Source organism: Amycolatopsis sp. NPDC043885, assembly GCF_056435685.1.
On sequence record NZ_JBWKEA010000014.1, the window covers coordinates 1 to 56,536 of the forward strand.

The window sequence follows — 56,536 nt, forward strand, 5'->3', positions numbered from 1 at the left end:
TCGGTGCGCGGGGCCGCACCGATGAAGATGAACAGGTGCCCGGTGGGCACGGTCTCGGTCGCGCCGCCGTTCTCGCACAGGGTCAGCCGTTCGAGGTGATCGTCGCCGTGCGCCTCGACCACCGTGGTCCGGGTGCGGACGTGGACGCTTCGAGCGACTGGCCGCGGACGAGGATGGTGACGTCGGCGGCGTGCTTGGAGAAGAACACCGCCGCCTGATAACGACATCAGTCGCCGTTTCTCGGCGACGATCACCTCACACCACCCCGGAAGCCAAGAACTGCGGCACGGCGACATCACCGGCCTGATCCGCCAGCCAAATCTCCCCTTCCGCCAAGGAAACCGCCCCGCCCCGCCCCGGACAGCAACGTCCACCAGCCCGCGCAGGAACGACTCCCCACCGAGGAACCCGATCACTCCCTCGACCGGCAGCTCACGAAACCCGCTCGCGTCGAGCAGCCGCCGGATATGAAGAATCGATCACCAGCGCCTCCCCAGTCGGGACCGGACAACACGATCCGTCCACCAGGGACCAGAACCCGCCGACCCTCCGCGAGGGCGGCCTCGGGCTCCGCGAGTTCATGGAACACCTTGTCCGCCCGATAACCCGCGAATCCACCGTCGACCGGCAAGGCGTACGCGTCCCCGATCAGGAAATCGCGATCGGGTGGCGAAAGGTCGACACCGACAGCGCGGAAACCCGGCGACGACAACTCGGATACGGCCGGCCCGGCACCACAGCCGACGTCGATCACGGCGGAACCAGGTTCGAGCCGGAGCAGTTCGTAGGTCCGGGCCCGAAGTTCGGCGGCTCCCGGCAGGACTTCGGCGGCGTCGAGCCGCTGCAACATGGACATACCGCAGATCGTCCGGCTTAGTGTCGACATGAGGTCAAGCACCTTGAGCGTCGGCGAGGTCGCGGAGCGCTTCGGCCTGGCCACGCATGTCTTGCGCCATTGGGAGTCCGTCGGCCTCCTCGAGCCGGCGCGGGCGGGCGACCGGCGGCGGTACGACGACAACGACCTCTACCGGATCGCGATCATCCTGCGCTCGAAGGAGGCGGACCTGAGCCTCGATGGCATCCGTGAGATGTTCCGCAGACCCAGCGAACGCGAAGCGATCCTCAAGCGCCACAAGAAAGAACTCGAGCAACGCATCGCGGCCGCGCAGGCCTCGCTCGCGATCGTCGACTGCGCGCTCGGGTGCGAGCATGACGACTTCACTCAGTGCGCGCACTTCCGGGCGGCGGTGGCGCGAGCCGGATGACCCCGGCCCGCGCCACCGCACCCGGCTCAGCCGAGCAGCGCGCGCATCTCGGTGATCTCGGCCTGCTGACCATCGATCACCTTCTGCGCCAACGCCTTCACCTCGGCGTTGCTGCCCTGCTGCAAGGCGGTCTTAGCCATCTCGAGCGCACCTTCGTGATGTTTGACCATCATTTCGAGCCACTGCTTGTCGAACGCGGCGTCCTTGGCTTTGCCGAGTTTCGCGAGATCGTCCTCGGTCATCATGCCGGACGCCGAGCCGTGTCCGGAGTGCTCGCCCGACGGCGCGACTCCCCAGCCTTTCAGCAACCCGGTCAGCTGCTGGATCTCCGGATCCTGCGCCTTCTGGATCCGCGCGGCGAGGTCGACGACCTTCGCGTTCTTGGTGCGGCCGTCGACGAGTTTCGCCATCGCGAGCGCCTGTTCGTGGTGCGGGATCATCCCTTGCGCGAACGTGACGTCGGCCTGGTTGTGGCCGGCCTGCTGGGGATCCGGCGCCTTCACCGTGGACATGCCGTGTCCGGTGGAAGCGGTGTCGGAGCCGGCACAGCCGGTGAGCACGGCGAAGGAGGCCAGGGCGGCGAGCGCGGCCCCGACCAGTTTCCTGCTGGTCATGATTCTTCCTCTGATCGGTTTCGGGCAGGGCGGGACGAACCCGCCTGTCACACCCGCAACACGCAAAGAAGCGACAATCTTTCGGGTACCGGTCTCCAGCGCGGCGGATCACGGCCCGACGCCGAGCCGCCGCGCGGGCGCGACTTCCAGGTCGCCACCGTCCGTCCATTCCGGATGAGCAGCCAGGAGACGATCAGGAGCACGGCCGCGGCGAGTATCGCGAGACACAGGTGCAGTCCACTGTGTCCACCGTCGTCGTGCGAAGACGTGTCCGCGCAGCACGGATCCGCCATCGCGACGGCGGAGTGCCCCGCGTCGTGGCCGGACTCGGCGACGACGTGGTGCATACCCACCAGACCCAGTGCCACCACGCACAACAACAGCCACCGCAGGGCGGCCGGGTACGAGGTCTGGGTCACGGCTCCACCGTAGCCCGATTCAGCGCGCCGCCGGACGGTGGGGTTTCCCCGCCGGAAGCAGTGCCGGGAGCCATTCCTGCATATCTGCGTGCCTGCGCAGGTCAGGAGGCGACACCGAGCCGGCGCAGGCCCGTGGGATCGTCAGCGGGTGACGCTATCCGACGACGACCTCCGTGCCGTCCGCGCCCACGCGCAATTGCTGACCGCGCCGGCCACGGACGTGCTCGCCGTGGTCGGCTCCGTCGCCGCGGTCCAGGCACAGTCGACGCCCGCCGCCCGCCTCGCGATCCGGGCCCGGAGCCGGGGTCTGACCGCTCCGGACACCGAGGCGTCCCACGCGGTCACGCGCACCTGGCTGATGCGCAAGACGCTCCATCTCGTGCCGACGGCGGATCTCCGGTGGCTGAACCGGCTGTTCGGCCCGCGCAACGCCCAGGCGGGGCAGGGACGGCGCAGGCAACTGGACCTCACCGACGAACTCTGCGAACGCGCGCTCGGGAAGCTCCAGGATCTCTTGCCGGGCAAGGCACTCACTCGGCGGGAGATCCTGGACGGCCTGGCCGCCGAGGGTATCGCGCTCGACGCGAAATCTCAGGCACCGGCCCATCTCCTGGCGTACGCGGCCAACCGCGGACTGCTGTGCCGAGGCCACGACGCCGGGACGAAGCCGACGTACGTGCTCCTCGACGAACGGGTCACCGAGAGCCGCACGCCGGACGAACCGCATACAGAACTCGCCCACCGCTACCTGACCGCCTATGGCGTCGCGACCGCCGAGGACTTCAGCGCTTGGTCCGGGCTCCCGATCGGCCTCTGCCGCAAGGCTTTCACCGCGCTGGACCTCGTTCCCGCCGGCAAATGCTTCGCCCTCTCGGAGACCGAGCTGTCCGCTCCCCCGTGCCCCCCGCGCCTGCTCGGCGCTTTCGACACGTACCTGCTGGGCTACCGCGACCGCGATCTGCTCCTCGACCCGGCCGAGGCGAAACGCGTCAACTCCGGCGGCGGGATGATCGCGCCGACCGTGCTGATCGACGGCCGGACAGCCGGAACGTGGCACACCAAGCGGACCGCGAAGCTGACGAAGGTCGTCGTGGAGCCCTTCGCCACACTCCCGCGGTCCGCCATCGCCGGCCTGGAGTCCGAAGTGGACGATTACGGCCGCTTCCTCGGGGAGACGGCCGTCCTCGTCAGTTGAGGGACCGGAAGAACTCCCGCACGTCCGCGACCAGGATCTCGGGCTCTTCCAACGCCGCGAAGTGCCCGCCGCGATCGACGTCGGTCCACCGCACGATCGTGTGGGCGTCCTCGGCGTACCGCCGGATCCCGACGTCGTGCGCGAAGATCAGCGCCGCCGTCGGCACGCCGGAGTTCTTCTCGACGGCTCCCCAGGTTTCCGCCTGCGCGTAGCCGACGTACGCGGACGAAGCCGCCGTGCCGGTGAGCCAGGTGAACATCACGTTGGTCAGCAACCGGTCCTTGCCGATGATCTCTTCCGGCAACGTCGGGCGCGGATGCGTCCACTCACGGAACTTGTCCATGATCCAGGCCAGCTGCGCGACCGGGGAGTCCACGAGTCCGTAGCCGAGCGTCTGCGGCCGCGTCGACTGGATCGCGATGTAGCCGAACTCCTCCTGCATGAAGGCCCCGATCCGCTTGACGCGATCGCGTTCGACGTCGGTGAGCGAGGCGAGTTCCTCCTCCGGCATGGACATCGGCGGCATCGGGGTCAACCCGCCGTTGACGTGCACGCCGATCACCTTGTCCGGCGCGGACCTGGCCACCTCCGGCGACACGGAAGCGCCGAGGTCGCCGCCCTGCACGCCGTAGCGTTCGTACCCGAGCCGTCGCATCAGTTCCGCCCATGCCCGGCCGATCCGCGGCATGGTCCAGCCGGAATCCGAGACAGGGCCCGAAAAACCGAAACCGGGCAGCGACGGGATCACGACGTGGAACGCGTCCGCCGGGTCGTCGCCGTACGCCTTCGGATCCGTGAGCGGGCCGATGACGTCGAGGAACTCCACCACCGAACCCGGCCAGCCGTGCGTGAGGATCAGCGGTGTCGCGCCGGCTTCGGTCGAGCGGACGTGCAGGAAGTGGATCCGCTGGCCGTCGATGACCGTGGTGAACTGCGGATGGCGGTTGATCTCCCGTTCGGCGGCACGCCAGTCGTAGCCGTCGCGCCAGTATTCGGCGAGTCCGCGCAGCCACGCCACCGGCACTCCGGTGTCCCAGCCGTCGCCGGGAAGCGGAGCGGGCCAGCGCGCGCTGTCGAGCTTCGCGTGCAGCTCATCCAGCTGCTCCTTCGGGATGTCGAGGCGGAAGGGGCGGATCTCGGTGTTTTCCATGAAGCCCACGTTACGAGGCATTGCGGACAGTTTCGGTCCTCAATCAAGGGCGCATCTCAGGTACGGGAAGATGCGCTCGTGACGGACAAGTACTTGGCCTACGGCAGGCTCATCCGCGACGGGAAGATCCTGTTCATCCGGCGGCGGCCGGGGTCCTTCCTGGGCGGCCGCTGGGAATTGCCGGGCGGGACCGTCGAGCCGGGCGAGCGGCCCGACGAGACCGTGGTCCGCGAGTTCGCCGAGGAGACCGGGCTGGCCGTCCACGTGACCGGCGAACGCGGCACCCACAGCTGGGACGACGTCGCGGGCAGGCCGATGCGGATCCACGCCACGGTGTACGCGCTCTCCGAAGAGACCGCGGGCGAGGTCGTGCTCGATCCCGGGGAACACGACGCTTTCACCTGGTACACCCGCGAAGAGGCCGCGGGACTCGAACTCGCCGATCACTTCCGGCGAGCGCTCGAAGGCTGATGCCGGGACCCGTCCCGGCCGGGCTTCCCTACGCTCCTGGCATGCTCCGACGCCTTTTGCCGGCTCTGGCAGCGCTCGCTTTCGTGGCGGGCTGCGGTTCGGACTCACCCGAGCCGCCGAAGCCCGCGGACGGCGGCGACCTCGCTGCCTGCTCCGACGGCGTCTGCGAGGTCGGCGCACCGCCGGGCGGCAGGATGACCTTTCCCGAGGAGACGAGGGTCGAGTCCCTGACCGTCCGATCCGTCGAGGAGAGCACAGTCGTCCTGGTCGCCCGCGGCATCGGCTCCCGGAGCGGCGGCACCTGCACCGGCAAGAGGTGCGAGGCGTCGGCCAACGGTCTCGACTTCACGGCCACGCTCGGGCCGGACAGCACCGTCACCTACAACGACCTCTCCATCGACCTGCTCGGCGTGAGCGACGGCGCCGCCGTCCTCCGGTACGGCGCGATGTTCAGTCCACATGCGACGGTCACTGTGGACCGGGTCGTGGCCGCCCGGCTGTCATGAAAGGGTCGTTCAGGACACTTTTCGTCTTGAACGACCCTTTCATGACATCCGGGCGCCGCGGGACGCCGGAAACTGTCGTACCCCGGTGGTCTCCTCTTCACAGGCGACAGCGGGCCCGGCCGGGTCCGCGCGCGGACCCGAGGAGGAAAGCCCCATGGCCGGAGAAACGGTGCTCACGGTGATCGGCAACCTGACGACCGACCCGGAGCTGAAGTTCACCCCGTCCGGAGCGGCGGTCGCGAACTTCACGGTCGCGTCGACACCACGCGTCCTGGACCGCGCGAGCGGGGAATGGCGCGACGGAGACCCGCTGTTCCTGCGCTGCGCACTGTGGAAGCAGGCCGCGGAGAACCTGGCCGAATCCCTCACCAGAGGGACGAGGGTCATCGTGCAGGGCAGGCTGAAACAGCGATCGTTCGAAACCAAGGAAGGCGAGAAGCGCACGGTGGTGGAGCTCGACGTCGACGAGATCGGCCCGTCGCTGCGGTATGCCACGGCGAAGGTGAACAAGGCGGGCCGGAGTTCGGGCGGCACACCGTCGGACGGGGCCTGGGAGCGAACGCCGGTGCCCGCAGGAAACCCGGAGCCGCCCTTCTGACCCAGCGGTTTCCCTCTCGGGAGGGAGCGATCTCCCTCCCGGGCGCCATGCGGCCGCGAACCTCCGGCTCGGATGCTGGAGGTCGTGAACACGACCACGATCGTCACGGAACTCGGCCTGGACCCGGCCGTCGAGCGGCACGTGGAGTTCGCCGCCGAACTCCGCACCGGGCTCGCCCGGGTCGAAGAGAGACTTCAGGAGGTGTTGCGCAGCCCCGGTCATCCGGAACTCACCGAAGCCGCCACCCACCTCGTCCGCGCGGGTGGGAAGAGGTTGCGTCCGTTGATGGCGTTGGCCGCGGCGGCGTTCGGCGACGGGCGAGGCGACGCGATCTCGGCGGCCGCCCTCGTCGAACTCGTGCACGTCGCGACGCTCTATCACGACGACGTCATGGACGAGGCGCCGATGCGGCACGGGGTCACCAGTGCGAACTCCTTGTGGGGCAACAAGAAAGCCGTCCTGATCGGAGACTACGTGCTCGCCTGCGCGGCACGGGTCGGCGCCGGCCTCGGCGACTACGCGTTGCGGTCGCAGGCGAAGACGTTCGGCAGGCTCGTGCGCGGCCAGTTCCTCGAGACGACCGGGCCGTTCGAGGACTGTGGCCGTCACGCGCCATACGAACACCACATCCAGGTGATGGCCGACAAGTCCGCGTCATTGATCGCGATGGCGGGCAGGCTCGGCGCACAGGTGTCGGGCGCGGATGAGCGGACCATCGAAACGTTGGGCCAATACGGCGAACTGATCGGGGTGGCGTTCCAGATCTCCGACGACGTCCTCGACATCTCCGCGTCCACCACCGACCTCGGCAAGTCCGCGGGCACGGACCTCCGTGAAGGCGTCGTCACCTTGCCGATGCTCCACGCGGTCGACGACGAGGGGCCCGGGGCCGCTCGCTTGCGCGAGATCATCGGTCACGGACCGGTTTCCGATCCGGTGGTCCGCCAAGAGGCGCTCGGGCTCCTGCGCGAATCCGCCGGTGTCGTGCGCGCACTCGCCGAAGCGCACGGATACGCCGCCAAGGCGAGGGACCTCGCGCTCAGCCTCCCCGACCGGCCCGCCAGGGCGCTGCTCGTCGGCCTTTCGGCATTCGTCGTCGACCGCGGCGAGTAGGCCACGGCACCCGTGACCAGGGCTACAGTGGCGGAATGACCATCGAAACCCTGGGAAATGTCGAAGGCCGCGACATCGGCTCCGGAGTCTCGATCATCCGCGAGCGGACCGACGTCGACGGTTCCGGACCGAGGCTGCACCAGCACCCGTACCGCGAGACGTTCGTCGTCATCCGCGGCCGGGCCAGGTTCACCATCGGGGACACCGAACGCGAAGGAGGGGCGGGTGACGTCCTGGTCGTGCCCGCGGAGACCCCGCACAAGTTCGCCGTGATCGGGCCGGAAATCTACGAAGCCGTCCACATCCACGAGAGCGACCACTTCATCACCGAGTGGCTCGAGTAATTCTGTCGAGCGCAAGAAAACCCTTTCCCGGGCTAGAATCCGACGACGTGCTCGCGGACGGCGGGCACCCGAGGCGACGGGAACCGGGAACTGTGACCGACGTGGCGGGCCGCAGCGGGGACGAGACCCGCACGGTGGACAGGTTCGGCCAACGGCGTGCGCAGCTGGCGAGGTCGGCGCTGGTCACGTTGTCCGAGCTGGGCTACGCGCGTACGAGCCTTCGGGAGATCGCGCAGAACTCCGAGTTCTCCCACGGGGTCCTGCACTACTACTTCCGTGACAAGGCCGAGCTGATCACCTACTGCGTCAAGCAGTACAAGGCCGAATGCGTCACCCGGTACGACCGGATAGTCGAAACCGCGGAAACGGCCGAAGAACTGAGAACGGCCTTCGGTGCCGCGACGGCGGCCACGCTGCGGGAAAACGCGCGGCTGCACCGGCTCTGGTACGACCTGCGCAACCAGAGCCTGTTCGAGAAGCTTTTCCAGGCCGACGTTCTCGCCATCGACGAGACCCTCGAACTGATGATCTGGCGGGTCGTCTCCCGATACGCGGAACTACTGGGCAAGCCGACGGATTTCTCCCCGTCGACGACGTATGCGCTCTTCGACGGCCTGTTCCAGCAAGGCCTGCTGAAACACCTCGCCGGCCGGGAGGACGCGGCGAGGTGCCTTCAGGATTCGGTGGAGCAGGTACTGGCCCGGCTCTTCACCACTTGATCGTCGGGTACCAGATGACGCCCGTCCGGCCCAGCACGCGCAGATCCCAGTACAGCAGCGTGAACGTGCCGGCGACCAGCAACGCGGCACCGGTCACCACGGCGATCCTGGTGGGCTTCGCGAGCATCCATCGCTGCAGCCGCCCGCCCGTGCCGTGCGTGAGCAGAAGGAACAACAGCGCCATCACCAGGATGTTGCCGACCGACTGCAGGGCGAAGGCAGCGGCGCCGTAGAACACGTTGTGGCTTTCGGCCGCGCTGCGGAACATCATCCGGAACAGCGGGAACGGCCTGCCGATCAGGAAACCGCCGATGAGCGCGCCCATCAGCACGAGCGGCGTGTGCGGGAACCGGCGGGTGAGCCCGGCGATCGGGTTGCGGACGATACCGACGGAAGCCAGGCCCAGCACGATGAACACGATCCCGATCACGCCGTAGACGATCATCGACTGGATGTTCCGCGGGGTGAGCCCACCGGATGACGAAGCCGTCGAGAACTGCGGCATCCGTGTGCCGACCAGCGCGACGATGACGCCGTACACCACGGAAACCGTCAGCATTCCCGCGGCGATCCAGCCCAGTGGCTTCAGTGTGTCCGTGAACTTCGGCCGCCCGGTGGTTCGTCCGCCGACGAGCGGGGCGACGGCGCCGAAAGCGGCGATGTTGCACGCGGTGAACGTTCCGGCCAGCCCCGAGACGAACGCGAAGAACGTTCCGGCCAGCACTCCGCCGATCGGGGTCGCCTTGGCGTCGTGTCCCAGCAGGGTGTCGGCGACGCTGTCACCGATCACACTGTCCACAAAGGGCGCCGACCAGACCACGGTCAGCGCGAATCCCGCCAGGACGGACCAGAGGACCACCCGCCATCGGTGTTCCGGATACGGTCCGGAACCGAGGAAACCCGCCTGCGGTGAGACGGGAACGTGTTCGGTGACGGACATTCGGTGCCTCCAGCGGCCGATGGCTTCCCCTGATCCCATCGTTGTTCCGCCATCGGGAGGAAGCCACCTCCAAAGTGCCGATCTTGCCTTGGTCCGACCGGCTCCGGGCAATCCGGATTCACCGGTCCGGCGGGTGCCGCCGAAACGCCCGATCCGCTAGGCGGCCGAATAGCTCCGAAAAGGTGAAAGCTCCGGAATCTCGTGGGATCATCATCGGAGGTGTACGGCAGCATGGCCACCCGATCCGGCCTTGACCGGCCACTGACCCTGCGGAGGGCGATGGACTTCGACGAGGTCGCGGACGAGCTCTACGCCGGCGATCCGGCCGAGTTCGTGTCGGTGCGCAACCAACGGGCGAAAGAGGCCAAGGCAGCGGGGGACCCCGCCTTGGCCGAGCGCATCCGCGCCCTGCGGAAGCCCACGCTCGCGGCCTCGATCCTCAACCGCCGGGCCGGCTCCCCTGAGCTGGCGGAACTGGCCAGGCTCGGTGACGATCTGCGCAAGGCGCATTCGGCGCTGGCAGGCGAGGACCTGCGCAAACTCGCCCGGCGGCGGCAGGAGCTGGTGAACCGGATCCTGCGGGACGAACGTTCGATGAGCGAGCCGGTCGCCCGTGAGGTCGAAGCCACCCTCGAAGCCGTCGTGGCCGATCCCGAGGTCGCGGCGCTCGCACTCGCCGGGCGGCTGAGCAGCGGGGCGGACAGCACGGGCGACCAGTGGCTGACCAGCGGGTTCACCCCGCAACCGAAGCGGAAGCCCGCGCCGGAGCGGGAGAAACCCGCCACCGTGTCGCATTTGGACGATCGGCGGAAGGCGAAGCGGCAAGCCGCCGAGAAGGCCGAGCAGGAGCGGATCGACAAGGCCCGCGAGGAGGCCGAACGCGAACAGAAGCGGGTGGCGGAGTTCAACCGGCTTCGGCGCGAGGCCGCCGAGCTCGCGAAGGCCTGCAAACAGGCCGAGATCGACGTGGCCCGCGCCGAACGCCGGGCGGAAAAGGCCACGGAGAGGGCGAACGACCTCCGGCGGCGGCTCGCCGACGCCGAACTCGAGGAAGAGACGGCGAACGGGGAGACCGCAGCCGCGCAGACCGTCTTGGACGATCTGCGCGCCGAAGCCGAGCGGATCGACGAAGCCCTCGAGGAGTTCTAAGCGGGCTGCCGGTCACGAACCCGCGTGGCGGTCACCCGGCGTCCGTACGGGGTCTTGCCGCCCGGCTTGTACACCGACAGCACGGTCATGGTCACGTACATCGTCGTGGACACGATGATCGGGTAGAACCCGTCCACGCGCCGTCCCGCCTCCACGAACACACCGTCCAAAGTGGACTCTGCGGCGGCCGCCAGTTCCCGGATGCCCGGCAGCAGCGAGAACAGCGTCAGCCCGGTGGCGATCAGGGTCAGGACCAGTTTGATCGCGACCCACTTGTACCGGATCAGGCCCCATTTCGTGCCGAGGCTGAGCACGACCCCGCTGACCAGGGCGGCCATGCTGACCGGCAGCAGGAGATAGCCGCCGATCTGCTCCATCATCAGGATGGCCGCGTGCTGGCGGCGGGGGTCGTCGGTGAACACGGAGGTGATGGTCAGGACCGCGTTCACCATGGTGATCCCGAGCCAGCCGAGTGACGAAACGACATGGACGACGAGGACGAGTTTCCGCCACCGCGGGGTGAGCGTCATCGGCGGTCGCCGCACTGTGGAAGTACTCATGCGACCAGTGTTTCCGCGGGCGGCGTTCCCGTCGTCCGTCGCGGAGCGGCACCTCGCCTACGTATCGCGGAGTACGAGCCCTCGGACGTACGCCGCCTGCCCGGCGTGCTGGAGGTCCTCGGAAAGCACGCTGACCAGGCGAACCCCGAGAGTGACGGGCGGATCCCAGGCCTCGTCGACGATACGGTCGAGGTCGGCTTCGCCGAGTCCGGCGGCCCATGCCGTCGTCGCTTCGTGCACCGCGTCGTAGTAGCCGGTCAGCAGGTCGGCGGAGCCGGCACGAACGGCCTCCACGTCCTCGGGGCGATGCCCGTAACCGATGTCCGACGCCGGGAAAGGCAGCGAGAAGCGGCCCATCCAGTCCTGCGCGGTCCAGATCTGCTCGGTACCCATCAGGTCGGCGACGTGATCGTCCTGCACCCGGGTCAGATGCCAGACCAGCCAGGCGATCGTGTTCGCGCCCGGCGCCGGGCTCGCGGTCAGCTGGTCGGCGCTCAACCCCTCGACGGCGTCGTGCACGACTTCTTGGACGCGGCCGAACCCGTCGGCCACCACTTCGGCCAGTTTCATCGAATCCCCTTCCTGCGTCCCCGCCCACGATGCCACCGCAAGGTGACCCCTGCCTTACAACCTTGACTTATATAAGCCCACGCCGTGATAGTTGCCGGATGCACGCGTTCGACGTCCTCGGGGATCCGGTGCGCCGCCGGATCCTGGAACTGCTGGCGGGCGGGGAGCAGAGTTCCGGCGACGTGACCGCGGTGGTCCGCGCCGAGTTCGGGATCTCGCAACCCGCGGTCTCCCAGCATCTGCGCGTCCTGCGCGAGAACGGCTTCACCACTGTCCGCGCCGAGGGCGCGCGACGGCTGTACTCGGTCGATCCGGGCCCGCTCAAGGAGATCGACGGCTGGCTGGACCAGTACCGGCGGTTCTGGACCGGTCCGCTCGACGCGCTCGCCACCGAGATCGCGCGCGGCCGCCGTGAACGCCGGAAGGCCGCCGAAGACGGCGACTAGGGTCGCCCCCATGCGCAAGGGGTGGGGGCGTGCCGTCGTGATCGCCGTAGCGAGTGTCGTCATCGTGCTGGGGCTCGTTTTCGCGGTCACGGTGCGTGGCGGGCGAGACAAGGGAGCGCAGTGGTACCCGGCGGCCCCGCCGACGACACCACGTACGCCGTCCTACTCGACCGCCGCGCCCGCGCCCACGACCCGGCCGACGCTCACCGTCGACAGCGGCTGCCGCCTGGGACAGGGCCCGGCCGCGCTCGATCCGGTCCCCGAGGCGACCACCCGCCGGGTGAACGCCGCCTGGGAGCGCGTCGAGCGGTGGCTCAAGGCCCACGCGCCGACGACGGCGGCGAGCCTCCGCCCGCCCGCGACGCTCGCACGGATCGCCCAGGCACAACGGGAGACCGGCATCCCCTTGCCCGCCGAACTCGTCGCCTTCCTACTGCGGCACGACGGCGTTTCGGGCATCGGCGATAGCTTCGCCCTGCCCCCGTTCCACCACCTCGCTTCCACCGAAACCATCGCGAGCCAAGCGAAGGTCATGTGCGACGTGCTGATCTCGGGCGGGTGGGACGACAGCGTCGGCTCGTGGTGGCACGGGCGATTCGTGCCCGTCGCCGTCGACGGCGGTGGTGACGGGCTGTTCCTCGACCAGCGCACCGGAACCGGGCGGCTCGGCGACTGGAACCACGAGGGTTCGGTGAGCTTCGATCACCGGCCCGCGACCCTGACCGAACTGCTGGAGCAGACCGCGACCGCGCTCGAGACCGGCGGGCCCGTCGACGGCGGCTACCGGCCGGTCGTCACCGGAAACCGGGCGCTGGACTGGGAGTTCCCGCGCTGAGGTGCGCGGGCGCGTCGACTGTCGGACCCCGCCCCTAGAATCGTCCGGGTGGCAGTCCCCGACATCGGTACCTCGGAAGCCCTCGAAACGCTGAACCGCGTCTTCGGCTACGACGACTTCCGCGGCGACCAGCACGCCATCGTCGAACACGTCATCGCAGGCGGTGACGCGCTCGTCCTCATGCCCACCGGCGGCGGCAAGTCGCTGTGTTACCAGATCCCGGCGCTGGTGCGGCCGGGCGTCGGCGTGGTGATCTCCCCCTTGATCGCGCTGATGCAGGACCAGGTCGACGCGCTGCGCAACCTCGGCGTCCGCGCGGGTTTCCTCAACTCGACGCAGGACTACGCCGAGCGGAACAGGGTCGAGGCCGCGTTCGTCGCCGGCGAGCTGGACCTGCTGTACCTGGCACCCGAGCGGCTCTCGGTGGAGTCGACGGTGCGGCTGCTCGACCGCGGCAAGATCTCGCTGTTCGCGATCGACGAGGCGCACTGCGTCTCCCAGTGGGGTCACGACTTCCGCCCCGACTACCTGATGCTGTCCGCGGTGCACGAGCGCTGGCCGGACGTGCCGAGGATCGCGCTCACCGCCACCGCCACCAAGGCGACGCACGCCGAGATCGCGTCCCGGCTCAATCTGGAGGACGCGCGGCATTTCGTCGCGAGCTTCGACCGGCCGAACATCCAGTACCGGATCGTCGGCAAGAACTCGCCGCAGCGGCAGCTGCTGGAGCTGCTGCGCACCGAGCACAAGGGTGACGCGGGGATCGTCTACTGCCTGTCGCGGAACTCGGTCGAGAAGACCGCGGATTTCCTGGTGGAGAACGGGATTCCGGCGGTGCCGTATCACGCCGGGCTGGACGCGCGGACCCGCGCGAAGCACCAGTCGCGGTTTCTGCGCGAGGACGGGCTGATCGTCGTCGCGACGATCGCGTTCGGCATGGGCATCGACAAGCCCGACGTACGGTTCGTCGCGCATCTGGACCTGCCGAAGTCCGTCGAGGGCTACTACCAGGAGACCGGCCGCGCGGGCCGTGACGGGCTGCCGTCGACGGCGTGGCTGGCGTACGGCCTCCAGGATGTCGTCCAGCAGCGCAAGATGATCGACATGTCGGAGGGGTCCGAGGCGCACAAGCGGCAGCTGAGCGCCCACCTCAACGCGATGCTGGCGCTGTGCGAGACGGTCGAATGCCGTCGTGTGCAGGTGCTGAACTATTTCGGGCAGCGGAGCGAGCCCTGCGGCAACTGCGACACCTGCCTGGCGCCGCCGGAGACCTGGGACGGCACGATCCCGGCGCAGAAGATCCTGTCGACCATCGTCCGGCTGCAGAACGAGCGGCGCCAGAAGTTCGGCGCGGGGCAGATCATCGACATCCTGCTCGGCAAGTCGACGCCGAAGGTGACCCAGCACCGGCACGATTCCCTGAAGGTCTTCGGGATCGGCACGGAGCTGAAGGAGCCCGAGTGGCGGGCCGTGGTGCGGCAACTGCTGGCGCAGGGGCTCGCGGCGGTCGAGGGCGACTACGGCTCGCTCGTGCTGACCGAGGGCAGTGCCGAGGTGCTGAACGGGGAGCGGAAGGTCCAGCTGCGGCGCGAGCCGGAGCGGGTGGCGAAGGCGGCGGCCCGGTCCAGCGCGAAGAAGGCCGCGGCCGCCGACATGCCCGCCGAGGCGGCGCCGGTGTTCGAGATGCTGCGGTCGTGGCGGGCCGCGGCGGCGAAGGAGCAGGGAGTGCCCGCGTACGTGATCTTCCACGACGCGACCCTGCGCCAGATCGCCACCAAACGGCCCACCACGCTGCAGGAGCTGGGTACCGTCAGCGGCGTCGGCGAGAACAAGCTCGCCAAATACGGCGAGCAGATCCTCGAGACGCTCGCTGAAGCTTAGGGCTGGTAGGGGCGTCGCGGCCGCCCGGTCATCCCGTCGACCTTGCGCACCGCGCCGTCGATCTGGCTGTGGTACTTGCCCTTGGTCTTGTGGTCGACGAAGGTCGCGGCCTTGTTCACGACTTTGGAGACCTTCTCGGGGTTCTTCCGCACGTAGGCGCGCACGGCCCCGGCGGTGCCGGCCAGGGCGGTCAACTTCCGCAGTAGAGGCACTGTGGTCCCTTTCCTCGGGGTCGTCTGGTGTCCTGCTCAACGTCCGGTGGTGCCCCGAGGGTTCCCCGCGGCGAGCCGAATCACTCATTTCGGATATCCGGCCGCCGGAAAACCGGGCGCGAGACGAGGGCCGTGACCACTAACTTGGTGCTCATGCGGGATCTTTCTCTGCTGCCCAAGGCGCATCTGCACGTCCACCTGGAAAGCACCATCCGGCCGGACACGCTCCGTGACCTCGGCGAGGCGAACGGCGTCGCGGTACCCGCGGAACAACCCGTGTTCGATGGCTTCCGTGCGTTCGGTGACTACAACGGGCTGCTGCGGTCCTGCCTGCGGAGGTCCGAGGACTTCGAACGGGTGGCGCGCGAGTTCTGCGAAGACCAGGTCGCGGACGGCGTCCGCTACGCCGAGGTCACCTTCACGGCGGCTTCGCACGGCGAACGGCTGGGAGAGCCGGACATGCCGCTGGCGTCCGTCCTCAAAGGACTCTCGGTGGGGGCGGCCGAATACGGGCTCCACTGGCGGGTGCTGCTGGACCACTCGCGCCGCCGGTCGGTCGAACGTGCCCGGCTCACCCTCGACCTGGCACGCCGGTACGCGCCGGACGGGGTGTTCGCGATCGGGCTCGCCGGGGAGGAGAAGTACCCGCTCGCGCCGTTCGCCGGGATCTGCGACGAGGCCGAAGAGGCGGGGCTGCACCTGATCCACCACGCGGGCGAGGACGCCGGCCCGGCGAGCATCCGCGAGGCCTTGGAGGTCGGCCACAGCGAACGGATCGGCCACGGCATCCGGATCCTGGAGGACGTCGCGCTGGTCGCCGAGGTGCGGGAACGCGGTATCGCGCTGGAGGTCTGCCCGTCGTCGAACGTGACGCTCGGGCTGGTTCCCTCGTTCGAGGAGCACCCGCTCCCCCGGCTGGTCGACGCCGGGCTCGTGGTCACGCTCAGCACCGATGTCCCTTCGGTCACCGGGACGACGCTGACCGACGAGTTCCTGCGCACTCGCGAAGCGTTCGCCTACGACGACCTCGCGCTCGCGGGCCTCGCCAGGGCGTCCGTCGACGCGTCCTTCGCACCCGCCGAACTCAAACGTTCGATCCACCAAGAGATCGACGCCTGGCTCTCCTGACGCAATTAGTCCTCTGGATGCGGTCCTTGCGCGTGCAAGTACCGCATCCAGAGGACGAAACGCGAGGGGATCAGCCGGTCGGGAAGTCGTCCGGCGTGCGGATGCGGTCCCGCACCCAGACACCGGCGGGCTTCAGCATCGAAGTGCCGGTGAAGGAGTTCCCGGCGCAGGTTCCGGTCTTGAACACGGCACCGGAGCGGAAGTCGTCGGAGAAGTTCCAGTTCGTCCAGCCGATCTTCTTGGCGGCCAGCAGATCCAGGTACTTCTGCGAGTACGTGAAGTCGTTCCCGCCGTCGCCCGTGTAGGTCTGGGTGCCGAATTCCGTGACGAACACCGGGAGCCGGTCGGCCGTCCGCGCCAGGGCGTCGTAGTGCTCGTCCTGGTGCGACGCCGCGTAGAAGTGGAACGTGTACATGATGTTGGTGGCGTTGACCGGGTTGTTCAGGATGTCGGTCTCGTCGCGCTGGTCGGAGATGCCGAAGGTCGACCAGCCGTGCGTGCCGAGGAACACGACGCTGTCCGGGTCCTGGGCGCGGATCACCGGGATGACCTCTTCGGCGTACCGCTTCACGTCCGCCCAGCTGACGCCGTTCGGTTCGTTCGCGACGTCGTAGATGATGTTGACCTTGTCCTTGTGCCGCTGGGCGATCTCGGTGAAGAACGTCTTCGCGAGATGTGTGTTCGCGTTCGGGTCGCCCGGGTCGAGCTGATGCCAGTCGACGAGGACGTACATGCCGCGTTTCGTCGCCTCTTCGATGTAGTTGTGCATCATGTCGGTGAACTTGCGCGGGTTGCTCTCGTAGCCGTCGTCCTGGATGTACATGGCGACGCGCAGGATGTCGGCCTTCCAGTCGTTGGCCAGCGCGTCCAGCGAGGCGGTCTTCACGCATTGGCTGTACCACTGGATCCCGTGCGTGCTCATCCCCCTCAGCTGGATGGGCTTGCCGTACTGGTTGCACAGTTTGACACCGCACACGTGGAGCTTTCCGTTGATGGACACCGGTGTCCCGGTACCGCACGCCGGCGTGGTGGCGGAGACGGTGGCGCTCGGCGCGGACGTGTTCCCCGCCGCGTCGTAGGCGACCACCGTGAACGAGTAGGCCGTCGACGCGGCGAGACCGGTCACCGTCGCGGGCGGATTCGCCGTCGTGGCAACGGTTTGCCCGTTCCGCAGGACGCGGTACCCGGCGACGCCGACGTTGTCGGACGACGCCTGCCAGGTCAGGGTCACGCTGCCACAGCTCACGTTCGACGTGGTGGGCGAGCCCGGCGCCGACGGCGCTTCGGTGTCGTCGGAACCGCCGCCGGCCTCGACCGACAGCGAGTCCGCGTTGGGGCCGCCGTTCGCCGTGACGGCGGTGGTGCGGATCTTGTTGGCGCCCGCGGCGAGGTTCACCGTCGTGGTGACGGTGCGCCAGGTCGTCCACGCGCCGGTGCCGGCGAACCCGAGGTCGTCGACGGCGATCGAGCCGTTGACCGTGATGTCGAGCGGGCGGTTGGCGGTGGTGCCGTTGGCGTAGCGGAAGGTCAGCGTGTGCTGTCCGGCCTGCGCCGCGTTGACGGTGTACTCGACGTAGCTACCGGTGACGTTGTCGTAGTTGACGAAGCCGGATCCGGTGAAGCCCGTGTGGTTGGATTCGACCACGCCGCGCGAGATCGTCGCGTTCTCGGCTTCGTAGCGGACTGGAGCCGCGGAAACGGCCTGGGCGGAGATCGGGACCGAGGCGGTCGCGAGCACCGTGACCAGCGCCGCCCGCCATCTTGGGCGTACCACTTTGTGCCTCCTTCAGAAGCGTCGTTGCGTTCCGTGAAGCAGGGGGCGCGGCGAGCCCTCGTTAAGAAACCTTCCTAACGCGGACTAGTCTCACCATCCGACCGAAGCGCTGTCAACCGGTCAAAGGGGGCGATCGCACCCCGCGTTCAGTCCTCTACTTGCGGTAGTTGCACGCGCAAGGACCGCATTCAGAGGACGAAATGCGGAGGTGGGCCGGGTCACCCGGACGGCGGGCCACACAAGTTCTCCACAATCGTCACGTACCGTGGAGCGGGTGACCGCTTCGTCCCCTTCGGCACTGGACCTCATGGACCAGTGGGAACAGCCGCCCAGGAAACGCGGCCCGCGTGGCTGCGTGATGCTCGCGCTCCTGGTCGTGGGCGCCTTGGTGGCCGCCGCCGTCTGGGTCGTGGTGAGCCTCACCGACCGCGAGCCGGTTCCGGTGAAACCGGAATTCGTCGTCCCCGCGCTCAAACCCGCCCCCCGGTCGGCAATCCCTGGCGAAGCCGGATCGCTGCCCGCGGAGCCCGCGAAGGACGCCTGGATCGCGAAGGTGGCGGAGAATACGGACATCCCCTCGCGCGCGCTGCGGGCCTACGTGAACGCCGCCGAAAAGACCGCGAAGACCACTCCACGCTGCGAAATCACCTGGGCGACCATCGCCGGGATCGGCCGGACCGAGTCCCAGCACGCCCGGCACGACGGTTCCCGCGCCGGTGAGGACGGTGTCGTGACGCCGCCGATCATCGGCATCCCGCTCGACGGCTCCCCCGGCGTGCTGGCGATCGTCGACACGGACAAGGGCGCCCTCGACGGCGATCCGAAGTGGGATCGCGCGGTCGGGCCGATGCAGTTCCTGCCCGCCACCTGGAAGCGGTACGGCGTCCGCGCGAGCGGCGACGGCGCCGCGCCGGACCCACAGAACATCGACGACGCGGCCATGACGACCGCGCGGTACATGTGCGCGCGGGGCGGCGACCTCGGAGACCCCGCCGGCTGGTGGACCGCGGTGCTGACCTACAACAACTCCACCGCGTACGGGCAGGAAGTGTTCAGCAACGCCGACGCCTACGGCAAGGCCGCGCTCAAACCCTGAACCTCGTGAGTGGTAAGGACGGTTCTAACCGTCCTTACCACTCACGAGACCAGACGAGCCACCAGCCGCGTCAACTGGTGCACGTTCCGGCATTCGTGCATTTCGACGACCTGGGCGTACGCGTGCGCTTCGGAGTCCCCGGTGGACCACAGCGCGGTCCGCTCGGGATTGAGCCAGTACGTATGCCTCGCGGCGGCGGCCATTCCGCGCACCGCCTCCAGGTTCGGGTCGCCGCCGTTGGTCCTGGCGTCCCCGAGGATGAGCAGGGATGTCCTGGGCCCCACGGCGTCCGAGTAGCGCTCGGCGAACTCGCCGAGCGCGTGCCCGTAGTCGCTGTGCCCGTCCCAGCGGGTCAGTTCCGCGTCGGCGAGGATGCGCGCGCCGAGGTCCTCCGGATCGGCGGCACCGGTGTCGACGAGATGGGTGATCTCGTCGCACGCGTCGATGAACGCGAACACCCGCACCTTGCTGAACTGGTCGCGCAAGGCCTGCACCAGCAGCATGGTGAAGTTCGCGAATCCGGCCACCGAGCCCGACATGTCGCACAGCAGCACGATTTCCGGCCTCCCCGGCCGATGCCGCCGGTACGACGGCCGCATCGGGACGCCACCGGTGGACAGCGAGCGCCGCAGCGTCCGGCGCAGGTCGATCTGCCCGCGCGCGTGCCGCCGTCGCCGGGAGGCAAGCCGGGTGGCGAGTTTGCGCGACAACGGCTGGACGACGCGGCGGAGTTCGGCGAGTTGCGCGCGGCTGGCGAGCAGGAAGTCGACGCGGTCGGCCGCCGGCGGGACGGCGTGCCGCGAAACCCGTTCCCTGCCACGGACTTCCGCCACTCGGCGGCGAGCTTCGGTCCGCACCAGCCCACGGAAACCCTCGACCCGACGCCGGACGTCGTCGCGGTCCAGTCTGTCGGTGAAATCGTCCGAAGCTCCCGCGCGGATCGCTTCGAGCACGCGGACCACGAGCGTCTGCGGCTGAAGCCGTTCCAGGGTCTGGTGCGCCGACCACCCGCCGGTGCCCGCCGTACCGCCGTACTCCCCCAGCATGTCGACGGCGAGCCCGGCCAGTTGCGTCAGTTCGGTTTGGTCGTTGGCCGCGAGCGCCGAGGCGAGCCGGTCCCGCAACGCGGCCAGGTCTTCGACGGGGTCCTGCGAGGGCGCGCCGACGCCGAGCGGGAAGTAGATGTCGAACGTCGCGTCGAACACCGCGCGCTGGCCGCCGCGCCGGACCAGCGCCGCCGCGAGCCCTTCGCGCATCTGCTCACGGGAGGCCAGGCCCAGTACTTCCAGTGCCGCGGCGGCGTCGACCGTCTCACTGGGACCCACCGGGATCCCGTGCTCCCGCAACGCTTCCACGAACTCGACGAGTCTGCCCGGCACACCGCTCACGAGTCGAGGACCTTGCCGAGTTCCAGCCGCGCTTCCGCCTTCACGACGTCGTCCTGGTGTTTGAGGATGACGCCGAGACTCGCGCGGACGACGTCCTCGCCGAGACTGTCCGCGCCGAGCGCCAGCAGAGTGCGGGCCCAGTCGATGGTTTCGGCGACCGACGGCGCCTTCCGCAGTTCCATCGCCCGCAGCCCGGTGATCACCTTGACGACGGACGCGGCGAGCGCGTCGTCGACGCCCGGCACCTTGAGCCGCACGATGCGCTGTTCCAGTGCCGCGTCGGGGAAATCGATGTGCAGGAACAGGCAACGCCGTCGCAGCGCCTCGGAAAGCTCGCGGGTCGCGTTGGAGGTCAGCACCACGAACGGCTTGCGCCCGGCGGTGATCGTGCCGAGTTCCGGGACGGTGATCTGGAAGTCGCCGAGCACCTCCAGCAGCAGCCCCTCGATCTCGACGTCGGCCTTGTCGGTCTCGTCGATGAGCAGGACGGTCGGTTCGTCGCCCTTGATCGCCGTCAGCAGCGGCCTGGCCAACAGGAACTCTTCACCGAAGATGTCGTTGCGGGCTTCGTCCCAGGTCTCGTCCTTACCGGCCGTGATCCGGAGAAGCTGCTTCGCGTGGTTCCACTCGTACAGCGCCCGCGACTCGTCGACGCCTTCGTAGCACTGCAACCGCACGAGCCGGGAGCCGCTGGCCTGCGCGACCGCCTTCGCCAGCTCGGTCTTGCCCACCCCCGCGGGGCCCTCGATCAGCAACGGCTTGCCGAGGGCGTCCGCGAGGAACACCGTGGTGGCAACGGCCGCGGAGGCCAGGTAGCCGGTGTCGGCGAGCTTCGCCGTCACGTCTTCGACGGATGTGAAGTACCCGGTCCCAGCCACGCGGCCTCCCAGCTCGATCGCCTACCCGGCCGACTCTACGTCGCGAATCCGCTTCGGCAGGAGGAACCCGACCGCGAACGTGAGCATCACCATCACCGCGACCACCCAGAACGTCCGCTGGGCAGCGCCGGTCGGATCCGCGGTCCCGGCGTCGAAGAACACCGTGCCCAGCAACGCCAGCCCCAGCGCGCCACCGACCTGCTGGAGCGACGTCAACGCGCCTGACGCCGATCCGGCCTCGGACGGTTCCACTCCGGACAGCGCGATCTCGAAGTACGGCCCCATGATCAGGCCGGAGCCGATCCCGACCACCAGCAACGCGGGCGCGATCTGCCACGGACCCGTCTCGGGGCCGAGGAGCAGCAGCAACGCGACCACGCCGGCGGTCATGATGAGCGCACCGGTGTGCAGCACCTTGCGGCCGTGCTTGCGCACCGCCTGCACCAGGCCCATCCCGACGATCATCCCCAGCGACATCGGCACCCCGGTCAGCCCCGCCTTCAGCGGGGAGAATCCCAACCCGAGCTGCAGGTACAGCGTGAAGACGAGGCCGAAGCCGGAGAACGCGGCGAAGTAGATCGTCCCGGTCGCCATCCCGGCGAGGAAGCTGCGCTTGCGGAACAGGCTCGGCTCCACCAGCGGATCACCGCCGCGGCCGCTCTTGCGCTTCTCGAACCACGCGAAGACCCCGAACACCACGACCGCGGCGGCCATCATCGCGAACGTCCACAGCGGCCAGCCGTACTCGCGGCCCTGCACCAGCGGGAAGACGATCAGCAGCGCGCCGGTCGTGGCGAGCAGCGCACCGGGGATGTCGAGGGTGAGCGAACCGCCGGGCCGGGATTCGGGGAGGAACTTCAGCGCGGCGAGCACGGCCAGCGCGCCGATCGGGAGGTTGATCAGGAAGATCATCCGCCAGCCGGTGCCGAAGAAATCGGCGTCGACCAGCCAGCCCGCGAGGATCGGGCCACCGACCGCGGCGAGCCCCATCACCGGGCCGAACATGCCGAACGCGGACTGAAGCTCCTTCCCGGTGAACATCTCCTTCATCATGCCGAGGCCCTGCGGGACCATCGCGGCGCCGAACAGGCCCTGCACGACCCGCGCGGTGATGATCATTTCCGGGTTCACCGCGATCGCGCAGAACAGCGAGCCGACGACGAAACCGATCGCACCGATGAGGAACATGCGCTTGCGGCCGAAGATGTCGCCGAGCCGCCCGCCGGTGAGCAGGCCGGACACCATCGCGAGGGTGTAGGCGACACCGAGCCACTGGATCATCGCCGTGCCGCCACCGAGCGACTCCCGCATGACCGGTCCGGCGATGCTCGTGACCGTCATGTCGAGCAGTTCCATCACCGAGCCGGTCAGGATCACGAACAGCGCGGGCCAGCGCCAGCGGTAGGACTTCTCCACGTTTTCCGTGGTCACACCGCTCGGGGTGTCCAGTGTCATCGTCATGGGACCAACGCTAAAGTCAATTCCGGCCACTTTCTGACCGGAATCGGAGCGAACCTGGATTCATGGCGAATACGAGTGCGCGGATGCTGCGGCTGCTGTCGCTGCTGCAGACACACCGCTTCTGGCCGGGGACCGAACTGAGCGACAAACTCGAGGTGAGCGAGCGGACGCTGCGGCGCGACGTCGAGCGGCTGCGCGAGCTGGGTTATCCGGTCAACGCGAGCCGCGGCGTCGCGGGCGGCTATCAGCTGCGATCGGGCACGGTCATGCCGCCGTTGCTGCTGGACGACGAGGAGGCCGTGGCGATCGCGGTCGGCCTGCGGACGGCGGCGAGCGGTTCGGTGGAAGGCATCGAGGAGACCTCGGTCCGGGCGCTGACGAAGGTCGTCCAGGTGATGCCGCCCCGGCTGCGCAGACGTGTCGACGCGCTCCAGGCGTACACGACGCCGGCGGCCGTCACCGGCCCCCGGGTCAACGCGGCCAGCCTGACGGTGATCGCTCAGGCGTGCCGGGACGACGAGCGGCTGAAGTTCGACTACGCGGCACGCGGCGGCGAGGAGTCCGCGCGGCTGGTCGAGCCGCATCGGCTCGTCTCGCTCGGACGGCGCTGGTATCTGGTGGCGTGGGACCTCGACCGGGTGGATTGGCGCACGTTCCGCGTCGACAGGCTCAGCGATCCTCGCACGACCGGCGCGCGCTACCGGCCGCGCGAGATCCCCGGCGGCGACGCGGTCAAGTTCGTCGAGGCGCGGATCAAGGCCAGGCCGACCACCCACACCTTGGTCGTCCGGGTCGACGCGCCGAAGGACCGGGTCGAATCGGCGGTGCGGTACCTCGGTGGCGCGCTCGAAGCGATCGACGAGACGTCCTGCCGTCTGACGATGAACGTCGACACCTTCGACTGGCCCGTCCTGATCCTCGCCGCCATCGGCGCACCCTTCCAGGTCGAGAGCCCTTCGGCGTTCAAAGATCACCTCGGCGCCGTCGCCACCCTCTTCTCCCGCGCTTCCGGCGACTAGCATCGGCCCGGTGAGCACCTATGTCGCGGCCGAGGGCCGATACGAGAGCATCCCTTACCGCCGCACCGGGCGCAGCGGCCTGAAGCTGCCCGCGATCTCGCTGGGCCTGTGGCACAACTTCGGCGACGACAAGCCACTGGGCACCCAGCGGGACATCGCGCGGCGCGCGTTCGACCTGGGCATCACCCATTTCGACCTCGCCAACAACTACGGCCCGCCCTACGGTTCGGCCGAGCAGAACTTCGGCAGGCTGCTGGCTTCGGACTTCAAGCCCTACCGTGACGAACTGGTCGTCTCGACCAAGGCCGGTTACGACATGTGGCCAGGCCCGTACGGCGAATGGGGCTCGCGCAAGTACCTGCTGTCCTCTTTGGACCAGTCGCTCGGCAGGATGGGCCTGGACTACGTCGACATCTTCTACTCGCACCGCTTCGACCCCGAGACGCCGCTCGAGGAGACGGTCGGCGCGCTCGACACCGCCGTCCGCTCCGGACGCGCGCTGTACGTCGGCATCTCGTCGTACTCGTCGGAGAAGACCGCCGAGGCCGCGCGACTTCTGCGCGAGCTGGGCACCCCGCTGCTCATCCACCAGCCGTCGTACTCGATGTTCAACCGCTGGCTCGAAGGCGACAAGCTGCTCGACACGCTCGAAGCCGAAGGCGCGGGCTGCATCGCCTTCTCGCCGCTGGCGCAGGGACTGCTGACCAGCCGCTACCTCAACGGCGTCCCCGAGAATTCCCGTGCGGCGCAAGGGAAGTCCCTCAACCCGGACACGATCACCGAGAGCACCCTCGGCAAGATCCGGGCGCTGAACGAGATCGCCCAGCGGCGCGGGCAGACGCTGGCGCAGCTCGCGCTCGCGTGGGGCCTGCGTGACCCGCGGATGACGTCGGTGCTGATCGGCGCGAGCAGCGTCGCCCAGCTGGAGGACAACGTCGGCGCGCTGAAGAACCTGCACTTCACCCACGAAGAGCTGGCCGAGATCGACCGCTACGCCACCGAGGCCGACATCAACCTCTGGAAGCGCTCGACCGACGCCGGATAGCACCCGAAATCGCGTTGCCCCGCCAAGCCGGGGAGCCGAGACTGCGGGCATGACTTTCGAAGAGCTGCTCGCCGAGGGAGAGGCCGTCCCGGTCGAAGGCTGGGACTTCTCGTGGTTCGAGGGCCGGGCCACGGAGGAACGGCCACCGTGGGGTTACTCGCGGCTGCTCGGCGAGCGGATGGCGGCGGCCGCCGCCGGGCTGGATCTGCAGACCGGCGGCGGCGAGGTGCTCGCGGGCATCCCGAAACCGCCACCGGTCCTCGCCGCCACCGAAGGCTGGCCGCCGAACGTCGAGGTCGCCCGGAGGACCCTCTCGCCGTTGGGCGGCGAGGTGGTCGAGGCCGAGTACGACGCGCCTTTGCCGTTCCCCGACGAGTCCTTCGATCTGGTGAGCAGCCGTCATCCGATCGAGAACCCGTGGCGGGAGATCGCCCGCGTGCTACGTCCGGGCGGAACCTTTCTGTCGCAACAGATCGGTGCCGGCACCGTGCGGGAGCTGAAGGAGTTCTTCCTCGGCCCGCAGGACTACGGCGGCTGGACGCCCGACGTGCTGCGCGTCGAGGCGGAGGCCGTCGGGCTGCGGGTCGAGCGCCTCGAACCGGCGAAACTGCGGATGGAGTTCTTCGACCTCGCCGCGGTGGTCCACTTCCTCCGGAAGGTGATCTGGATCGTGCCGGGGTTCGAAGTGGAGAAGTACCGCGACCAAACCGTCGTGAGTGGTAAGGACGGTTCTAACCGTCCTTACCACTCACGAGCCCAAGCGCTCCAGCTGCTCAGCGGTCAGCTTGACGTCGGCGGCGGCGAAGTTCTCCTCCAGGTGTGCGAGGCTCGCCGTCCCCGGGATCGGCAGGATCACCGGCGACCGCGCGAGCAGCCACGCGAGCCCGGCCTGCGCCGTGGTCACCCCGAGTTCCGAAGCGACGGCCGCGAGCGCGGCGGTGGCGGAAGACGCGGAGCCGTGCACCGGACGCCATGGCAGGAAAGCGATCCCGGCCGCCTCGCACGCGTCCAGCACCGATTCGTGCTCGCGGTCGAGCAGGCTGTAGCGGTTCTGCACGCTCGCGATGTCCACGATCTCCCGTGCCCGCGCGAGTTCGTCCACGGTGACCTCGGACAGCCCGATCCGGCCGATCTTGCCCTCGTCGCGCAGGTCCCGCAGCGCGCCGAGCTGGTCGGCCAGCGGGGTTTCCGGGTCGATCCGGTGCAGTTGCAGCAGTTCGATCCGCTCGACGCGCAGCCGCCGCAATCCTTCGTCGACCTGCACTCGCAGCGATTCCGGCCGGGCGTCGTACTTCCAGTCGTCGCCGGTCCTCACGACGCCGACCTTGGTGGTGATCACCAGGTCGTCCGGGTACGGGTACAGCGCTTCCGCGAGGAGTTCCTCGTTCGCTCCCCCGCCGTAGAGATGCGCGGTGTCGATCAGCGTGATGCCGAGTTCGACCGCGCGCCGCGCGACGGCGATCGCGTTGTCGCGTCCGGGTCCTGCTTCGGTCGGCAGGTGCATGGCGCCGAAACCGAGACGGTGTACGGGCAGGTCTCCGCCGATGGCGAGCTGTTCCATGCCGCGAACCTAGCGCAGCGGATCCCTCGGCGAGGGCAAATGCGAGGTGTCCGGGAACATGTGGAGCGCGCGCAGGGCGGCACCGAGTTCGGCGATGTCGGCCGGGTCGGTCAGCGAACGCCCCAGTTCCTCGGAAATCCGCTTCAGCCGGTGCCGGATCGTGTTGGGATGACAGAACATCCGCTCGGACGTCAGTTTCGTGGAGCCCTGGCATTCGAACCACGCCCGCAACGTCAGCAGGAGCACGTTCCGGTCGTCGCCGGGCAGGTCCAGGATCGGCCTCAGCACGTGGTGCGCGAGCTGGACCGACGCCTCGGGCGCGCTGGCGACGAGACCGGCCAGCGGGGATTCGTTGAACTGCACCATTCCCGTCGACCCCGGCATCATGCTGGAGAGCGCGACACGGGCGAGGTGCAGTGCGCGGGAGGTGTTCCCGAGTCCGGTGAACACCGGGCTGACCCCGATCCGGCCGGTCTGGTTCTCCCGCAACAGCTCGATGATCACCTGGGACGCCGCCGGATCCCGCATCGAGACCACGCCCACCTGCAGGTCCGGAGTGAGCCGCCAGGCGGACGCGTGATGCCGTTCGCGGAGCCGGTTTTCGATCTGGGGCAACGGTTCGTGCCCGACGCGCGGGGTCTCGGCGGCGACGACCACATACGACCCGTCGAGCGAGAGTTCCAGCACGCGCGCGATGTCCCACAGCGTGCCCTCGGTGGCCGCGCCGCCGGCGAACAGTGCCTCGACCAACGCGGAGCGCCTGCTTTGGTGCGCCAGCATGACTTCGGCGGTGGTGTCGCGGTACGTCGTCGTCAGCGCCTCGGCGTAGTCGTCGATCAGCGCCCAGATCGCCGACGTCGCGGCGACGAGGCCGCGGAGGTCCTGATGCTCGCTCGAAGCGGTCAGGTCGACGAACCGGTTCCACACCTCGGTGAGCCCGATCCGGTAGGCCCGCAGGAGTTCCGGCAGCGGCGCGCCCTGCAACGCGCGGGCACGCCCGGTGGCCCTCGCCTGGGTGAGGTCGGGTTCCTCCGTGCCGCGGAGGGTCCGCATGACGAACTCGAGGTTGTTCCGCACCGACGTCCGCAGTTCGGCGTGGCTGACGAACTGCGCGTCGCGGTACACCGGCATCTCGGCACGGATCTGCCCGACAGTGCTGTCGATGAGCGCCGGCAGCTGCTTTTCGACCTCCACGGCCAGTTCGGCGACGACGGCGGCCGAACCTTCGCGGAGCACCGTTCGGTAGTGCATGGACGTCCTCCGGGGCAGGGACTCCTCGTCGAGGCCCTGGGGACGTCATCTAACACGACTTGCCCGGAGGTGGCCTGTCGAAACCGCGAGGCGCCGCCGGTGCGGCGGAAAATCGAGATTTCCACCGCACCGGCGGGGTTTCACAGCTTCGCGGCCGCGCTCTTGATGGCTTCGCGGATCCGGAAATAGGTGCCGCACCGGCAGACGTTCTGGATCGCGTCGATCTCGGCGTCGGTCGGGTTCTTCGTCTTCTTCAGCAGCGCCACCGCCGCCATGATCTGCCCCGGCTGGCAGTAGCCGCACTGCGCGACGTCCTGCTCCAGCCAGGCCTCCTGCACCGGGTGCAGGTCGTCACCGTCGGCGAGACCTTCGATCGTGGTGACCTCCTTGCCCGCGCAGTCGGACACCGGCGTCACGCACGGGTTGAACGCCTCGCCGTCGAGGTGGCTGGTGCAGGCCTTGCAGACGTTGATCCCGCAGCCGTACTTCGGGCCGCGGACGCCGAGCTTGTCCCGCAGCGCCCACAGCATGGGCAGATCCGCGGGAGCGTCGACGGTGACGGTCTTCCCGTTCACCGTGAAGGTGTAATTGGGCATCGAAAACTCCTTGGCGGGGAAGGAAAGTCAGCGGGGGAAGGGTTCGAAGTCGATCGGGAAGTTGATCGGGAAGCTGCGCGGTTTGATCCCGGTGGCCCGCGCGTAGGCGTTCCCGATCGCGCCGACCGGCGCGGGCACGCCGAGCTCCCCGGCGCCGCCGATCTCGCCCGTCTCCGGCATCACGTGGATCTTGACGTCCGTCGGCGAGTTCTTCTGCCGCGCGTAATGGAACTGCGAGTAGCTGCCCTCCAGCGGCAGACCCTTGTCGATGTGCAGACCCGCGGTCAGCGTCGTGGCGATGCCATCGGTCAGGCCGCCGAGCATCTGCGCCTCGATCCCGCGCGGGTTGATCGGCTTGCCGACGTCGACCGCGATGGTCGCCTTGGTGACACGCGGTTTCTTAGGGTCACGGGCGTCCATTTCAACGAGGCAGGCGGTGTACGACTTGTACTCGCCGTGCACGGCGACACCCTGCGCGAAGCCCTTGGGCATCTTCTTGCCCCACTCGCCGAGTTCGGCGACCTTGTCCAGCACCGCGCGCTGCCGGTCGTCCTTGATGAACTCACGCCGGAACTCGACCGGGTCCTTGCCGAGCTTCGCGGCGATCTCGTCGACCATGATCTCTTCCGCACCGCGTGTGCTCGACGAGTACACCGACCGCCAGGCACCGGTGTGGAAGTCCACCGGGACCTCGTTGAGCAGCTGCGTCGTGACGCCGAAGTTGTACGGCGACTTCACCGTCAGCAGGAACACCGTCTGCGCGAAGCTCAGGTTGCCGCCGACGGGCAGTTCGGAGGCGAACGCCGTGAGGACCTCGCCGAGCCCGTGGCTCCAGTCGGTTTCCACGCTGGCGACCCGGTGTTCGAAGGTGAGCACCTGGCCGAGTGCGAAGGTGGCGCGGATCTTGTGGTGGCTCGCGGCCCGCGCGCGGCCGTGGCGCATGTCGTCGATGCGGCTCCACATCAGCCGCACCGGCCGCTTGAACGCCTTGGACGCACGCGCGGCCTCGATGGCGCCGTCGGAGAACAGCCGCCGGCCGAAGGAACCGCCCGCCTGCTGGACGTGCACGGTCACCTTGTTCTCCGGCAGCCCGAGTTCCTGCGCGATGTTCTGCTTCGCGAGGATCGGCACCTTCATCCCGGACCAGATGGTCGCGCTGTCCTCCCGGACGTCGGCGACGGCCGAGTTGGTCTCCAGCGGGGCGTGGCTGGCGAAGGCGAAGTCGAACTCGCCGTCGACGTACTGGGTCAGCAGCGGCGGCACGATGAACGGGAGCGCGGCGGCCTGCAGCTTCTTCTTGATCGTCGTGTTGTTCTCGCCGTCGACGGTGCCACCGTTCCAGGTGACGTCGAGGGCGTTCTTGCCGTCGAGCGCCTGGCCGAAGGTCTCGGCCATCACCGCGACCCCGGTCTTGATCACGGCGATGTCGATGATGCCGGGCATCGCGCGGACGGCGGCCTCGTTGTTGACCTGCTTGACCGTGCCGTTGATCGTCGGCGGGCGGCGGACCATGACCGGCTTCGCGCCGGGGATGTCCAGGTCGAGGGTGTACTGCAGCTGTCCGGTGACCATCGCGCGGGCGTCCTTGCGCGATTGCGGCGTGCCGACCAGCTTGTGCGCGGACTCCGCCTTCGGGGCCGCGGTGAGCTTGCCGAGGTCGGCGCGGGCGGCGGGCTTGGCCAGTGCGCCGTAGTCCGCGCGGCGTCCGTCGGGGGCGATAACCGAACCGTCCCTTGTGGACAGCCGGTCGGCCTTGGCGCCCCATTGCTGGGCGGCGGTCGCGACCAGGCGGGCGCGCGCTGCGGCCGCCGCGGTCCGCACCGGGGTGTAGAGCGAGCGCATCGTGTTGGAACCGCCGGTCAGCTGGTTGAACAGCAGCTCGGAGCGGGCGTCGGAGAGGGCGACGTCGACGCGGTCGAGCGGCAGGTCCATCTCTTCGGCGACCAACATCGCGTTCGCCGTGGTGATGCCCTGCCCGACCTCGGTCCGCGGCAGTTCCAGCCGCACGCGGCCGTCTTCGCGGACTTCGAGCACGAGAAGACCGGCGGTGGGGGCGTTCGACAGGATCAGCACGTCGCCGAGGTCGAGGATCTCGGCCGGCCCGGGCGGGGTCGGGATGACGGCTTCGGCCTCTTCGGGCGCGACGGTGTCGATACCGATCTTCGTGGCGATCGTGAGCGTGGGCGCGGCGACGAGGAAGGTCAGGAACCGGCGACGGCCGAGGCCTCCGGGGTCCGGGGCCTCGCCTGGGGTTCCAGTGGTGGGACTGGCCATCGGGAAGATCCCTTCGAGAGCGCGCGGAGAAGGCGGGGACCCTCGCGCGGCCTGGGGTCGGATGGCGACACGCTAGGCATCGGCATTCGGCCTAGTCAACGCGGAGTAGTCGGGTCGGCTCATCTGTGTGACAAGATGACAACGGACGGCCCCGAATGTGTGGCGCGCCACAGCACGCGGGGCAATTCGTCCTCTGAATGCGGTAGTTGGCAGCGCGAACTACCGCATTCAGAGGACTAAACGCGTCAGATGGAGTCGCGCTCCCGGCCCGCTTCGAGCAGGTCCTCGCGGGCACGCGCGACACGCGAACGCACGGTGCCGACCGGGCAGCCGCAGATCTCGGCGGCCTCGGCGTACGAAAGCCCGAGCACCTGGGTGAGGACGAGGACCTCGCGCCGCTCCGGGTCGAGCCCGTCGAGCAGCATCCGCAGCTCCACCAGGTCCTCGAAGCCGGCGACACCCTCCGCCTGGCGAGCTCCGCGCCGCTCGGCGGTGGCCTCCCAGTCGACGTCGGCGAGCTTCGGACGCGCCGAAGCCGCCCGGATGCGGTCGACGACGACGCGGCGCGCGATCGACAGGAGCCAGGTCCGCGAAGAGGACCGGCCGGCGAACCGCCGCAGGCTGCCGAACGCGCGCAGGTACGTCTCCTGGGTGAGATCGTCCGCGGCGCCGACGTCGGCGAGGTGCGCGACGAAGCGCCAGACGTCGGCCTGGGTGGCACGCACCCAGTCCTCGAGCGCCCGCCGGTCGCCGCGGGCGGCGGCGAGAGCGAGCTCGGTCACCCGCTCGTCGTCGTGGTTGCGCGGCCCGGCCATACGAGAAACGTAGCAGCGTCCCGGGAACCGGGGCAGGCCCGCGCCCGACAAGTGAGACGTGAAGTGCGAGACCTGCCGCGAGGCCCTGTCGGCCCGGCTCGACGGCGAAACCGAACCCGCCCCGCCCGAGGTGGTCGACCGGCACGTGGCGGGCTGCCCCGCATGCCGGTCGTGGCTCTCTCGCGCCGAGCGGATGCACCGGGCGATGCTGGTGCGGCCCGCTCCCCCGGTCCCGGACCTCACCGCCGTCATCCTCGAACGCACCCCAGCCCCGCCGAGCGAGGGCTGGCCTGCCAGGATCGCGCTCGCGCTGGTCGCGATCGCGCAGCTCGCCCTCGCCTTCGCCCAGCTGCTGGGCGTCGAAGACCACACCGCGGGGCACGGCACGGAATCCCTGATCGGGCACCTTTCGCATGAAAGCAGCGCGTGGAACCTCGCCGTCGGTGTCGGGCTCGGCTGGGCGGCCGTCCGCACGAAGGCGGCGTCCGGGCAGCTGCCCGCGCTGACCGGTTTCGTCGCGCTCCTCCTGGCGCTGTCGGCGGGTGACCTCGTCACCGGGCAGGTGACCGCCGGACGCGTGCTCACCCACGGGTTGGTCGTCGCCGGACTGCTGTTGCTGTACGTGGTGAACCGGCAGCACCGGCTGCGCAACCGCCCCAGCCCGGCGACGACGGCCGACCATCCGGGTTCCCACAGCGCGGAAACGGACCACGAGACCGGTGAAGCCCCCGAACGACCCCGGCAGCACAGGGGATTCCGGAGGCCTGCGAGCCGCCACGTCGCTTGAAGCCATCTGGTCTAGACCATTACCGGTCACTGGGAGCACGCGCCCGGATACCGGGTGAATCACGGTTTTTCGCGCGCGGCGTGCGCGATTCGCGGCGCGGACACGTTTATCGTCGCCTGGAACCACCGAATGTAAACCTTCTTGCCCATTTCGGGCCGGAGGCGGATAACTTTGGTGGAACACCTTGGTTCGACAGGAGGCGAAGCTCGTGGTTGGCGCAGAAAACCCACCCGTCGGCACCCCCGCCGGGATGCGGAAGATCAATCAGCGCGCCGTGCTGGACCTCCTGCGCCGCAGCGGCCCGGCGACGCGACCCCAAGTCGCCAAGGACACCGGTCTTTCGAAACCCACGGTGAGCCAAGCGTTACTGGCGCTCGAAGCGGCGGGTCTCGCCAGGGCGACCGGGCACACCTCGACCGGCACCGGCCGGTCCGCCGTCCTCTACGAAGCGGATCCCACGGCGGGCTACGTCCTCGGTGTCGACATCGGACGCGAGCACCTCCGCGTCGCCGTCTCGGATCTCGGCCATACCGTGGTCGCCCGCCGTGACGAGCGGAACACCTCACGTTCGGGCACCGCGCTCGTCAGCGCGGTGGGCGCCCTCGCCGCGGCGACCGTGCGCGAAGCGGGGCTGAGCCAGGCCGACATCGTCGTGCGGGTCCTCGGCTCCCCCGGCGTCGCCGACCCGGACAAACGCTGCTTCCGGCACGCGCCGAACCTGCCCGGCTGGGGCAAGGCGGGCCTGCTCGACGAACTCGAAGCCGTCCTCGGCCCGGATCTCATGGTCGAGAACGACGCGAACCTCACCGCCGTCGGCGAATGGGAACGCGGCGCCGCGCGTGGGGCGTCGGTGTTCGGCTGCATCACCATCGGCACCGGCGTCGGCATGGGCGTGATGGTCAACGGCCAGGTCTTCCGCGGCGCGACGGGCGCGGCGGGCGAGATCGGCTACCTGCCGTACGGACAGTCGGACGCGGCGGGCGAAGGCGAGGACTCGCCGCCGGTCCGCGGCCACCTCGAAGAGGCGACGGCGGCGCAGTCCGTCGTCCGCGGCGCGCGCGAACTCGGCCTCGGCACGGCGAAATCGGCCCGCGAGGTCTTCCGGCTCGCCCGGGACGGCGACGAACTCGCCCTGCGTGCCGTCGAGGCGGAGGCCGACAGACTGGCGTACACCGTGGCGTCCGTGGCCGCGGTGATCGATCCCGAACTGATCGTGCTAGGAGGCGGGATCGGCACCGCGGCCGATCTGCTGCTCGACCCGATCGACCGCGCCCTGCGCTCGTTCACTCCCTTGGTCCCGTCGGTCGTCCAGGGCGAACTGGGCGACGACGGGGTGCTGACCGGCGCGATCAGCGTCGGGTTGCGCGCCGCCGAAGGCCTGGTCTTCGAACGCAAGGTCGGCGCGGCCTGAGCGGCCGGGTCGGAAGTTCGCGTCGGCTTGCACCTGGGGAGGTGGTCGTCCCGCCACGTTCCGGCGCGCTCGCTGTCGTGGGGCTTTACCTCCGCGGTAATCGACGGCTGCGGAGCCCGCGCGGAACGATGTCCGTATGACCACAGCCAAGAAGATCGTCCTCGACTGTTTCGAGAACTTGTTCGTGCGCAAGGACTTCGCCGCCGCGGGCACGAACGTGCACCCGGATTTCGTCACGCACAGCCCGGGATTTCCCTCCGGCCGTGACGCTTTCGTGGAAGCGATGCGGAATTCGCCGATGGCGGGCGCGGACGTCTCGGTGAAACGCGTGATCGCCGACGACGAGCACGTCGTCGTGCACCTGCACGTCGTCCGCCCGGGCGAGGAACCCGGAGCGGCCGTCGTCGACATCGTGCGCGTGGAGGACGGGCTCATCGTGGAGCACTGGGACGTCAAACAGCCGGTGCCGCCCGGCGCGAAAATGTTCTAGGGCTTGATGATCAGGCAGGTGCTCGACGCCGTCGCGAGCACCTTGCCCTGACCGTCGCGGATGTCGCCCTCGGCGAACGCGACGCGCGAACCGGCCTTCACGACCCAGCCGTGGGCGCGGATCTCCCCCACCGAGCCGGAAATGGCGCGCAGGTAGTTCACCTTCAGCTCCACCGAGGTGTAGCCGATCCCGGCGGGCAGGGTCGAGTGCACCGCGCACGCCACCGCCGAATCGAGCAGGGTCGCCGCGACCCCGCCGTGCACGGTCCCGATGGGGTTGTACAGCGACTCGTCCGGCGTCGCGGCGATCACGACGTCGCCTTCGGCCACGCTCACCCAGCGCATGCCGAAATGCGCCGAGATCGGTGCCGGCGGGATCCGCCCCTCGGCGATGCCGGTGAGGTAGTCGAGGCCGGACATTTCCCGGCCGAGCCGGGCGGTGGGCAGCGGATCCTGCCAGGTCACGGTCTTCTGCCTGGTCTGCCCGGTGACATCGGTGGTCATGGCCGCCTCCTAAGACGATCGTCCTAGAGTTTCCTAAGACGGTCGTCCTAGTCAAGGGCTATGCTGAGCGACGTGTCCGACACCACCACTCGCGAGCGGATGATCTCGACCGCGATGACGCTCTTCCGCCGCGAGGGCTACCAGGCCACCTCGTGGCGGCGGCTGGTCGAGCAGGCCGGGACGCCGTGGGGGTCGGCGTACCACCACTTCCCCGGCGGCAAAGAGCAACTCGCGGTCGCCGCCATCGAACTCGGCACCGCCGTCGTGGCGAAGACGGTCCGCCGTGCCTTCGAGCGCACCGAGACCGTCGAAGACGCCGTGGCCTGGTGGTATCGCAAGGCGGGTGAGGCGTTGGCCGCCGACGACTACCGCGGTGGCTGCCCGCTCGCCACGATCACCCTGGAGATGGCGCACGCCTCGCCCGCCATCACCAAGGCGTGCCAGGACGCGTTCGCCGCCTGGCATGCCCTGCTCGTCGAACTGCTCAGTGATGTCAAGGATCCCGAAGACGTCGCGACGGCCATCATGAACAACCTCGAAGGAGCCCTGCTGGTCAGCCGGGTCCACCGGTCGTCCGACCCGCTGGACCGGGCCGCGCGGCATGTCGCGCTCGTGATCCGCACCGCCTGACGAAGCCGAGCGAGCACCAGCCGGCACGGGTAGCGTGGCCAGACATGATCGGTCTGCCCGACACCATCACGGCCTGTCTCTTCGACCTCGACGGCGTGCTGACCGGAACCGCGGCCCAGCATCGCGAAGCGTGGAAACGCACGTTCGACGAGTTCCTGCGCGCCCGCGACGGTGACGCGTTCTCGCCGTTCACCGACACCGATTACGCGGCCTACGTCGACGGACGGCCGAGGGCCGACGGCGTCCGCACGTTCCTCACCTCGCGCGGGATCGAACTGCCAGAGGGAAGCCCGGACGACGACATCGAGGCCGCCACCGTCAACGGGATCGGGAACCGGAAGAACCAGCTGGTGCTGAAGATCATCGACGAAGAGGGCGTGACTCCGTACCCGGGTTCCGTCCGGTATCTGGAGGCCGCCAAGGCGGCGGGGCTGCGCATCGGCGTCGTCACCTCGTCGGCCAACGGCGCGAAGGTGCTCGACGCCGCCGACCTGACCAAGTTCGTCGAAGCGCGGATCGACGGGATCGTGATCGCCGAGAAGAACCTGCGCGGCAAGCCCGCCCCCGACTCGTTCCTCGCCGGCGCCGAGGCGTTCGGTGTCGCACCGGCGAACGCGGCCGTCTTCGAGGACGCCCTCGCGGGCGTGCAGGCGGGCAAGGACGGCGGTTTCGGTTACGTGGTAGGGGTGAACCGCGCGCATCAGTCGGGCGAGCTGCTCGCGCACGGCGCCGACGTCGTGGTGGAGGACCTCGCCGAACTCCTGGAGGATCGCAAGTGACCGAATCGCTTCTCCGCGGCTACGAGGTCGCGCCCTGGGAGCTGCGCTGGCACGGAATGGACGTCGACGCGTTGCAGCGCACCGAATCGGCGTTCGCGGTGTCCAACGGGCACATCGGCCTGCGCGGCACGCTTGAGGAGGCCGAGCCACGCGGCCTTCCGGGCACCTACCTGAACGGTTTCTATGAACAGCACGATCTTCCTTACGCGGAAAGCGGTTACGGCTATCCCGAAGAGGGACAGACCGTCGTCAACGTGACCGACGGCAAGGTCATCCGGCTGCTCGTCGAGGACGAACCGCTCGACATGCGGTACGGCCAGGCGACCGAACACGACCGCGTGCTCGACTTCCGGAAGGGCACCATCGCGCGCGACACCGTCTGGTCTTCGCCGACCGGCCGCCGGGTCCGGGTGAAGACCGAACGCCTGGTCTCCTTCACGCAGCGGGCCGTCGCGGCGATCAGGTATGAGGTCGAACCGCTCGACGACGACCTCCAGCTGGTGGTGCAGTCGGATCTGCTGGCGAACGAACCGATCGAGTCCGACACGCGTGACCCCCGGGTCGCGGCGGCGCTGGAGTCGCCGCTGATCGGGGAATACCACCACGCGGAGGCGTATCACGCGGTGCTGGTGCACCAGACCCGCCGATCCGGTTTGCGGATGGCCGCCGCGATGGACCACAAGATCGACGTCTCCGACGGCGTGCGCACGCATATCGAGGCCGAGGAAGACCTGGCGCGGCTCACCATCGCCGTCGACGTGCCCCAGGGCGGACGGCTGCGGATCACCAAGTTCCTCGCCTACGGCTGGTCCGCGCAGCGTTCGGTGCCCGCCGTGCGCGCGCAGGTCGAGGCCGCGCTGGCCGGGGCCCGGCAGACCGGCTGGAAGGGGCTGCTCGCCGAACAGAAGGAGTTCCTCGACGACTTCTGGGAGACGTCGGACATCGAGATCGACGGCGACCCGGAACTCCAGCAGGCCGTGCGGTTCGCGCTCTTCCACCTCCTGCAGGCCGGAGCCCGCGGCGAGACGAGGGCGCTGGCGGGCAAGGGGTTGACCGGCCCCGGCTACGACGGGCACGCGTTCTGGGACACCGAGACGTTCGTCCTGCCCGTGCTCACCTACAGCATCCCGGACGCCGCCCGCGACGCACTGCGCTGGCGTCACTCCACTTTGGACAAAGCACGGGAAAGGGCGGCACAGCTGGGTTTGCGCGGCGCGGCGTTCCCCTGGCGGTCCATCAACGGCGCGGAATGCTCCGCGTACTGGCCGGCGGGCACGGCGGCGTTCCACGTCAGCGCGGACATCTCCGACGCCGTCGTGCGCTATCTCAACGCCACCGGCGACGACGAGTTCATGCGGACCTGCGGCGCCGAACTGCTCCTCGAAACCGCGCGATTGTGGTTGTCACTCGGGCATTTCGACCGGCGGGGCCGGTTCCGGATCGACGGCGTCACCGGGCCGGACGAGTACTCCGCGGTGGCGGACAACAACGTCTACACGAACCTCATGGCCCGCCGGAACCTGTTCTACGCCGCCGAGATCGTCGGCCAGCACGACGACGTCGCCCGCCGGTTCGAGGTCGGCGCGGACGAGGTCGCGTCGTGGCGCAAGGCCGCCGACGCGATGCTGGTGCCCTACGACGAGGATCTCGGCGTACACCCGCAGTCCGAAGGGTTCCTGGAGCACGACGAGTGGGATTTCGAGGCGACGGACCCGGATTTCTACCCGCTGCTGCTGAACTACCCGTACTTCGACCTGTACCGCAAACAGGTGGTCAAGCAGGCGGATCTCGTGCTCGCGCTGCATCTGTGCGGGGATTCCTTCACCCCCGAGGAAAAAGCGCGCGACTTCGCCTACTACGAGGCGCGAACCGTACGGGATTCCTCGCTGTCGGCGGGAACGCAGGCGGTGGTGGCGGCCGAGGTCGGGCATCTCGAACTGGCTTACGACTACCTCGCCGAGGCGGCGCTCACCGACCTGCACGACGTGCACAACAACGTCCGCAACGGTCTGCACCTGGCGTCGCTGGCGGGCGCGTGGCAGGGCACCGTCGCCGGTTTCGGCGGGCTGCGCGACTACGGCGGCCGGCTGAGCTTCGCGCCGAGGCTGCCGCCGCAACTCCGGCGGATCGCGTTCCGGCTGACCTTCCGCGGCACCCGGTTCCAGGTCGAGATCGACGGCGAGGGCGCGACGTACCACGTGATCACCGGGGCACCGCTGGAACTGGTGCACCACGGCGACACGTTCACGGTGACCGCCGGGCCGGTGCGGCTGCCGATCCCGGCGCTCGACCCGGGGCCGGCGCCGGTGCAGCCCGCGGGCCGCGCACCGGCGCGGAGGCAGCCGAAGGACGCGTGACCGGTCCCTTCGCGTGCTATGAAAGGTCCTTTCCTTGCAAATTTTGCAAGGAAAGGACCTTTCATAGCACGCGCGGCGAGCTCAGTCCGGGGGTTCGACGGGCACTTCGCCGCCGCCCGGCACGTCGTCGACCTCCTTGGTGCCGTGCGGCCCGACGTCACGATTGGGCACGCCGGGCACGTCGGTCTTCGGCTGGATTCCGCGAAGGTCGTCGAGGTCTTCTTCGTCGTCCTGCCCGAAGCTCTTCTTGCTTTCCCTCATGTGTCCGGGGTACCCGCTCGCGGCCGGATGCGCCAGTCTTCAGGCGGCTTTGGCCGATTCACCCTCCGGGGTGACCAGCCCGTCGAGCATGCCGAGCAGCAGCCCGTCCCGGGTGGACCACGGGCAGATGGCGACCTGGCCACCGGCCAGCGTCAGCAGCGCCTCGGCGACGATCGCGCCCGCGAGAGCCTGGTGGGAGCGCTGCCGCGAGATACCCGGCAGTTCGGCGCGGCGTTTGGCGGGCAGCTTCGCCAGCCGAGGGATCCACGCGCGCAGGTCGTCGAGGTGCAGTTCCCGGGAGCGGGACGGCCGGTCCCCGGCGAGCCGGGCGAGCTGCCGCAGCACCTTGGAGCAGCCGACGGCGCGATGGTCGCGGATCCGCGGGAGGACGTCCTGCATCGCGTCGCGGAACTCGTCGAGCACGTGTTCCCGCATCGCCCGCACGACCTTGGGCGACGGACATTCGGTGGCGAACCAGTCCCGGGTCAGTGACCGGGCGCCGAGCGGCAGGGAGTGCGCGAACCCGGCCTCCTCGCCGTCCCCCGCGGCTAGTTCGACGGTCCCGCCGCCGATATCGAGCACCAGCAGCCCGCCGGCGGAAGCGCCGTACCACCGGCGCGCGCCGACGTAGGCCAGTTCGGCCTCGCGGCGGCCGGTGAGGAACCGCAGTTTGACCCCGGTGGCCTTCTGGACCTCGCGGACGACCTGCTTGACATTGCCCGCGTCGCGGATCGACGAGGTGGCGAGCGGGTACACGTTTTCGACGCCATGCTTGGCGGCCATCGTCATCCCCGCCTCGACCGCGGACGAGACCGCGTCGATACCACGCCGGGTCAGGTTCCCGTCATCGTCGAGTTCCCGGTCCAGCCGCAGCCGCGTCTGGTGGCTCAGTGCGGGGTCGAGCGGCGAACCGCCCTTGGCAAGAACCACCAGCCGTGCACTGAACGAACCGACGTCCAGGACCGCGGCGGACGGCTCGCCGATCTGCTTGCGCACGCGAGGCACCTCACCTTCGTCGCGAACGGATTCCCCGAGGTCTCGCTTTCACTCCTGATAATGGCGTATTTTCTCGCCGTTCAGGCGTGGTTTACGTTCCCTTTCCACCGGGAGGCCGTTTTTTGACCACGAAGGGGGTACGCCAGCGCAGGTCAAGTATACCGGATCGATACAGGTGAGAGGTTCGCCTCCCCGCCGCGTGCCTAGCCGATCAGTTCGCGCAGCTTCGAAACCTGCGCCACGCGCGCCTCCCGGCCGGGCAGCATCGGGTTGACCACCAACGTGGTCGCGCCGGCCTCACGGAAGGCGGCGAGGCGCTCCTTGACGTAGCCCTCCGGCCCGATCAGCGAGATCGCCCTGATCAGTTCCTTCGGCACCGCCGCGGCGGCCTCGTCCTTCTTGCCGTCCAGGTAGAGGTCCTGGATGAGCTTCGCTTCGGCCTCGTAGCCGTACCGCTGAGCGAGACTGTTGTAGAAGTTCTTGCCGCGCGCACCCATGCCGCCGATGTAGAGCGCCAGCATGCCGCGCAGGTGGTCCAGCAGCCCTTCGACGTCGTCACCGATCGCCAGCGCGGTGCCGACGAAGGTGTCCAGCTCGCCCAGCGACGGGTCACGCTTCGCCTTGCCCTCGGCCAGCGACGCGCCCCAGACCTCGGCGGCCTTCTCGGGGTGAAAGAAGATCGGCTCCCAGCCCTCGGCGAGTTCGGCGGTGAGCGCGACGTTCTTCGGGCCGATCGAGGCCAGCAGGATCGGGATCCGCTCGCGCACCGGGTGGTTGATCAGCTTCAGCGGCTTGCCGAGGCCGGTGCCCTGCTCGGGTGGCAGCGGGATCGAGTAGTGCGTGCCGGAGTGCACCACCTTCTCCCGCCGCCACACCTGACGGCAGATGTCGATGATCTCGCGGGTCCTGCCGAGCGGCGCGTCGTACTTCACACCGTGGAAACCCTCGATGACCTGCGGACCCGACGCGCCGATGCCGAGCGTGAACCGGCCATCGGACACGAAGTCGAGCCCGGCGGCGGTCATCGCGGTCAACGTCGGCGTCCGCGTGTAGATCTGGAAGATGCCCGAGGCGATCTGGACCCGTTCGGTCTTCGCCGCGACGTAGCCGAGCTGGCTGACCGCGTCGAACGAGTAGGCCTCGGGGACGAAGACGATGTCCAGCCCGGCCTTCTCCAGCTCGACGATGTCCGCCACGCTGTCGGCGAAACCACCGGCGTAGCTGATCGCGGTCCCGATCCTCATCGGCATCTCCCTCGTAGGTTACTGAGCGCTCGCTTAGCGACAGTATGCGCCGGGACGCCACCTTTCGCCTGTGTCCCGGCTCACTGCGCGGCCACCCAGGCCTTCACCACGTCGTCCAGCACCCGCAGCGGGAGGATCCCGTTGCTCAGCACGACCTCGTGGAAGCCCTTGATGTCGAACCGGTCGCCCAGCGCGGCCTCGGCCTCGGCACGGATCCGCTCGATCTCGAGCCGCCCCACCATGTACGACAGCGCCTGCCCGGGAACGGCGGCGTAGCGGTCGATCTCGGCCTCGATCTCCACCCTGGCCATGGGCGTGTTCTCGGCCAGGTAGTCGACGGCCTGCTGACGGCTCCAGCCGAGCGCGTGCATCCCGGTGTCGACGACGAGCCGCCCGGCGCGCATCGAATCCTGGGTGAGCATGCCGAACCTGGTCAGGTCGCTGGAGTACAGGCCCATCTCGTCGGCGAGGCGCTCCGAGTAGAGCCCCCAGCCCTCGACGTAGGCGTTGACGTCCGCGTGCCCGCGCAACATCGGCAGGCCCTTGAGCTTGTGCGCGATGCAGATCTGGAAGTGGTGCCCCGGAACGGCTTCGTGGAAGGCGATCGCCTCGCTCGTGTGCTTCGGGCGCTGCTCGGCCTCGTGGGTGTTCGCGTAGTAGGTGCCCGGCCGCGAGCCGTCGAGCGACGCCTCGATGTAGTACGCCAGCGTGCCGCCGGGCGCCTCGGCCGGCGGGACCGGCTCGACCTGGCACCGCTCCTCGGGCACGGTCGAGAACCACTGCGGGGCGACGGCTTCGGCGCGGGTGATGGCGTCACGCGCGGCGTCGAGCAGTTCTTCACCGTCCCGCCAGCGCAGGGCAGGGTCGGTGCGCAGCCGCTCGAAGATCGCGTCGAGGTCCTTGGTGCCGAAGATCTTCTCGCCCAGCTCGCGATACTGGTCGGCCAGTTTCGCGATCATGTCGAGGCCGGTGTCGTGCAGCTCCCGCGCGGTGCGCTCGGTCGACGTGTGCGCCCGGATCAGCGCGGCGTACTTCTCCTGCCCGCCAGGGAGCGCGCAGAGACCCGGCTCGGTTTCGGGCTTCGCCACGGGACGCAGCTCATCGGCGAGGAAGTCGCGGTACCGCGTGTAAGCGGGCCGGACGACCTCGGCCAGCAGCCGGTCCCGTTCGGTTTCGTAGCCCTCCACGGAAACGGACGCGGTGAGCGCCAGCGGATCCCCCGCCTCGTCACCGAGATAACGCTCCACGTAGGCGATCCCGCCTTCGACGAGGAAGCCGGGCGGGACCAGCCCGTCGGCCGCCGCCGCGCGCTGGCGCACGATCAGGGCGTCGAGATAGGCGCCCATGCCTTCCAGCCGCTTCAGGTAGCCGCGGACCTTTTCCTCGTCGTTCAGCGACAGCACCGAGAGTTCGTTGAGCATGAACAGCGCGGGCGACGCCAGCCCATCGCTGACCGAGAACTCCGCGGCCCGCGAATCGAGGACGTCGACCATCGCCTTCGCCTGCTGGATCACGACCTCGCGGGTGACCACCTCGGCGGGGGAAAGCCCTTCGGAGTCGAGGGCTTCGGCGCGCTCGGCGATGGCGACCGCCGTCGCGCGCTGCGCGGCCGCGGCCTCCGCGCTCGGATCGGGCAGCGCGCCTTCGTCGCCGGGGAGCCCGAGCAGCGAGCGCCACAGCGGAAGCTCCTCGAACTTGAGCTCCATCAGCTCGTCGGCGAGACCGTTCGGGGTGTCGCCGTGGCCGGCGACCCAGTCGCGGACCACGCCGTCCAGCACCGAGAGCGGCAGCGCACCGCCGCCGAGCACGACGTCGTGGAAGGCCTTGATGTCGAACCGGCTGCCCAGTGTCAGCTCGGCCTCGGCACGGATGCGCTGGATCTCCAGCCGTCCCACCATGTACGACAGCGCCTGGCCGGGGAAGGCGATGTACCGGTCCACTTCGGACTCGATCTCCACCGGCGCCATCGGCGTGTTCTCGGTGAGGAAGTCGATCGCCTGGCGGCGGCTCCAGCCCAGCGCGTGCAGCCCGGTGTCGACCACCAGCCGTCCGGCGCGCATCGAATCCATGGTCAGCATGCCGAGCTTCGCGACGTCGTCGGAGTACAGGCCCATCTCGTCGGCGAGGCGCTCGGTGTACAGGCCCCAGCCCTCGGCGTACGCGGTGAAGTCGCCGATTCGGCGCAGCAGCGGGAGTTCGGTGAGTCCCTGCGCGAGGCTCAGCTGGAAGTGGTGGCCGGGAATGGCCTCGTGGAACGCCGTCGCCTCCGCCGCGTGCCGGAACCGCTCCTCCGCCTTGTGGGTGTTGGCGAAGTAGATGCCGGGCCGGGAGCCGTCGACCGCGGGCCACATGTAGTACGCGGCGGGCGCGCCGGGCGCGGATTCGGCGGGAACCGGCTCGACCGTCCACGGCTGCGGCGGGATCCGGCCGAACCACTTCGGCGCCTCGGCCTCGGCCCTGGTGATGGCCGCGCGGGCAGAGTCGAGCATCTCGTCGGCACCGGACCAGCGCAGAGCCGGGTCGGAGCGGAGCTTGGTGAAGATCTCCTGGAGGTCGCTGGTGCCGAAGACCCGCGAGCCGTACTCGCGGTACTCGTCGGCGAGGCCCGCGATCACGTCGAGCCCGGTCTGGTGCAGCTCACGCGGGGTGCGGTCGGTCGTCGTGTGCATCTCGGCGAGCAGGGCGTAGATTCGCTCGCCGTCGGGCAGCCAGCAGACGCCGGGCTTGTCCTCGGGACGGCCGTGCGGCGCGATCTCCTTCGCGAGCACCTCGCGGTACTCCGCGATCGCGGGCCGGACGACGTCACGCAGCAGGGCGGCGCGGCGGGTCTCGAAGTCGTCGTCGGGCGCGGGCTGGCGCAGCAACGGATCGGCCGAGGGCTCGGCGAGGTGCCGGTCGAGGTACGCGACGGCGGCGTCGACGAGGTACGCGACCGGGACCAGCCCGCGGGCGACGCCGTCACGGTGCCGCTGCGCGGCCTGCCGCAGGTACTCCGGAATCGCGGCGATCCGCCCGAGGTGCGCCTCGGCCTGCGCGCCCGTCCCGACCGACATCATCGGCAGCACGGTGAGCACCTCGGCGGCGGGTGAGATGAACAGGTCACTGACGGTGAACTCGACGAACCGGGAGTCCAGCAGCGCGATCCTCGCCCGCGCCATCGCGATCAGGACATCACGGGTGGTCTTCTCCTCCGCGCTCAAACCGTCGGAGGCGAGTGCCTCGGCCCGCTCGGCCAACCCGGCCAGCCGCGCGCGGAAGGCGTCCCCCGCGGCCTCGCTGAGATCGCTGAGCCCGGTCGATTCCGGACGGAAGCCCTGCAAAGCGGGCATGACCGGCTCGGCGTCGAAGAGGGCTTCGACGAACTCGTCGGCGAGGGCGGAGACTTCGCTCATGTTTGCTTTCCCCAGAGGTCGATGGAGGCGGTATCCCCGACCCTAATGGAGACCGCGTACTACCGAAGCCGGGTTTTGCCGCACTCGGACGGCCTCTCCCCGCGGCGCCGGGAGCGAGACGGTAGCGTTCCCGGACGTGGCCGTGACCGATCCCGTGGACATCCGCCTGCTCGCCGCCCTCGCGGACCTGGGCAAGGCGGCCGTACACGAACTCGCGGCCAAGGTCGGGATGGACCCGCGCGAGGTCGCGTACCGCCTGGTCGCCCTCTCCGGCAGCGGGTTGCCGCTGCTCGTGGGCGTGGAGAGCGACCCGAACGGGCTACGGGCCGCCATCGCGAGCGCGCCGCCTTCCTGGGCTCAGCAGCCCCAGCAACCTCCGCAGCCCCAGCGTCCGCCGGGGCATTCGGGACCGCACAACGTCCAGGGCACCCCCTCCGGGCCATACAACGTCCAGGGGACGCCGTCGGGCGCGTACAACGTGCACGGCACGCCGTCGGGCCGCTACCCCGGCCCGCCTTCGGCCCCGGTACGCCAGCCGATGGCGCCGCCTCCGCGACCGCCCGCCCCGCCGCAGCAGCAGTTCGCGCCGCCCCCGATGGCGCCCGCCGACCCGGTGATGAGCACCTGGGGCGTCCCGCAGACCGCGTCCTGGGCACGCGGCGACGAACAGCAGGTCATGCCGCAGCCCGCCCCGGAGGGCAAGAAGGGCCGGACCGGTGACGTGATGGAGACCCAGGGCCTGGAGGGCGAGCAGCTCACCGTCCAGCTGCTCGAGGTCCAGGACCCGGCGGACTACCTGTTCAGCGCCGCGGGCTACTCGCTGGAAGCCGGGGAACGGTCGGTCGTGGTGCACACCGAGATCACCAACCGCGGGAACATCCCGTTCGTGTCGCTCCCGGACAACTACCTCGAACTGCTCACCGCGGACGGCAAGCCGATCGCGAAGGCGCCGGTCTCGCTGACGTCGCGGCCGCCGCACAAGATCGGCGTCCGGCCCGGGGAGACCCTGGGCGGGCACACCGTCTACGTGCTGCCGGACTCGACGCGCGTGGTCGCCGTGCGCTGGTCACCGCGGCCCGAGCCGGACGAGCGCACGCTGACCTGGTCGATCGAGGACTAGCTCGCGGCGGCTCCCGGTGCCTTCGTGACTTGTGGTCCGTGAAGGCCTCCTTGCCTACTCTCAAGGTAGGGAAGGAGGCCTTCACGGACAGGAGACTCGCGCCTAGTTCTCGTCCTGCAGGATCCGCAGCGCGTTGGCCAGGTCGTCCGGGTACTCCGACTCGAACTCGACCCAGCGCCCGTCGGCCGGGTGGGCGAAGCCGAGCGTCTTCGCGTGCAGCCACTGCCGGGAGAGCCCGAGCTTGCGCGCCAGCACCGGGTCGGCACCGTAGGTCAGGTCGCCGACGCACGGGTGCTTGAGCGCCGAGAAGTGCACGCGGATCTGGTGCGTGCGCCCGGTCTCCAGTTTGATCTGGGCCAGCGACGCGGCGCGGAAGGCCTCGACGACCTCGTAGTGCGTGACGCTGGGCCGCCCACCCTGGACGACGGCGAACTTGTAGTCGTGCCGGGGGTGCCGGTCGATCGGCGCGTCGATGGTGCCGCGTGTCGGGTCCGGGTGGCCCTGCACGATGGCGTGGTAGCCCTTGTCGACGGTGCGTTCCTTGAACGCCCGCTTCAGCACGGTGTACGCGTGCTCGCTCTTCGCCACGACCATGACGCCGGTGGTGCCGGCGTCCAGCCGGTGCACGACGCCCTGGCGTTCGGCGGCGCCCGAGGTCGCGATGCGCAGCCCGGCGGCGGCGAGCCCGCCGACGACGGTCGGCCCGGCCCAGCCGGGGCTCGGGTGCACGGCGACACCGACCGGCTTTGAGATCACCGCGATGTCGTCATCGTCGTGCAGGATCTTCATGCCTTCGACGGGTTCCGCGACGACCTCGACGGCCGAGGCCGGATCGGGCAGCGTCACTTCGAGCAGTCCGCCGGCGGTCAGCCGGTCCGATTTCCCGGCGGGCCTGCCGTCGAGGAGGATCTCACCGGATTCGGCCAGCTCCGCCACGACCGTGCGGGAAAGTCCCAGTAGTTTCGCCAGCCCCGCGTCGACGCGCATGCCGTCGAGCCCGTCGGGAACGGGCAACATCCGCGCGCTCATTCGCTCGCCGCCTTCTTTTTGTCCTTTGTAGACGTTCCATCGTAGTCCTTTCCCAGCAGGGAAAGGATCACGATGAGCACGCCGCCGACGCAGATCGCCGAGTCGGCGACGTTGAAGATCGCCCAGCCCTGCCCGTTCGGCGCGAACGCGGAGATCATGTCGACCACGTGCCCTTGCAGCGGGCCGGGCGCGCGGAAGATCCGGTCGGTCAGGTTGCCGAGCGCGCCCGCCAGCACCAGGCCGAGGCCGATGGCCCAACCGACCGAGCGCAGCCGCCGGGACAGCCAGACGATGGCGATCACGACGGCGATCGCGACCAGCGCGAGCACCCAGGTCAGCCCGGTCGCCATCGAGAAGGCGGCACCGGGGTTGCGCACCAGCTGGAAGTACACGAGCCCGCCGAGGAACTCGACCGGCTGCTTGCCCTCCAGCGTGGACACGGCGATCTGCTTGGTGAGGAGGTCGATCCCCCACAGCACCGCGGCGACGGCGAACACCACGGCGACGCGCTTCTTGGGCAGCGGTGGCGACGGTGGCGCCGTTTCGGGCTCAGTACTCACAGCCCCATTGTCCACTGAGCGTGTTCAGGACTCCTCGGCGGCCGTCTTCGGCCTGCTCAGCAGGGCCGCGAACGCCCCGGCGAGCACGACCAGCGACGAAAGCACCAGCGCGAGCTGTCCCTGCGCGAGCACGACCGCGCAGAGCACGAACGCCGCGGCCACGACCAGTACCAGCACGCTGCGCTCCAGCCAGGCGAGCCCGACGAGGCCCAGCGTCAGCAGGATCGCGCTCCGGGTGTCACCGTCGAGATCGAATTCCCAGTAGCCGACCAGATCCGCCAGCACGATGGCGACCAGTCCGCCGAGCGCGATCGCGGCGACCTTCCACCAGCGCATGGTCTTTGTCCGGATGGCGTAGAACAGCACCGTGCCGAGGTAGACCGCGAGAACGGCGAACAGCCAGTCGTCGTTCCGGCCGGCGATGTCGAACGACGTGTCCAGCGCGGCGGCGGTCTCGCGGCTCATCTCGACCCCGCGCAAGGATCCGAAAACCCCACCATCACCGACCCCATACAGATTCTGGGTCAGGAACTGCTGCTCACCGGCGGGCGCGTAGGCGAACCAGCCCCCGGACCACATCCCGCCGAAGGCCACCACGATCAGCTGAGCGAAACCCAGCAACGCCAGCGGAAACCAGTAACGCGGTCGCTCGTTCCCCATGCGGGGAGAGGATAGTGGGTCAGGCGCAGAACGGGGGAAGTTCGCGCGGATCGTTCTCCGGCACCCAGCGGCCCTCCGGCTTCTCGTACTGCCAGCGCGCGCCGCGGGCGACGATCTGGCGCAGCGCCAGGACGATCCGGTCCACGTGCTCGGTGGTGCTGCCGAGGCCGAGGCTGACCCGCACGGCCTGCTGCCCCGTCGCACCGGCCACGGCGATCAGCCGCTTCGTCGCCACGTGCGCGCAGAACGCGCCGTCCCGCACACCGATGCCGTACTCCGCGGACAGCACCGCGGCGAGCCAGCCCGGGTCGAAGCCGTCGACGACGAAGCTGAGCGTGCCGACCCGGTCGACCGGCGCGTCGAACAGCCGCAGTTCGGCGAAACCGGGGATGGCGGCGAGGCCGCGACGCAGCCGCGCCAGCAGCTCCTCCTCGTGGGCGACGATCCCGCCCCAGTTCGCGGCCAGGGTCTCGCAGGCGACACCGAGCGCGTAGACGCCGACGGTGTTGGGCGAACCGGCTTCGTGCCGCTCGGCGCCGGAATTCCAGACCACGCCGAGGTTTTCGGAGTCACGGGTGACGAGCTTCGTCGCGCCGCCACCGGCGAGGTACGGCTGAGCCGCTCGCAGCCAGTCGGCGCGGCCGATCAGCGCGCCGGCACCGAAAGGCGCGTACAGCTTGTGCCCCGACAGCGCGACGTAGTCGACGTCGAGATCGCGGATCGAGATCTTGCGGTGCGGCGCGAGCTGCGCCGCGTCGAGCGCGATCCGGGCGCCGTGCCGTCGCGCGACGGCCGCGATCTCCTTGACCGGCAATAGTTCCCCGGTCACGTTGGACGCTCCGGTGAGCACCACCAGGCGCGGGCCCTGCGGGCAGTCCGCGAGCGCTTCGTCCACGGCGGACACCGCGGCGAGGCGGGTCCGAGGGGTTTCGATCCGGCGGACGTTCGGTCCCTTCCACGGCAGCAGCGCGGCGTGGTGCTCGGTGTCGAACACGACGACCGACGTGTGCTTCGGCAGGCTGCGCGCGAGAAGGTTGAAGGAATCGGTGGTGTTGCGGGTGAACACGACGGTGTCGGTCGACCGCGCGTCGACGAAGCCGCGCAGGATTCCGCGCGTGCGCTCGTAAAGCTTGGTCGAGACCTGCGAGGCGAACCCGGCGCCGCGGTGCACGCTGGCGTACCAGGGCAGGAATTCGTCGACCGCGGCACGCACCTTGTCCAGGCAGGGGGCGCTCGCCGCGTGATCGAGGTTGGCGTAGCCGATGTCGCCGCCGGTGACCAGCGGGACCCGCAGATCGGCGCACGCGACCGTCGGGATTTGGTGCGTGGCAACGGTTTCAGCAACTTCAGCGGGAGCGCTGGTGCGTTCGAGTGCGAGAGTCATCGTCATCCTCCGGGTCAGGGGACCCGACGAGGATCCCGCGCTTGCCCGTCGCACCACGCGACGAGCCAGGTCCTCACCCGGGGCACCCCACCGCGGTAGGAGGGTTGCCGGTCAGCTAGCCGGGGCTTGACGCTGACACTCGTGACCTAGGAACGAAGTTAGCGGATGAGCGGGCGATCGAGCCAGCCCTCGTCCGCATCTTGAGACGCCGCTCACGTGCTCCGCAAGCGGGAAGAACCGCTGCCCGGCGCCGCGCCGCGCCGGGCAACGGCCGGTCAGACCCGGAATCGGCCGGGCAGCGGGACGGTCGCGCGGGAGGAGACCTCAGTCGCTGTGCCGGAGTACTGATCGGTGCCCGCGGTGAACCGCCAGCCGCCGAAGGTCTTGCCGTCGACGGCTTCGCCGTAGGCCTCGGCGACCTTGGTCGAGACCTCGTCGTAGGACAGGCCGTTCCAGTTGCCCGCGCCGACCCCGAAGTCGCGCGAGTCGCCGCCCTGCACGGCCGCCGTGGGCAGGGTCCACAGGGTGAAGTGCACATGGGCGCCGGTGCTGCTGCCACCACAGGGCAGCGCGTTACCGGTCCGGCCGAGCGCGTCGCCGGGGGCGACCTTCTGGCCGTCGGTGACCGCGATGTTCTCCAGGTGGTAGTACCCGGTCCGCCAGCCGCCGTCGTGGTCGACGGTCACCCAGTCGCCACCGGAGCAGTGCTGGATCCGGACCGTGCCCGCCAGCGGGGCGCGAACGGTCTTGTCCCCGGGGCTGAAGTCGATGGCGTTCTTCACTCCGGACGTCCCGTTGTCCGAGTGGATCCCCGCCGAGTAGACCGACTGGCCCGTGTCGAAGGGGAGCCCGAACGCGGGAAAGGCCCCGGCCGCCGTCGCAGTCGGGGCGGCGAGAACCACTCCGACGAGCGCCACAGCGGCCCCCAGACCGGCGAACCGCACAGGAAGTTTCGTCACCTTACGTACTCCTTACCCCGTGACACTCACCCATTCGATGGAGTCAGTTGCGGGGAAAGTAATTCAAAGGGAGTACGAAAGGGAAGAATTTTCTGAGATCAACCGACGAACAGCTGGTGCCGGTTCGTGACCTACTGGCCGGATTCGCCCTTCCACCTGGCGAGGCGGCCTGCGCGGTCGACGGCCCGCAGGCGTCGTTCGGCCGCGTCACGGGCTTCGGCGGTCGTCACGACGAGTAACTGGTCGCGTTCCTGGAGCCTGGTGTTCTTGTTCGGCGTGAAGCCGGAGCCGTCTCGGACGAGGAGGCTGATCGTCGCCCCCACCGGCAGCCGCAGTTCGGCCAGGTACACGCCGTGCATCTTCGATCCCGCGTGGATCCGGACCTGCAGGAGTTCCGCGCCCATCTCGTCGAGCGGCGCGGAGTCGACGTCGATCTCGTGCGCCTCGGCGTGCTGGGCCAGCCCGAGGATTCTCGCGAGCGGGGTCAGCGTCGCCCCTTGGAGCAGTGTCAGCACGATGACCAGCACGAACACCGCGTCGACCAGCTGCTGCGCGCCCGGCACCCCGGACGACAGCGGGATCAGCGCGAGCACGATCGGGACCGCACCGCGCAGCCCGGCCCAGGACAGGAACACCTGTTCTCGCCAGGGGATCTTGAACGGCAGCGCCGACAGCAGCACCGACAGCGGGCGGGCGAGCAGCAGCACGACCGCACCCGCGACCAGGCCCTGGACCAGGCTTTCGAAGATCCTGCTCGGCGAGGCGAACAGGCCGAGCAGCACGAACAGGCCGATCTGCGCGAGCCAGCCGAGCCCTTCGGCGAAGGACAGCGTGTCCGACCGGTGCGGCAGCTTCGAGTTCCCCAGCACCAGGGCCGCCACGTAGGTGGCGAGCAGGCCCGACGCGTGGGCGAGCTGCCCGCTCGAGTACGCCACGACGCACACCGCGACCGTGGCCAGCGGGTACAGACCGGTGGCGGGAAGCGCCGCCCGGCGCAGCGCGAACACCCCGCCCCAGCCGAAGGCCAGGCCGATCACCAGCCCGGCGGCGAGTTCGTAGACCACCAGCAGCGGCAGCGACCAGTCGATGGTCGTCCCCTCGGCGAGGACGACGACGGCGATGTAGGCCGGGGCGTCGTTGATCCCCGACTCGATCTCCAGCGCGCCGACGAGCCGCTTGCCGATCCCCGCGGATCTCAGCACCGAGAAGACCGCGGCGGCGTCGGTCGAGGCCAGTACCGCGCCCCACAGCAACGCCATCCGCCAGTCCAGGCCCAGTAACCAGTGCAGGGCGGCGCCGGTGACCGCGATGCTCACCACCACGGCCACTGTGGACAGTGCGATTCCGATGCCCAGCGAGGGTTTCACGGCCGACCACCGGGTGGTGAGGCCACCTTCGGACAGGATCATCACCAGCGCGGCGAGGCCGAGCGACTGGGTCAGCTCGGGGTTGTCGTACTGGATGCCGAACCCGGCTTCGCCGAGCAGGACCCCCATGCCCAGGTACAACAGCAGCGAAGGAAGGCCGACCCGGATCGACACCCGGACGGCGATCACGGCGACGAGCAGCACGGCCCCGCCGGTGCCGAGAATGAGCGGGAGTTGCTCCATGTCGCCTCCCGTTCCGGTCGCCGTGAGGGCTCCAGAATAGTGAGGCGGTGCTCGTCACTCGTCCGTGTACCGGCCGAAAACCGTCCGGACAGCCTGTGTTACAGACTGTCCATTACGGACTGCGCAGGGCCACCAGGTCGACGCCGAGTTCCGCGAACGGTTCTTCCGCCGCGGGCAGGACTTTCACCGCGCGGTTGCCCTCACGGGACAACCAGCCGGCGCTCACTCCGTGAGACAGTAACGCCGCGGGGGCCCGGCCCGCCAAATGATCACGCCGGACCGTCCAATCCAGACAGTCACGCAGCATCGGGCGGCGGCCGCCGTCGATCTCCACCCCGAGTGCGCCGAGCACCTCGCGGCCGCGATCGGTCAGCGTCAGGCCGCCGGCGTCGTCGATCAGCCCAGTGGCGAGCATCCCGTCCCGCAGCGCGACGCCGACCGTCCCGGCGAGGTGGTCGTAGCAGGTCCTGGCGAACCCGAGCCGCTTCACCCGCACGGACGACCGCAGCCCCTTCACCGGCCGATGCTCGGCGTGCTGCGCCAGATGCTCGATCAGTTCCGCCACCCGGGGGTCGGCTATCCGGACGTAACTGTGCCTCCCCTGCTTGACCCGCACGACGAAGCCTGCCTCGGTCAGCTTCGTCACGTGCTCGCTCGCAGTCGACGCGGCCACCTCGGCCGCGCCTGCCAGCTCGGTCACCGTCCAGGCACGCCCGTCGAGCAGCGCGAGGCACATCGACGCGCGGCTCGGATCGGCGAGCACGGCCGCGACCTCGGCCAGGGCGATCGTCTCCATGCGTCCACCGTAGAAGACCCACGGTTCGGCGACCGCCGAAGCGTCAGCCTGCCAGGAACTTCGCCGCCAGCTGCACCGCGGGTTTGGAGTCGTTGGAACCTTCGAGCATGACGGCGAAAGCGACGTCCCCGCGATAGCCGACGAACCAGCCGTTGGCGTCCGCGCCCGACCCGAACTGCGCCGTCCCCGTCTTGCCGAAGACCGCCCCGCTGCCTTTCAGCGCCTTCGCGGTCCCTGTCGTGCAGACCTCGCGCATCATCGCGCGGACCTGGTTCAGCACTCCGGCCGGCGGGGCCTGGTACCCGGCGTTGACCTTGGTCTCCAGCCCCTGCCACAGCTTCGGGACCACCGGCTTCCCCGTGGCGACCGTCGCGGCCATGAGCGCCGCACCCAGCGGGCTGACCTGGACCCTGCCCTGCCCGATCCCGGCTTCGACCTGCTCGTCACCGCTGCCGGACGGCTCCACCTTCCCGGTCTCCGTCGCGAGGCCCGGGATCTCGAAGTCGGCGTTGAGGCCGAACTGGCTTGCGGCCCTCGCGAGTCCGTCCGCGGGCAGCTGCTTGGCGAGCCGCCCGAAGGTCGTGTTGCACGACGCGGCGAACGCCGTCTTCAGCGGGACGGTCCCCAGGTCGAACCCGTTGTCGTTCTTGAGCGTGCGGGTCCCGATCTGCTCACTGCCCGGGCAGGCCAACGGGGAGTCGGCGGTGACCCCGCCCTGCTGCAACGCCGCGGTCGCCGTGGCGATCTTGAAAGCCGAACCCGGCGAGTACAGGCCGTTGAGCGCATCCGGCCGGTTCCCGGCCGCGCCGTTCTGCGCGACCGCCAGGAGTTCGCCCGAAGTCTTCATCGCGACGATGATCGCCGGCCCTCCGAAGCCGTCGACGGCTTTCTGGGCGGCTGCCTGAGAAGCCACGCTCAAGGTCGAGGTCAACGGTTTGCCGGTCTCAGCGGTCTGCCCGAAGAGCGTTTCGACCGGCTTCCCGGAGGCGTCGACGCGCGACACGGTGACGGTGGCCGGGGTTCCGCTGCCGCCGTTCTGCTCGGAGGCGACCTTGGCCAAGGCCCCCTGCAGGATCGGCGCGACGCCCGCCGCGTCGCCGCCGACGAGGGCCTTGCCGTCGCGGTCGGCCACGACCGGTTGGGCCGAAACCGGGGCGACGGCGAGCCGCTGCCCGGCTTCGAGCTTCGGGTGGATCACCGACATCGCCCAGCGGACGACCCATTTCCCGGCGTTGCGCACCAGGTCCAGCTTGCCTTCGTATTTCCAGACGCTGCCGCCGGCGAACGTCCACGCGGCGTGGAAGGTGGCCGACGTCGAGGGCGCGTCACCCGGCGTCGTCGGGACCTCGCCGAGAGACGTCTTGACGGACGCCCCGTTGAGCGTGTTGCGCGTCCCCGCCCACGCGGTCGTGGCCTCCGCCGGATCGTCGACCGGGGCGGTGGTCAGGTCACCCATGTCGAACAGCCGCAGAAACCGGCCGGCGACCTGCGCGGGGCTGTCCTGCGCGTTCGCGGTGGACTCCCCCGGGCCGACGGCGGCCGCAGGCGCCCGGTCCTCCTTGACCAGCAGCACCACCGCGGCCACCACGATGGCGACGACCGCCAGCGCGGCGCCGATCAGGATCCCTCTTTTCCGGGCAGGACTCATGGATTCGCTCTCCCCCATACGGCGCGCCCCTCGCGCGCCCCCGGGCGCCAGCCTGCCGATTTCCCCCGCGCAAGGCGCGCTTCCGGCGGGAAAGCGGCTATACCGAATCCTTTTCGTGATCCCGGTGATCGGGACCCGCCCCGGAATGCTATGAAAGGTCCTTTCCTTGCAAAATTTGCAAGGAAAGGACCTTTCATAGCGCTCGCGCGAGGTCAGGCCTTGGCGACCGCCACGGTCACCTTGGTGCCCTCCCCGACCGTCCCGGCCGAGCCGTCGGCGACATCGCCGTAGGCGACCGAAGTCGCCAACGTCTCCGAAGCGATGAACTCCTCGTGCGTCTTCGCGGCCGTGACCACCTCTTCCGGCGCGTCGACCGTCAGCGCGATCCGGTCGGCGACGTCGAGCCCGGCGTCACGGCGGGCCTGCTGCACGACCCGGACCAGGTCACGGGCGAGGCCTTCGGCCGCCAGTTCGTCGGTCACCTCGGTGTCGAGCAGCACCAGTCCGGCGCCGCCGGGCAGTTCCGCGGCCGCGCCGCCGCCCTTGGCGACCAGACGCCGGTCGTACTCGCCTTCGACGAGCTCGATCCCGGCGGCCACGACGGCGCCGCTCTCCGAGGTCGTCCACTCACCGGCCTTGACGGCCTTGATCACCGTCTGGACGTCCTTGCCCAGCCGCGGCCCGGCGGCGCGGGCGTTCACCGCGACCTCGAAACCGCCGTGCGCGGCGACATCCGTGGTCAGCTCGACGGACTTGACGTTGACCTCGTCGCGCAGGATGTCGGTGAAGTCGCGCAGCGAGTCGGCCTCGTGCGCGGCGACGACCAGCTTGGCCAGCGGCAGCCGCACCCGCAGCTTGTTCGACTTCCGCAGCGAGAGCGCCGAAGACGCCACCTGGCGCACCCGGTCCATCGCCGTCACCAGCGCCGCGTCGGCGGGCAGGTCGAGCGCGTTCGGCCAGTCGGTCAGGTGCACCGAACGGCCGCCGGTCAGCCCGCGCCAGACGACCTCGGTGGTCAGCGGCAGCAGCGGTGCCACCACCCGCGACGTCACCTCCAGCACGGTGTGCAGGGTGTCGATCGCGTCCTGCTCGCCCGCCCAGAACCGGTCGCGCGACCGGCGCACGTACCAGTTCGTCAGCACCTCGAGGAAGTCACGAACGGTCGAGCAGGCACCGGCGACGTCGTAGGTGTCGAGCGCGTGCTCGACATCGGTCACCAGCTCGTGCGTCTTCGCCAGCACGTACCGGTCGAGGATGTGCTTCGAATCCGTGCGCCACTGGCCTTCCACACCCTCGGCGTTCGCGTAGAGCGCGAGGAAGTAGTACGAGTTCCACAGCGGCAGCACGGCCTGGCGGACGGCGTCGCGGATGCCCTTGTCGGTGACGACCAGGTTCCCGCCGCGCAGGATCGAGCTCGCCATCAGGTACCAGCGCATCGCGTCGGAACCGTCGCGGTCGAAGACCTCGTTGACGTCCGGGTAGTTGCGCAGCGACTTGGACATCTTCTGGCCGTCCGAGCCGAGCACGATCCCGTGCGAGATGCAGGTGCGGAACGCCGGCCGGTCGAACAACGCGGTCGCCAGCACGTGCAGGACGTAGAACCAGCCGCGGGTCTGGCCGATGTACTCGACGATGAAGTCACCCGGGTAGTGGTGCTCGAACCACTCGGTGTTCTCGAACGGGTAGTGCACCTGCGCGTAGGGCATCGAACCCGAATCGAACCAGACGTCCAGCACGTCCTCGATCCGGCGCATGGTGGACTTCCCGGTCGGGTCGTCCGGGTTGGGCCGGGTCAGCTCGTCGATGAACGGCCGGTGCAGGTTCTCCAGCCGCACGCCGAAGTCGCGCTCGATCTCGTCGAGCGAGCCGTAAACGTCCGTGCGCGGGTACGCCGGGTCGTCCGACTGCCACACCGGGATCGGCGTGCCGAAGTACCGGTTGCGGGAGACCGACCAGTCGCGGGCGTTCTCCAGCCACTTGCCGAACTGGCCGTCCTTGACGTTCTCCGGGTACCAGGTGATCTGCTGGTTCAGCTCGACCATCCGGTCCTTGAACTCGGTCACCGCGACGAACCACGACGAGACGGCGCGGTAGATCAGCGGATTGCGGCAGCGCCAGCAGTGCGGGTACGGGTGCTCGTAGGTCTCGTGGCGCAGCAGGACCGCGCCCTGACGGCCGGCGGAACCGGTGCCGTTCTTGAGATCCTTGATGATGTTCGGGTTGGCGTCGAACACCTGCTGGCCCGCGTAGTCCGAGACGGTCGCGTCGAACTTGCCCTGCGCGTCCACCGGGGTGACCGGCACGATGCCGGCCGCGTCGGTGACGACCTTGTCCTCTTCACCATAGGCGGGCGCGATGTGGACGACACCGGTGCCGTCCTCGGTGGTGACGTAGTCCGCGGACAGCACGCGGTGCGCGTTCTCGTGTCCGGTGAAGTACGGGAACGGTGGGGCGTAACGGGTTCCGAGCAGTTCGGTGCCGGTGTAGTGCCCGACGACGGTCGGCTCTTCACCGAGTTCGCGGGCGTACGAGGCGACGCGCGCTTCGGCGAGCAGGAACCGCTTGCCGTCGCTTTCCACCACGACGTACCGCACGTCCGGGTGCACCGCGGTCGCGAGGTTGGACGGCAGCGTCCACGGGGTCGTGG

The 56,536-nt window shown here is 69.4% G+C and carries 55 protein-coding genes, 2 pseudogenes and 1 riboswitch (1 of these 58 cut by a window edge); of the genes and pseudogenes, 24 read left to right on the forward strand and 33 right to left on the reverse strand.

Features of this window, described 5'->3' with window-relative positions; all coding sequences use genetic code 11:
- Both AC069I_RS31165 and AC069I_RS31170 read right to left on the reverse strand, forming a co-directional pair.
- Positions 1-217: pseudogene (locus AC069I_RS31165) on the reverse strand (fused response regulator/thioredoxin-disulfide reductase); the annotation flags it as partial.
- 195 nt (positions 218-412) lie between these two features.
- The gene (locus AC069I_RS31170) at positions 413-856 is read right to left on the reverse strand and encodes a methyltransferase domain-containing protein (protein WP_478230848.1); all 444 of its coding nucleotides are present in this window, start codon (positions 854-856) and stop codon (positions 413-415) included.
- A gap of 43 nt (positions 857-899) precedes the next feature.
- Here AC069I_RS31170 and AC069I_RS31175 point away from each other — a divergent pair, with 43 nt between their 5' ends.
- On the forward strand, positions 900-1,265 hold the full coding sequence (locus tag AC069I_RS31175; RefSeq protein ID WP_478230847.1) for a helix-turn-helix domain-containing protein: 366 nt from the start codon (positions 900-902) through the stop codon (positions 1,263-1,265).
- 26 nt (positions 1,266-1,291) lie between these two features.
- Here the strand turns inward: AC069I_RS31175 and AC069I_RS31180 are convergent, their stop codons facing one another.
- Both AC069I_RS31180 and AC069I_RS31185 read right to left on the reverse strand, forming a co-directional pair.
- Complete coding sequence (locus tag AC069I_RS31180) at positions 1,292-1,879, reverse strand: DUF305 domain-containing protein (protein WP_478230846.1); 588 nt, start codon at positions 1,877-1,879, stop codon at positions 1,292-1,294.
- Between the two features lie 47 nt (positions 1,880-1,926).
- On the reverse strand, positions 1,927-2,298 hold the full coding sequence (locus AC069I_RS31185) for a DUF6153 family protein (protein WP_340687761.1): 372 nt from the start codon (positions 2,296-2,298) through the stop codon (positions 1,927-1,929).
- A 148-nt stretch (positions 2,299-2,446) separates the two neighbouring features.
- Here AC069I_RS31185 and AC069I_RS31190 point away from each other — a divergent pair, with 148 nt between their 5' ends.
- Entirely contained in the window at positions 2,447-3,493 is a 1,047-nt protein-coding gene (locus AC069I_RS31190) for a winged helix DNA-binding domain-containing protein (protein ID WP_478267035.1), read from the forward strand.
- On the opposite strand, the gene AC069I_RS31195 is transcribed toward AC069I_RS31190, so the two are convergent.
- Positions 3,486-4,643, reverse strand: coding sequence for an epoxide hydrolase family protein (locus tag AC069I_RS31195; RefSeq protein ID WP_478267036.1), 1,158 nt, complete (start codon positions 4,641-4,643; stop codon positions 3,486-3,488). The genes AC069I_RS31190 and AC069I_RS31195 overlap by 8 nt on opposite strands.
- A gap of 78 nt (positions 4,644-4,721) precedes the next feature.
- Here AC069I_RS31195 and AC069I_RS31200 point away from each other — a divergent pair, with 78 nt between their 5' ends.
- The 6 genes from AC069I_RS31200 to AC069I_RS31225 all read left to right on the forward strand — a co-directional run bounded on the left by AC069I_RS31200 (position 4,722) and on the right by AC069I_RS31225 (position 8,394).
- Positions 4,722-5,114 (forward strand): NUDIX hydrolase, encoded by a 393-nt coding sequence (locus AC069I_RS31200; RefSeq protein ID WP_340687758.1) that lies wholly within the window; start codon positions 4,722-4,724, stop codon positions 5,112-5,114.
- A gap of 41 nt (positions 5,115-5,155) precedes the next feature.
- A complete protein-coding gene (locus AC069I_RS31205) occupies positions 5,156-5,620 on the forward strand; it encodes a hypothetical protein (protein ID WP_478267037.1) in 465 nt (154 codons plus the stop codon).
- 154 nt (positions 5,621-5,774) lie between these two features.
- Positions 5,775-6,218, forward strand: a complete 444-nt coding sequence (locus AC069I_RS31210; protein WP_219150473.1) for a single-stranded DNA-binding protein — start codon at positions 5,775-5,777, stop codon at positions 6,216-6,218.
- A gap of 84 nt (positions 6,219-6,302) precedes the next feature.
- Positions 6,303-7,331, forward strand: a complete 1,029-nt coding sequence (locus AC069I_RS31215; RefSeq protein WP_478234615.1) for a polyprenyl synthetase family protein — start codon at positions 6,303-6,305, stop codon at positions 7,329-7,331.
- A gap of 35 nt (positions 7,332-7,366) precedes the next feature.
- On the forward strand, positions 7,367-7,675 hold the full coding sequence (locus AC069I_RS31220) for a cupin domain-containing protein (protein ID WP_478234616.1): 309 nt from the start codon (positions 7,367-7,369) through the stop codon (positions 7,673-7,675).
- Positions 7,676-7,767: 92 nt separating this feature from the next.
- Positions 7,768-8,394 (forward strand): TetR/AcrR family transcriptional regulator, encoded by a 627-nt coding sequence (locus tag AC069I_RS31225; RefSeq protein WP_340688614.1) that lies wholly within the window; start codon positions 7,768-7,770, stop codon positions 8,392-8,394.
- Here AC069I_RS31225 and AC069I_RS31230 read toward each other — a convergent pair.
- On the reverse strand, positions 8,384-9,334 hold the full coding sequence (locus AC069I_RS31230) for a hypothetical protein (RefSeq protein ID WP_478227122.1): 951 nt from the start codon (positions 9,332-9,334) through the stop codon (positions 8,384-8,386). The genes AC069I_RS31225 and AC069I_RS31230 overlap by 11 nt on opposite strands.
- A gap of 279 nt (positions 9,335-9,613) precedes the next feature.
- Between AC069I_RS31230 and AC069I_RS31235 the strand changes: the two genes are divergently transcribed.
- Positions 9,614-10,483, forward strand: coding sequence for a hypothetical protein (locus tag AC069I_RS31235; protein ID WP_478227282.1), 870 nt, complete (start codon positions 9,614-9,616; stop codon positions 10,481-10,483).
- Here the strand turns inward: AC069I_RS31235 and AC069I_RS31240 are convergent.
- Together AC069I_RS31240 and AC069I_RS31245 are read right to left on the reverse strand one after the other, a co-directional pair.
- Positions 10,480-11,043, reverse strand: a complete 564-nt coding sequence (locus AC069I_RS31240) for a hypothetical protein (protein WP_478227123.1) — start codon at positions 11,041-11,043, stop codon at positions 10,480-10,482. The genes AC069I_RS31235 and AC069I_RS31240 overlap by 4 nt on opposite strands.
- A gap of 57 nt (positions 11,044-11,100) precedes the next feature.
- Positions 11,101-11,613 carry a mycothiol transferase gene (locus AC069I_RS31245; RefSeq protein ID WP_478227124.1) on the reverse strand — a complete coding sequence of 171 codons (513 nt, stop codon included), beginning with the start codon at positions 11,611-11,613 and terminating at the stop codon, positions 11,101-11,103.
- Between the two features lie 98 nt (positions 11,614-11,711).
- Here AC069I_RS31245 and AC069I_RS31250 point away from each other — a divergent pair, with 98 nt between their 5' ends.
- Genes AC069I_RS31250 through recQ form a run of 3 tightly spaced genes read left to right on the forward strand, consistent with a single transcriptional unit; the run spans position 11,712 to position 14,775 of the window.
- The gene (locus tag AC069I_RS31250; RefSeq protein WP_478227125.1) at positions 11,712-12,059 is read left to right on the forward strand and encodes an ArsR/SmtB family transcription factor; all 348 of its coding nucleotides are present in this window, start codon (positions 11,712-11,714) and stop codon (positions 12,057-12,059) included.
- Positions 12,060-12,069: 10 nt separating this feature from the next.
- On the forward strand, positions 12,070-12,894 hold the full coding sequence (locus AC069I_RS31255) for an SMI1/KNR4 family protein (RefSeq protein ID WP_478227126.1): 825 nt from the start codon (positions 12,070-12,072) through the stop codon (positions 12,892-12,894).
- 48 nt (positions 12,895-12,942) lie between these two features.
- Positions 12,943-14,775, forward strand: coding sequence for a DNA helicase RecQ (recQ, locus tag AC069I_RS31260; RefSeq protein ID WP_478227127.1), 1,833 nt, complete (start codon positions 12,943-12,945; stop codon positions 14,773-14,775).
- Here the strand turns inward: recQ and AC069I_RS31265 are convergent.
- Positions 14,772-14,987 carry an antitoxin gene (locus AC069I_RS31265; RefSeq protein WP_340687748.1) on the reverse strand — a complete coding sequence of 72 codons (216 nt, stop codon included), beginning with the start codon at positions 14,985-14,987 and terminating at the stop codon, positions 14,772-14,774. The two genes, recQ and AC069I_RS31265, sit on opposite strands and share 4 nt — an antisense overlap.
- A gap of 153 nt (positions 14,988-15,140) precedes the next feature.
- Between AC069I_RS31265 and add the strand changes: the two genes are divergently transcribed.
- On the forward strand, positions 15,141-16,115 hold the full coding sequence (add, locus tag AC069I_RS31270) for an adenosine deaminase (protein ID WP_478267038.1): 975 nt from the start codon (positions 15,141-15,143) through the stop codon (positions 16,113-16,115).
- A gap of 70 nt (positions 16,116-16,185) precedes the next feature.
- Here add and AC069I_RS31275 read toward each other — a convergent pair whose 3' ends face one another.
- Positions 16,186-17,889 (reverse strand): cellulase family glycosylhydrolase, encoded by a 1,704-nt coding sequence (locus AC069I_RS31275; protein WP_478267039.1) that lies wholly within the window; start codon positions 17,887-17,889, stop codon positions 16,186-16,188.
- A 274-nt stretch (positions 17,890-18,163) separates the two neighbouring features.
- Between AC069I_RS31275 and AC069I_RS31280 the strand changes: the two genes are divergently transcribed.
- Entirely contained in the window at positions 18,164-18,985 is an 822-nt protein-coding gene (locus AC069I_RS31280; RefSeq protein WP_478227130.1) for a lytic transglycosylase domain-containing protein, read from the forward strand.
- 41 nt (positions 18,986-19,026) lie between these two features.
- Here the strand turns inward: AC069I_RS31280 and AC069I_RS31285 are convergent, their stop codons facing one another.
- Genes AC069I_RS31285 through AC069I_RS31295 form a run of 3 tightly spaced genes read right to left on the reverse strand, consistent with a single transcriptional unit; the run spans position 19,027 to position 22,712 of the window.
- Positions 19,027-20,373 (reverse strand): vWA domain-containing protein, encoded by a 1,347-nt coding sequence (locus AC069I_RS31285; RefSeq protein WP_478267040.1) that lies wholly within the window; start codon positions 20,371-20,373, stop codon positions 19,027-19,029.
- Positions 20,370-21,251, reverse strand: a complete 882-nt coding sequence (locus tag AC069I_RS31290) for an AAA family ATPase (RefSeq protein ID WP_478227132.1) — start codon at positions 21,249-21,251, stop codon at positions 20,370-20,372. The genes AC069I_RS31285 and AC069I_RS31290 overlap by 4 nt, the downstream gene beginning before the upstream one ends.
- Positions 21,252-21,272: 21 nt before the next feature.
- Positions 21,273-22,712, reverse strand: a complete 1,440-nt coding sequence (locus AC069I_RS31295; protein ID WP_478227133.1) for an MFS transporter — start codon at positions 22,710-22,712, stop codon at positions 21,273-21,275.
- Positions 22,713-22,774: 62 nt separating this feature from the next.
- Between AC069I_RS31295 and AC069I_RS31300 the strand changes: the two genes are divergently transcribed.
- From AC069I_RS31300 to AC069I_RS31310, 3 genes and pseudogenes are all read left to right on the forward strand, one after another.
- A complete protein-coding gene (locus AC069I_RS31300; protein WP_478267041.1) occupies positions 22,775-23,731 on the forward strand; it encodes a helix-turn-helix transcriptional regulator in 957 nt (318 codons plus the stop codon).
- 10 nt (positions 23,732-23,741) lie between these two features.
- Positions 23,742-24,776: an L-glyceraldehyde 3-phosphate reductase gene (gene mgrA / locus AC069I_RS31305; RefSeq protein ID WP_478227135.1), complete on the forward strand. Its 1,035-nt coding sequence runs from the start codon at positions 23,742-23,744 to the stop codon at positions 24,774-24,776.
- 178 nt (positions 24,777-24,954) lie between these two features.
- A pseudogene (locus tag AC069I_RS31310) lies at positions 24,955-25,179 on the forward strand (methyltransferase domain-containing protein); the annotation flags it as partial.
- A gap of 36 nt (positions 25,180-25,215) precedes the next feature.
- Here the strand turns inward: AC069I_RS31310 and AC069I_RS31315 are convergent.
- From AC069I_RS31315 to sigC, 6 genes are all read right to left on the reverse strand, one after another.
- Positions 25,216-25,422: a hypothetical protein gene (locus tag AC069I_RS31315; RefSeq protein WP_478267042.1), complete on the reverse strand. Its 207-nt coding sequence runs from the start codon at positions 25,420-25,422 to the stop codon at positions 25,216-25,218.
- Between the two features lie 102 nt (positions 25,423-25,524).
- Positions 25,525-26,337 (reverse strand): aldo/keto reductase, encoded by an 813-nt coding sequence (locus tag AC069I_RS31320; RefSeq protein ID WP_478267043.1) that lies wholly within the window; start codon positions 26,335-26,337, stop codon positions 25,525-25,527.
- A gap of 9 nt (positions 26,338-26,346) precedes the next feature.
- Positions 26,347-27,588: a PucR family transcriptional regulator gene (locus AC069I_RS31325; protein ID WP_478227138.1), complete on the reverse strand. Its 1,242-nt coding sequence runs from the start codon at positions 27,586-27,588 to the stop codon at positions 26,347-26,349.
- A 140-nt stretch (positions 27,589-27,728) separates the two neighbouring features.
- Positions 27,729-28,184, reverse strand: a complete 456-nt coding sequence (locus AC069I_RS31330) for a (2Fe-2S)-binding protein (RefSeq protein ID WP_340687736.1) — start codon at positions 28,182-28,184, stop codon at positions 27,729-27,731.
- A 27-nt stretch (positions 28,185-28,211) separates the two neighbouring features.
- Positions 28,212-30,458 (reverse strand): xanthine dehydrogenase family protein molybdopterin-binding subunit, encoded by a 2,247-nt coding sequence (locus AC069I_RS31335; RefSeq protein WP_478267044.1) that lies wholly within the window; start codon positions 30,456-30,458, stop codon positions 28,212-28,214.
- A gap of 245 nt (positions 30,459-30,703) precedes the next feature.
- Positions 30,704-31,273, reverse strand: a complete 570-nt coding sequence (sigC, locus tag AC069I_RS31340) for an RNA polymerase sigma factor SigC (RefSeq protein ID WP_034324554.1) — start codon at positions 31,271-31,273, stop codon at positions 30,704-30,706.
- Positions 31,274-31,331: 58 nt separating this feature from the next.
- On the opposite strand from sigC, the gene AC069I_RS31345 reads away from it, so the two are divergent.
- From AC069I_RS31345 to AC069I_RS31355, 3 genes are all read left to right on the forward strand, one after another.
- Positions 31,332-32,060: a zf-HC2 domain-containing protein gene (locus tag AC069I_RS31345; protein WP_478227140.1), complete on the forward strand. Its 729-nt coding sequence runs from the start codon at positions 31,332-31,334 to the stop codon at positions 32,058-32,060.
- A 208-nt stretch (positions 32,061-32,268) separates the two neighbouring features.
- On the forward strand, positions 32,269-33,471 hold the full coding sequence (locus AC069I_RS31350; protein ID WP_478227141.1) for an ROK family transcriptional regulator: 1,203 nt from the start codon (positions 32,269-32,271) through the stop codon (positions 33,469-33,471).
- A gap of 136 nt (positions 33,472-33,607) precedes the next feature.
- Complete coding sequence (locus AC069I_RS31355; protein ID WP_478227142.1) at positions 33,608-33,961, forward strand: nuclear transport factor 2 family protein; 354 nt, start codon at positions 33,608-33,610, stop codon at positions 33,959-33,961.
- Here the strand turns inward: AC069I_RS31355 and AC069I_RS31360 are convergent.
- On the reverse strand, positions 33,958-34,464 hold the full coding sequence (locus AC069I_RS31360) for a PaaI family thioesterase (RefSeq protein WP_478227143.1): 507 nt from the start codon (positions 34,462-34,464) through the stop codon (positions 33,958-33,960). The two genes, AC069I_RS31355 and AC069I_RS31360, sit on opposite strands and share 4 nt — an antisense overlap.
- A gap of 72 nt (positions 34,465-34,536) precedes the next feature.
- Here AC069I_RS31360 and AC069I_RS31365 point away from each other — a divergent pair, with 72 nt between their 5' ends.
- Genes AC069I_RS31365 through AC069I_RS31375 form a run of 3 tightly spaced genes read left to right on the forward strand, consistent with a single transcriptional unit; the run spans position 34,537 to position 38,230 of the window.
- Positions 34,537-35,094, forward strand: a complete 558-nt coding sequence (locus tag AC069I_RS31365) for a TetR/AcrR family transcriptional regulator (RefSeq protein ID WP_478227144.1) — start codon at positions 34,537-34,539, stop codon at positions 35,092-35,094.
- A gap of 44 nt (positions 35,095-35,138) precedes the next feature.
- Complete coding sequence (locus AC069I_RS31370; RefSeq protein ID WP_478227145.1) at positions 35,139-35,873, forward strand: HAD family hydrolase; 735 nt, start codon at positions 35,139-35,141, stop codon at positions 35,871-35,873.
- A complete protein-coding gene (locus AC069I_RS31375) occupies positions 35,870-38,230 on the forward strand; it encodes a glycoside hydrolase family 65 protein (protein WP_478267045.1) in 2,361 nt (786 codons plus the stop codon). The genes AC069I_RS31370 and AC069I_RS31375 overlap by 4 nt, the downstream gene beginning before the upstream one ends.
- Before the next feature lie 81 nt (positions 38,231-38,311).
- On the opposite strand, the gene AC069I_RS31380 is transcribed toward AC069I_RS31375, so the two are convergent.
- From AC069I_RS31380 to AC069I_RS31395, 4 genes are all read right to left on the reverse strand, one after another.
- A complete protein-coding gene (locus AC069I_RS31380) occupies positions 38,312-38,491 on the reverse strand; it encodes a hypothetical protein (RefSeq protein ID WP_478227147.1) in 180 nt (59 codons plus the stop codon).
- 39 nt (positions 38,492-38,530) lie between these two features.
- Entirely contained in the window at positions 38,531-39,487 is a 957-nt protein-coding gene (locus AC069I_RS31385) for a Ppx/GppA phosphatase family protein (protein ID WP_478267046.1), read from the reverse strand.
- A 203-nt stretch (positions 39,488-39,690) separates the two neighbouring features.
- Entirely contained in the window at positions 39,691-40,731 is a 1,041-nt protein-coding gene (locus AC069I_RS31390; protein ID WP_478267047.1) for an LLM class F420-dependent oxidoreductase, read from the reverse strand.
- Between the two features lie 80 nt (positions 40,732-40,811).
- Positions 40,812-44,123, reverse strand: a complete 3,312-nt coding sequence (locus tag AC069I_RS31395; protein WP_478267048.1) for a DUF885 domain-containing protein — start codon at positions 44,121-44,123, stop codon at positions 40,812-40,814.
- 136 nt (positions 44,124-44,259) lie between these two features.
- Here AC069I_RS31395 and AC069I_RS31400 point away from each other — a divergent pair, with 136 nt between their 5' ends.
- Positions 44,260-45,243: an AsnC family protein gene (locus AC069I_RS31400; RefSeq protein ID WP_478267049.1), complete on the forward strand. Its 984-nt coding sequence runs from the start codon at positions 44,260-44,262 to the stop codon at positions 45,241-45,243.
- Between the two features lie 102 nt (positions 45,244-45,345).
- Here AC069I_RS31400 and AC069I_RS31405 read toward each other — a convergent pair whose 3' ends face one another.
- From AC069I_RS31405 to ileS, 9 genes are all read right to left on the reverse strand, one after another.
- The gene (locus tag AC069I_RS31405) at positions 45,346-46,272 is read right to left on the reverse strand and encodes an RluA family pseudouridine synthase (RefSeq protein WP_478267050.1); all 927 of its coding nucleotides are present in this window, start codon (positions 46,270-46,272) and stop codon (positions 45,346-45,348) included.
- On the reverse strand, positions 46,269-46,832 hold the full coding sequence (gene lspA / locus AC069I_RS31410; RefSeq protein WP_034319164.1) for a signal peptidase II: 564 nt from the start codon (positions 46,830-46,832) through the stop codon (positions 46,269-46,271). Before lspA ends, AC069I_RS31405 begins: the two co-directional genes overlap by 4 nt.
- 24 nt (positions 46,833-46,856) lie before the next feature.
- Positions 46,857-47,492, reverse strand: a complete 636-nt coding sequence (locus AC069I_RS31415; protein ID WP_478227152.1) for a hypothetical protein — start codon at positions 47,490-47,492, stop codon at positions 46,857-46,859.
- A 19-nt stretch (positions 47,493-47,511) separates the two neighbouring features.
- On the reverse strand, positions 47,512-48,876 hold the full coding sequence (locus AC069I_RS31420) for an aminotransferase class V-fold PLP-dependent enzyme (protein ID WP_478227153.1): 1,365 nt from the start codon (positions 48,874-48,876) through the stop codon (positions 47,512-47,514).
- 32 nt (positions 48,877-48,908) lie between these two features.
- Positions 48,909-49,023, reverse strand: a riboswitch (SAM riboswitch).
- A gap of 128 nt (positions 49,024-49,151) precedes the next feature.
- Positions 49,152-49,835 carry a M23 family metallopeptidase gene (locus tag AC069I_RS31425; protein WP_478227154.1) on the reverse strand — a complete coding sequence of 228 codons (684 nt, stop codon included), beginning with the start codon at positions 49,833-49,835 and terminating at the stop codon, positions 49,152-49,154.
- Positions 49,836-49,966: 131 nt separating this feature from the next.
- Positions 49,967-51,445, reverse strand: a complete 1,479-nt coding sequence (locus tag AC069I_RS31430) for a potassium/proton antiporter (RefSeq protein ID WP_478227155.1) — start codon at positions 51,443-51,445, stop codon at positions 49,967-49,969.
- A gap of 112 nt (positions 51,446-51,557) precedes the next feature.
- Entirely contained in the window at positions 51,558-52,241 is a 684-nt protein-coding gene (locus tag AC069I_RS31435; protein ID WP_478267051.1) for an ArsR/SmtB family transcription factor, read from the reverse strand.
- Between the two features lie 43 nt (positions 52,242-52,284).
- Positions 52,285-53,889 (reverse strand): penicillin-binding transpeptidase domain-containing protein, encoded by a 1,605-nt coding sequence (locus AC069I_RS31440; protein ID WP_478267052.1) that lies wholly within the window; start codon positions 53,887-53,889, stop codon positions 52,285-52,287.
- Positions 53,890-54,101: 212 nt separating this feature from the next.
- A protein-coding gene (gene ileS / locus AC069I_RS31445; RefSeq protein WP_478267053.1) for an isoleucine--tRNA ligase crosses the window boundary here: on the reverse strand, positions 54,102-56,536 show its 3' portion. 727 nt of this gene lie beyond the right edge of the window; the window shows 2,435 of its 3,162 coding nt (coding positions 728-3,162); its start codon lies off the right edge, out of view; the stop codon is at positions 54,102-54,104.

Bases quoted from the DNA above. Each gene is read 5' to 3' on its own strand.
- AC069I_RS31170 (WP_478230848.1), bottom strand. From the start codon at position 856: ATGTCCATGTTGCAGCGGCTCGACGCCGCCGAAGTCCTGCCGGGAGCC.
- AC069I_RS31180 (WP_478230846.1), bottom strand. From the start codon at position 1,879: ATGACCAGCAGGAAACTGGTCGGGGCCGCGCTCGCCGCCCTGGCCTCC.
- AC069I_RS31195 (WP_478267036.1), bottom strand. From the start codon at position 4,643: ATGGAAAACACCGAGATCCGCCCCTTCCGCCTCGACATCCCGAAGGAG.
- AC069I_RS31205 (WP_478267037.1), top strand. From the start codon at position 5,156: ATGCTCCGACGCCTTTTGCCGGCTCTGGCAGCGCTCGCTTTCGTGGCG.
- AC069I_RS31210 (WP_219150473.1), top strand. From the start codon at position 5,775: ATGGCCGGAGAAACGGTGCTCACGGTGATCGGCAACCTGACGACCGAC.
- AC069I_RS31220 (WP_478234616.1), top strand. From the start codon at position 7,367: ATGACCATCGAAACCCTGGGAAATGTCGAAGGCCGCGACATCGGCTCC.
- AC069I_RS31230 (WP_478227122.1), bottom strand. From the start codon at position 9,334: ATGTCCGTCACCGAACACGTTCCCGTCTCACCGCAGGCGGGTTTCCTC.
- AC069I_RS31235 (WP_478227282.1), top strand. From the start codon at position 9,614: ATGGACTTCGACGAGGTCGCGGACGAGCTCTACGCCGGCGATCCGGCC.
- AC069I_RS31240 (WP_478227123.1), bottom strand. From the start codon at position 11,043: ATGAGTACTTCCACAGTGCGGCGACCGCCGATGACGCTCACCCCGCGG.
- AC069I_RS31245 (WP_478227124.1), bottom strand. From the start codon at position 11,613: ATGAAACTGGCCGAAGTGGTGGCCGACGGGTTCGGCCGCGTCCAAGAA.
- AC069I_RS31250 (WP_478227125.1), top strand. From the start codon at position 11,712: ATGCACGCGTTCGACGTCCTCGGGGATCCGGTGCGCCGCCGGATCCTG.
- AC069I_RS31255 (WP_478227126.1), top strand. From the start codon at position 12,070: ATGCGCAAGGGGTGGGGGCGTGCCGTCGTGATCGCCGTAGCGAGTGTC.
- add (WP_478267038.1), top strand. From the start codon at position 15,141: ATGCGGGATCTTTCTCTGCTGCCCAAGGCGCATCTGCACGTCCACCTG.
- AC069I_RS31295 (WP_478227133.1), bottom strand. From the start codon at position 22,712: ATGACGATGACACTGGACACCCCGAGCGGTGTGACCACGGAAAACGTG.
- AC069I_RS31300 (WP_478267041.1), top strand. From the start codon at position 22,775: ATGGCGAATACGAGTGCGCGGATGCTGCGGCTGCTGTCGCTGCTGCAG.
- AC069I_RS31320 (WP_478267043.1), bottom strand. From the start codon at position 26,337: ATGGAACAGCTCGCCATCGGCGGAGACCTGCCCGTACACCGTCTCGGT.
- AC069I_RS31325 (WP_478227138.1), bottom strand. From the start codon at position 27,588: ATGCACTACCGAACGGTGCTCCGCGAAGGTTCGGCCGCCGTCGTCGCC.
- AC069I_RS31330 (WP_340687736.1), bottom strand. From the start codon at position 28,184: ATGCCCAATTACACCTTCACGGTGAACGGGAAGACCGTCACCGTCGAC.
- AC069I_RS31335 (WP_478267044.1), bottom strand. From the start codon at position 30,458: ATGGCCAGTCCCACCACTGGAACCCCAGGCGAGGCCCCGGACCCCGGA.
- sigC (WP_034324554.1), bottom strand. From the start codon at position 31,273: ATGGCCGGGCCGCGCAACCACGACGACGAGCGGGTGACCGAGCTCGCT.
- AC069I_RS31355 (WP_478227142.1), top strand. From the start codon at position 33,608: ATGACCACAGCCAAGAAGATCGTCCTCGACTGTTTCGAGAACTTGTTC.
- AC069I_RS31360 (WP_478227143.1), bottom strand. From the start codon at position 34,464: ATGACCACCGATGTCACCGGGCAGACCAGGCAGAAGACCGTGACCTGG.
- AC069I_RS31370 (WP_478227145.1), top strand. From the start codon at position 35,139: ATGATCGGTCTGCCCGACACCATCACGGCCTGTCTCTTCGACCTCGAC.
- AC069I_RS31380 (WP_478227147.1), bottom strand. From the start codon at position 38,491: ATGAGGGAAAGCAAGAAGAGCTTCGGGCAGGACGACGAAGAAGACCTC.
- AC069I_RS31390 (WP_478267047.1), bottom strand. From the start codon at position 40,731: ATGAGGATCGGGACCGCGATCAGCTACGCCGGTGGTTTCGCCGACAGC.
- AC069I_RS31395 (WP_478267048.1), bottom strand. From the start codon at position 44,123: ATGAGCGAAGTCTCCGCCCTCGCCGACGAGTTCGTCGAAGCCCTCTTC.
- AC069I_RS31405 (WP_478267050.1), bottom strand. From the start codon at position 46,272: ATGAGCGCGCGGATGTTGCCCGTTCCCGACGGGCTCGACGGCATGCGC.
- AC069I_RS31415 (WP_478227152.1), bottom strand. From the start codon at position 47,492: ATGGGGAACGAGCGACCGCGTTACTGGTTTCCGCTGGCGTTGCTGGGT.
- AC069I_RS31420 (WP_478227153.1), bottom strand. From the start codon at position 48,876: ATGACTCTCGCACTCGAACGCACCAGCGCTCCCGCTGAAGTTGCTGAA.
- AC069I_RS31430 (WP_478227155.1), bottom strand. From the start codon at position 51,445: ATGGAGCAACTCCCGCTCATTCTCGGCACCGGCGGGGCCGTGCTGCTC.
- AC069I_RS31435 (WP_478267051.1), bottom strand. From the start codon at position 52,241: ATGGAGACGATCGCCCTGGCCGAGGTCGCGGCCGTGCTCGCCGATCCG.
- AC069I_RS31440 (WP_478267052.1), bottom strand. From the start codon at position 53,889: ATGAGTCCTGCCCGGAAAAGAGGGATCCTGATCGGCGCCGCGCTGGCG.